Source organism: Nostoc piscinale CENA21 (assembly GCF_001298445.1).
In the GTDB taxonomy this organism is placed as follows: domain Bacteria; phylum Cyanobacteriota; class Cyanobacteriia; order Cyanobacteriales; family Nostocaceae; genus Nostoc_B; species Nostoc_B piscinale_A.
The window spans coordinates 407,771-462,640 of sequence record NZ_CP012036.1 but is presented as its reverse complement, the minus strand read 5'-3'; the positions used below and the strand labels follow the sequence as shown (position 1 = coordinate 462,640).

Sequence of the window (54,870 nt, the reverse complement as noted above, 5' to 3'; positions counted from 1 at the left end):
TAATGGTGGCTTTGCCTTGCAGACTCTATACAGCACTATTTTTCTGGGCATAGTAGCAGCAGTAGGATATTCAGTTATCCAGTCGCTTTTGGGACGTTACGCAGAAATTCCCGCAATTTCCGATGCTGTTTATATGCAGGTGCGGTAGCTGGATGGATGAATTAGGGGCTAGAGGTTAGGGGCTAGGGGTTAGTTTTTTGACTCAGCACTCAGCACTAATTACCTGGCTACGATGGTGTTTTCTAGACGACCAATGCCTTCAATTTCGATCCGGATGCGATCGCCTATATGCAAGGGGCCAATACCTAATGGTGTACCTGTCAATACCACATCCCCTGGCATCAGGGTCATCACTTTACTGATGTAAGATACCAAAACATCAGGAGGAAAAACCATCTGATCAATCCCCGCAGATTGCACGGGATTTGGCTCATCATTGATGAAAGTCTGCAATCTCGCACCTGGATTTAATTCTCGGACAATCCAAGGGCCGAGGGGACAGAAGGTATCAAACCCCTTGGCTCTAGTCCATTGACCATCTTTTTGTTGTAAATCTCGCGCTGTCACATCATTGGCGATTGTATAACCCCAAATTTTAGTTTGGGCTTCTTCTGGGGTGCAGTCACAAGCGCGATCGCCGATTACCAGGGCTAATTCACCTTCATAATCAACTCTGTGAGACTGAATGGGATATTTGATGTTAGCATCAGTCGCAATAATTGATGTTGGCGGTTTGAGGAAAATCAATGGCTCACTCGGCACAGGTGTTCCCATCTCGGCTGCGTGGTCTGCATAATTCTTACCAACCGCTATTATTTTTGAGGGAGCGCAAGGCGACAGAATTTGGTAACTATCGGGCGCTAAAACTAAATCTGTTGGTTGTCCTTGTAACCAAGGCGGCGCGTCCAACACCTGCACATTCAGAGATAGTTGGAGCAACCCATAATAAATTTTGCCTTCTAGATTTTGAACTCGCACATAACGCTGTGCCATAACCTTGATAATATCCTTATTGTCTGCAATTAAAAGCCGTAAGCACTAAAGAATTTTCAGCCATGAGAGCCAGGAGTTAATAGCCCCCTTTGGGAAGCATACCTGTTGATTCAGCCAATAGATCAATTAATTTGCGGTTGTTTACCGGAAGAGGCAAGGGGAAAAGGTGCAGGGAGCAGAGGGGAGAATTTACCCAGTTACCCTGCATAGAGCCGAGCCGAAAATGGGTACCATCCCCGTCCTTTCAGGATACTTATACAGGGCAGATTCCCACATCCGTCCGTCTTCCCCTCTGCTCCCTGCTTTCTGCCCCTTTTCCTCTCATTGACTCCTTCTCATCCATAAAATAAATTTTTGCTAAAGTACGAATTTCGGCAGATTTTGCTGATGATTCATATAAAAAACTGGTAAGATTATAATTCCTTGTTGCTTCAGATGTTGAAGTATACGGATATTCTCTAGGGATATTTGTATCATTTAACGCAAGCAGCCAACTTGTCCAAAAGGAGATTTTCAACTCATGTCCACAGTTTACGAAACAATGTATATCCTGCGTCCTGATCTCAATGATGAGCAGGTAGATCAAGCGATCGCTAAATACCAAACCTTGATTCAAGAGCAAGGTGCCGAAAATATTGAAATTCAAAATCGGGGTAAGCGTCGTCTGGCTTACGAAATCAAAAAGCAACGGGATGGAATCTACATCCAAATGAACTACACCGGGACAGGAACCATTGTTGCTCCTTTAGAACGTGCGATGCGTTTGAGTGAAGAAGTAATTCGCTACTTGACCATTAAGCAAGAAGTTGCAGCACCAGCAGCAGAAAAAGTTGCCGTAACTGCCTAGTTACAGAAAGGCAAAAGTAAAAGGGCAAAAGTAAAAAGAAAGAGTGCTTTTCTTCTTAGCGTTGCACTTATTTCAATTGCTTGATTTACGTCATGCTGTACTAAAGACATAAATTTATGTACTGAGTAATGAGTATTTATACTACAAAACTCAGTACTAAACTCAGTAAAACAAAAATTTTTTTTTACCTTTGACTTTTTTGTGCTTCGGTTGGGAATGCTAAATTAACAAGTACTTGCCAAAGGCAGTACGATCGCCGTTATACCTAAGATGATCCAAGATTCGTCAACGGGAGCTGTAAGCCACTGTGAGCCAAACTGACATACCCAACATCCAAGCTCTCTCTCAGGAAGTGTCGCAATTGCGCCAAGAGTTGCAACTGCGAGACCAATTAGTGCAGCAGTTATCTCAAGAACTCTTCCGGCTGGTGAAGGGCAATGCTAATTTTATGCCCCAGCGTTCTGAATCAGAGCGCGATTTAAGTCAGTTGCAAGCGTTACGAGAACAATTACAAGCTGTTGAGCAGCAGGTAACTTTTTATCAAGAGCAAATCGCCACTCGTGATGGCGAGATTTATCAACTGCGCCAGTCTGTCCAAGAGTTAACAGACCGCAGCCGGATGTTGGAGCAGGTAGTACAAGAATTACCTCAAATTTATCGTCGGAAGTTTGAGGAACGGATGACTCCCATCAGAGAAAAAGTTGCTATTTTGCAACGAGAAAATCGCAAACTGCAAGCAGAACTGCAAAGCGTCAGCTATCGTTTGGCGCTGAAAACTCGTCATTCCAGTCACAGCGGTATTGACTTACCGAACTTTCCTCGCCCCACCACAGGACAAGGAAATGTTTCAGCAGTACAAAATGCTTAAAAAAATAAAGCCTGCGATTACAGGCTCTCAAAGTCTTTACTGTTCCTAAGTTGAGACTTTTATTTTATTTACTTTGTACAAGTGCGAAATTTTAGCTCTACAGCAATCTAGCGATCACTATCAATTTGTTCACAAGATAATTGCTCTTGGTAGACACTAACAATTTTTTTCTTGCTATATTTTTAGATTAGCTTGCTAGTGGCAAAAGCTGTTGATTAATCACATTGGTTATTTCTTCGTAAGTGTTAAAAATTTCAAAAACCGAATCCAACTGGGTCAGTTCTAAAATTAACCTTACAGGCGCTTTGGCATTACAAATCACTAATCGACAACCACATTGTCGGGCTGTTGTCAGTGCTTTAACTAACGGCACTAAACCAGAACTATCCATGAAATCTACGTCTGCGAGGTCAATGACCCAAAGTTGATCAGGCTGGGGTACTACTTCTGCCATGCTCTGGCTAAGAGCCATACCACCCTGCAAGTCTATGCTCCCTTGGGGTTTGAATAAAACCACTTGCAATTTTTGTGCGATAGTCATGTATTTATCTGGGTAGTTGAACTACTGGACAAAATGAAAATTGACATCAATACTGCACGGTTTCAACAATGAAAAATTGCTAATTTACAAGTACTGGGAACTTGATCGAATTAGCTTACGTATTCATGTCGTATAATTTGTACTAACTCTTCTAAATATAGGCACAAACGCCTAGTAAATTCAGTATCAATAGTAGCTTTTACAAGATTTTCATAATTTAGCGAGATTTTTGTAAATTTTTCATAAAAAATTTATAGATTTGTTTGAGATACTATGCAACTGTGTTATCGAAGCTTAAAAGCATAATAGTCAATACCAAATAAGTTATAAATATCTATGACTTACGCATAAAAACGGACAATCAGGGGTTGGGGAAAGGGTGAAAGGGTGTAGGGTGTAAGGGTTTGAGATACATACACCCCTAAATCCCTTCACCCTGACACCCAGTCTCCACAGAAAATATTTATGCGTAATGGTAAAACAGTACTTTGATTGACACTCCAGCCACAAACACGCCAAGATAGAGTAAAGGTAAAAAATTGTAAAGGCGGCGGTGCGGGATGTCTCTTGAATTTATTTCACTAGAAAACATCCAGGAATTTGCTCACCAGTATGGTTACTGGGCAATTTTTTTGGGAATTTTACTAGAAAACTTGGGCATTCCTCTTCCTGGTGAAACCGTCACCCTTGTCGGTGGGTTTCTAGCTGGTAGTGATGAACTAAGTTACTGGTTAGTTGTGGGTGATGCAGTTGCAGGTGCTGTGATTGGGGGTGCTTGCGGCTATTGGATTGGGAGACTGGGAGGTTGGCCTTTCCTGTTGCAAATCGGGAAAATATTTAGGATTTCTGAAGAAAAATTACTAAATATTAAAGAGCAATTTAGTCAAAATGCTATTAAAGCTGTATTTTTTGGTAGGTTTTTCGCATTGTTGCGAATTTTTGCGGCTCCATTAGCTGGAATTGCAGAAATACCTTTTCCAAAATTCTTCTTATATAACCTAGCAGGAGCAACCACCTGGGCTGCTGTGATGGTGACATTAGCTTTTTTTGCAGGCAAAGTAATTTCTTTAGAACAATTAGTTGCTTGGGTAAGCCAATTTGCGATCGCAGCCTTAGTCATTTTAGTCGCTGTGATTGCTATCCCTTTATGGTTGGAATCCCGACAAGTTAAGCGTGCAGCAGGCGAATAAATATAAGTAAAAAGTAAAAAGGCAAAAGTCAAAAGAAATAATTTTGACTTTTGCCTTTTATTTTTATGAAAATTTCAAACTTCCCACTATTTTCTGTAAACTAAATAACTACTGCTAATGCCTTCAAAGCTTCCTAACCCGGTAGGAGTTTTGATGAAAGTAGGCAAACTTCATTTAAGACAAAGATATGGCGCTTATAGTTCAGAAATTCGGTGGTACATCTGTCGGTTCAGTCGAACGTATCCAAGCTGTTGCACAGCGTGTCTCTAAAACAGTTAAAGCCGGAAACTCTTTGGTTGTGGTGGTTTCCGCAATGGGGAAAACTACAGATGGACTTGTTAAACTAGCCAGCGAAATTTCTCAAAATCCTAACCGCCGGGAAATGGATATGTTGCTGTCTACTGGGGAACAAGTGACGATCGCTTTACTGAGTATGGCATTGCAAGAAATTGGACAACCAGCAATTTCCATGACTGGCGCACAAGTAGGAATTGTGACAGAAGCAGAACACACCCGCGCCCGGATTTTGCATATCGAAACAGACCGCTTATTACGGCATATTAAGCAAGGTAAAGTAGTTGTGGTAGCTGGCTTTCAAGGCATATCCAGCACCGGAGAGTTAGAAATTACTACCTTGGGACGTGGTGGTTCTGACACTTCAGCCGTGGCTTTAGCCGCAGCCATCCAAGCAGATTTTTGTGAAATTTATACAGACGTACCAGGGATTTTAACTACAGATCCCCGCTTAGTTCCCGAAGCCCAGTTGATGGATGCGATTACCTGTAATGAAATGCTAGAACTGGCAAGCTTAGGAGCGAAAGTATTACATCCACGTTCAGTAGAAATCGCTAGAAACTATGGTGTACCTTTAGTAGTGCGGTCTAGTTGGACAGATGACCCTGGTACTTGGGTAACATCATCTAAACCCCAAGAGCGATCGCTGATCAATCTAGAAATTGCCCGTCCTGTGGATGCGGTAGAGTTTGACACTAACCAAGCCAGAGTCGCTTTATTGCGTGTACCGGATAAACCAGGGGTAGCAGCTAAGTTATTTGGGGAAATTGCTCGGCAAAATGTCGATGTAGACTTAATTATTCAATCAATCCATGAAGGTAATAGCAATGATATTGCCTTTACAGTCACCACACCGATATTAAAACGGGCAGAAGCAGTAGCATCAGCGATCGCACCTGCACTGAGAAATCCAGCCAACCCCAAATCAGACGAAGCCGAAGTGATGATTGAGCAAGACGTTGCCAAAGTCAGCATTTCTGGCGCAGGTATGATTGGCCGTCCTGGGGTAGCGGCTAAAATGTTTGCCACCCTCGCAGCAGCAGAGGTAAACATTCAAATGATTTCTACCAGCGAAGTCAAAGTCAGCTGTTTAGTAAATGCAACAGACTGCGATCGCGCCGTGGCTGCACTCAGTAACGCCTTTGAAATCCCAGCCAAAGGCGAAGTAGAGGAGACAATCACTAGAGAGCAAGAGGTAGTTCCTTGCCCCCCACCTCCTGCTCCCTGCCCCGTTTCTTCCCCTGTACGCGGTGTTGCTTTAGATATGAACCAAGCGCGTTTGGCGATTCGTCAAGTGCCAGATAAAGCAGGGATGGCGGCGAAATTGTTTGGCATATTGGCAAAGCACAATATCAGCGTTGATATGATTATTCAATCGCAACGCTGTCGCATCATTGATGGTGTTCCCAAACGAGATATTGCTTTTACAGTTCCACGGATGGACGGGGAAACTGCTCAAAAACTGCTAACTCAAGTTGCAGCAGAATTAGGCTGGGGTGAAGTTGTGTTAGATAGTGCGATCGCTAAAGTTAGTATTGTCGGTGCAGGTATGGTAGGACAACCAGGTGTAGCGGCCAAAATGTTTGAAGCGTTGGCGCAACACCAAATCAATATTCAAATGATTGCTACCTCAGAAATTAAAATTAGTTGTGTTGTCGCCCAAGAACAAGGCGTGAAAGCTTTACAAGTGATTCATGCAGCCTTTGATCTCGCCGGTAGTGAGAAATTCGTAGTCCCAGCATAAACTCAGCCATAATCAAAGTTTGACATAATTTTATCTGGGGATTTGTTATTCCCTAGATAACTCTTCCAGGCTGGCGACGATTTCGGCAAGGCGATATTCACCACACCAAACTCTATCGAGTTTTTTGAGTTGTTCTAGGCTATTACAATTTTCTGTTTCGCTGGTTTCCGGTTCTGCCATTGCGGCTAATAAATCTTGGAAGATAATTACTTCATCAAACTGCGGATTGGTTTCTGGATCGTTTAATATGGCTGTGGCTCGCTGCTGTGGTAAGCTTTGCAGAGTATTCAAAATAAACTTTGTGGGAAAATCCACATCTTGCAGGGCTGGATGGCGCTTGACTAAACCAGCCAGTAAAACTCCTAAATAAGCAGCAGCTTGCTCGTTACTCAGTTTCTTGACTTTATCAGCCGCAATGTTAGTTAAATTTTGATAAAACGGACAACCCAATTGCTTTTCAATAGCCACAATTGGATCTGCCACTGTGGAGACTTGCAATTGTGCCGCAAACAATTTTCGCTGTTCTTGGGGGAGGTGATCGAGTAAGATTTGCTTGGCGCGATCGCTGACAATCATCTCACCATCTAGCCCAAAACTAAAGTCTTTTCCCGGTTCTAAACCTGCGGTTACTAATATATGAAAGACATTGTTTTGAGCAGCTTGCTGCATCTGTTGATATCTAAATTGCCCTAAAAAATTAGTAAAAAACCAACTGTGGCTTTCAGCATCGCACTCACGCAATGCTTCATCGACGATCTGTGTTAATTTTTCTTCGCCGATTATATTTTGCGATCGCATGGATAAGCTTTGGATAGCCGCAGTATCACGCCGACGTAGCGCCTTCAGGAACTGACGCTTGGTCGCAGTTACTTGATTTTGGTTACGTTTGAATAAGTTGATGTTCAAGCTATTTGGCGTTTATAGCAATTCGATTACAACTCTTTTACCGTACTGAGCAACAGCCTGTCATGAGTGATCCCACGGCAATCATCACATTTTTAAAATATTGACTAATTAGGGCTTGCTGAAAATAAATTATCCAATTTCCGAGAGAAGACATCGCTATTTTTCCCTCTGCTCCCTGCCCCCTGCTTCTCTGCCTACACAGTGATAGTATATTTTTTAAGTTGGAAGTCCTTTAGGGCTTGCTGACAAAATTTTGTGCAACTGCTGAGTTAGTTAGGAGTTCAGGATCTCAATTGCTGGCTGTGATGTATGTAAGGTCTGAGGTAAACTCCAGTCGGGACGTAAATTAGAAGCGTGACGTAAATAAATGTGGTGAATTGGCGCAGAGACTGGCAAATAAGCATGAATTAAGAAACGGACGCAACGTTGTAAACTACCTTCAACGTACATTTGCTGTACATCCAACATTGCTACATTATCCCAGCCAGAACGTGTGCGGGCGATCGCGGCAGGAAAAATCGCATCTAAATCGCGTGTGACCGAGAAAGTCACGCTAATCATGTCCTGTGGTTGAATTTTATTGCGTTGTTCTAGTTCATCTAGCAGTTCTGTCACTGCTTCTCGCATGGCTTCAATTGTATTTTCTGAAACAGTTGTTGCTCCACGAATTGCTCGCATTTGCCATTCCACGCCAAAAATCCTCCTGATTTAAAAGTCAAAAGTCAAAGGTCAAAAGTCAAAAGTCATTAACAAAGGGCAAATGACTAATGACCAATAACCAATAACATTTATGGTCTATATAACCACAATGGCAGACCACTAGTAGACATTTCAAATTCTAGCCAGTCAGCACCAGCACTCAATCTTGATGAAACCTGACGACTCCCTGGTAGAATCCGACTTAACAAAGGTTTGGGTTCTTCAAGGGTAAAGCATGGGGTTTTTTCGGGGTCAAGACCGACTAGTTCTGCTGTCCACCGACGCGCATCTTCTTCTGTTCCTAGGCGGTCTACAATTCCCAATTCTAAAGCTTGCTGCCCGGTAAAAATCCGGCCATCGGCAAAACTTCTCACAGTCTCTACGGCTAAAGAACGACCCTCGGCGACAGTTTGGACAAACTGCTGGTAGCTGGTGTCAATCAATTCTTGCAGAATGTGTTGTTCTGGTTCTGTTAATTCCCGATCAAACGACAAAATGTCTTTGTAAGGCCCTGACTTAATGACTTTGAAAGAAACACCGATTTTGTCGAGCAAGCGTTCTAAGTTATTACCACGCAGAATTACACCAATGCTACCGGTGATGGTTCCGGGGTTAGCCATAATGTGTTCGGCTCCCATACCGATGTAAACTCCACCGGAGGCAGAAATATTACCAAAACTAGCAACAATTTTGGTTTTTTCGCGCAGTCGCTTCAGGGCGCTGTAAATTTCTTGGGAGTCGCCTACTGTTCCCCCAGGGCTATCGATGCGTAAAAGCAAAGCCGGAAATTTCTTTTCTTCTACGGTCTTGAGGGCTTCTAATACACGTTTGCGAGTAGCACTTGCGATCGCACCTGTAATTTCAATCCGCGCAATTTGTTTACGAAACTTGGATTTAAACGGCCAAACCATGAGCAGTCAAAAAACCTCGTATATAATCTCACTATAAAATGCCCAGAGCTTAAAATAAATGGGCATTCCGCTATTCAAGCATTTTATAGCAGACGCAAATATAGTGCTGAGTGCTGAGTAAATATACTCTATATTTAACTCAGCACTTCTTTGTGAGCTATTGTGCGATCGCAGTTGCTAAGTTCTGCCTAACTCAGACTGTGATGATTAATAATTAAGTGATTAATTTTACAAGTTAAATTTATAATTCCTATTCTAAATAGGATTGGATTTTAAATCTACAATGCTTAATTTATTTGATTTTTCAACTTTTTACTAGCCGATTCAAACCTGACGATTTACGCAATTTACTTAAGAGTCTATGCGGAGAATTTGACAACGATAATACGCATAAGAATCGAATAATGCGCCGACAAAACTCCAGGTTAAACCGATGATCACTAGCCCGCGTAGGGGTGTACCATTACCAAAAATCGCTAGAAAATTTAATATCCCTGCGGCACTAGCTTCTGTGATTGTTTGCAATCCTGGCAAATAACCAATCACAGCTAAAAGTAACAAAATACCACCGACTAAAAATATTGGTGCAACAAAGCTAAAAATAACCGTAACGACTAGGGAACGCAGAAAGTTCAACAAAAAAGTCATGAAAGACAACCTCCAGCAAGACAACGCACAACAGCCTAATAACTATCTTTCATCTTCTACAATACGTGCGATCGCCCCTTGGAGGCCAATCTGTCAAAAATCTTAAGTTTTCATTAAAAAAACAGACAGTAACAAAATGAGCTGCTTCGCAAAAAAATCAACTTGAGCAGCGATAAAACCTTTACTAATTCAGTGTTTGAGCTTATCTCTACTAAATACCACACATTGTAAATATGTGTAGGCAAAGCTTTATTTTATGAGAGTAACTTTAAAGTAAGTTAACGTGAGCCGAGGCAAGAAGAGAGAGTGGGGAGTATTAACAAATGACTATTGACTATTGACTATAAACTTTCGCTATTCTTAAGGCAATTACCGAGTTAGCTACAGAAAATTGAGCCAGATTACATCTAATTCCAGTTTAGCAGCGTGGGGACAGCGATTGTTGGCAGCGGTCTTTCTGAGTGGACAAGTAATAGTTCACCTGCTGCGTGGCAAGATTCATTGGCGTAACACTTTAGAGCAAATGGCAGCCGTAGGGCCAGACTCTTTATTTATTGCTTTGTTAACCGCAATCTTTGTGGGTGCTGTGTTTACTATTCAGGTAGCGCGAGAGTTTATTAACTTTGGTGCGGGTAATCTTGTGGGTGGTGTATTAGCAGTAGCTTTAACCAGAGAACTTTCACCAGTACTCACAGCAGTAGTTTTAGCCGGACGGGTGGGTTCTGCCTTTGCCGCAGAAATCGGCACTATGCGGGTAACAGAACAAATTGATGCACTGCTGATATTAAAAACAGACCCCATCGATTATTTAGTGATTCCGCGAATGATTGCTTGCTGCTTAATGCTGCCAGTTTTAACATTGTTGTCTTTAATCACCGGGATGTTTGGTGGCTTGATCATTGCTACTCATATATACGGACTGGCTGATACAGTATTTCTAGACTCTGCTCGCAACCTAATAGACACTTGGGATATATGTAGTGCCTTGGTGAAAGCTGTATGTTTCGGCTTATTAATCGCGGTTGTTGGGTGCAGTTGGGGTATGACAACCACAGGGGGCGCTAAAGGCGTAGGACAATCAACCACAACCGCTGTAGTCACGGCTTTGCTGCTGATATTTATTAGCAACTTCTTTTTGTCGTGGTTGATGTTTCAAGGTGCGGGTAGTGCTTTTGTTAAAGGGTTTTAAAACAGGGGTTAGAGGTGGCAGGCAAAATAAAGTACTGTAAAAATTATTTTTTCATCTCTAGTCCTTAGCCCCTAATCCTAAAATAAAAAAGATGTCTACTACCAAAACAGGATTTGAAACAGTGACCAGTTCATTTGCGCCTAATTCTACAGCCACAGTGGAACTCAAACCTAGTTACAATATCCCTGTTGTGTTGGTGCTGGCAGCGATTCCCATTGTAATTGTGCAACCTTTGGTGGGAGGAGCGATCGCAGTTTTTGGCTTGTTTCTTTTGTTTCAAACTGTAACATTACGCTTGCAATTTACTGCCACCGACTTAGATATTTACAGAGGTGAGAAGTTAATTCGGCGTTTTCCCTACCGAGAATGGCAAAACTGGCGGATATTCTGGAATAGCTTTCCAGTTCTGTTTTATTTTAAAGAAATTAACAGTATTCACTTTTTACCAATTTTGTTCGACCCCAACACTTTAAAAACCTGTTTGGAAGAACGCTGTCCCCGTATATAAGTCTGAGTCAATAGTCAATGGTTAACAGTTTTGGATAATACACAAATGACTAATTACCAATGACTATTGACAAATAACCAAAAAAATTTATTCGCGTCTAGGAATTAGATTATTGTTTATGAATCCTGAGTCATCTCAAACTCCAGAACCAATAGATGAGTGGTTGGAGCAAATACAACCAGAAAACCCGACAACAGAAAACCCAGAAAATTCATCTGGAGACTCAGTTCTGGAACCAGAAGCAACTGCTTCCGTAGTTGACACAGAACCCAGCAACACAAGTATAGAATTGGCTAGTTTGACAGATGAACCAGACCCAGAATTTCCTTTAACAACACAGACAACTGCATTAGGATTGAACGCTGAATCAGAATCAACGAATAATTCCTTACACGCAGATGCAGCGCAAAGATTAGCTCAGTTGCAAGAAACTGAAGCTGCACTCAAAGCCGAAATTGCGAGTTTGCAAGTAACCTACAATACGCTGCAAACACAATTAAGTGAAACGCAAACTTCATTGGGGCGTATTGTGCAGGAATCATTAGCACAATTAGAACAACGCAAACAAGCCCTACAAATTTCTGTAGAACAGTTAGAACGCCGTCAAGAACGCATCCGCAACGAAATGCGAACGACTTTTGCAGGTGCATCGCAAGATTTGGCTATTCGTGTGCAAGGTTTTAAAGATTATCTGACTGGTAGCTTACAAGACTTAGCCACCGCCGCCGAGCAGTTACAACTGGTACCAGAAGTTAGAGAACGCGAAAAGCCAACTGTTAAAGAAGCTAAACCCGCAGAACCAGAAGCAATTACACCCCAATTTGCCCAACAGCAATTTCAAGATACAGCCAAGCAAGTCCGCCGCTTGATTGACCAATATCGCAACAAACCAGATTATTATGGCCCGGCTTGGCAATTACGCCGCACCTTTGAACCAGTTCATGCAGAACGTGTCTCGAATTGGTTTTTTGGCCAAGGGGGACGGGGTGCTTTGCGGACGATGGGTAGCCGGTTGCAGAATACTTTGATTGCTTCGGCGATTATTTCGATATTACATAAATTGTATGGCGATCGCGTCCGGACTTTGGTTTTAGCCAACACACCAGAACGCTTGGGTGAATGGCGGCGGGGTTTACAAGACTGTTTGGGTATCGGTCGCCCAGATTTTGGCCCTGACCGAGGAGTTGTATTATTTGAAGCGCCAGATGCTTTAGCCCAAAAAGCCGACCGTTTGGTGAAAGCAAATCAATTACCTTTAATTATCATTGACGATTCCGAAGAACAAATCAGTTTAGGCATACTACAATTTCCTTTGTGGTTAGCCTTTGCTCCTGACCCTAAAACTATGAGAAATTATGATGATGATTTTTAATAGGAAAAGTCCAAAGTAAAGATTCAAAAGTAAAAGAGTTTTTTACTTTTAACTTTTAACTTTTGACTTATTTGTAAGGGTGTAGTGTTCAAAACTCTTACACCCAATCTCCACAGATCATATTGGTGCGTAAGTCCGATAAATGTTGTAGTCTGTAGCCTGATTCAGTAATTTCTGCCCCTGAATTTTCCCAAAATGTTGCGTGTTTATCATCTGTTTATAGCTGTAGTCTTACTCTTGTTAATGCCAGTGGGGGCAAAATTTGTGCTTCCCTACTTTGCTGGAACTAAAGTAGAAACCAAGAACCAAGCCGCACCTGCATCTAAAACAGCTACTCAAATTGCTGTGGGAGAAACTTCTCCGCCCACAGCAGGAAATCTGTGGCAAAAAGTCTTAGGTAATAATATTGTCGTGCCTAGTGGCTGGCAAGTGATTCCTTGTCAGGGAAATGCCCCTTTGTTGTGTGTATCTGCTCAAGGTGAAGTTTTAGGTACAGTTGAGATTAGTGTTGCTCAAGTGAGTAAAAATCCCAACTTGCAAAAGCATCTTGCCGATGCAGGTATTCCTCTAGACTCGAAATTAGATTATAAAAATTCTGCTAATCGCAGCAAAGCTATCGCCGCTTTGAAAGCTTGGGCGGGAGATTATTATGATTCTTTGAGTAAAGACCGTCAGAAAAGTAACGGCAATAAATTGATTTTTGCAACTCACCCATTAGAAGAGATATCAATTAGTAATTTACCCGGAATCCGCTATGGCTTTACAGGAATTAAAGCTGAAGGTGGTTTACAAGAGCAATATATTAGTTATGCCGCCTTTGATGGAAATTCGCTTTATATAATTAGTACAGCTTTTGACCCCGGTGCGGTGACAGGTAAGTTTGAAAAGCTGGAAAATTTAGTAATTTTTCAGCCTTATTTGAGTGCGATCGTTGAAAATTTAAATCTATAGTACAGTTCGGCGTAAATAAACAGACCATAAGAAATTGCTAAAAAGCTTGTGTTATCACTATTCTTTCTTTTTCCTTTTGACTTTTGCCTTGTTTTACTAATTAGTCATTAGTCATTTGTAGATACCCATGACTAATGACTAAATATTCGCCTTAGCTAAATTTCAGCAACGGCGCGTTCAATTAAACGACGTGCTAAAGTTTGTGTGCCTGTATGCTCATAATAATTGGTAGATAAATCTAAGAAAGCTGCCAAATAATCTAACTTGTCGTCGCTGAATTCGACAAAACTTTTCAAGTGACTGACAACATTTTGCTGAGTTAAATTATTTTGGGCAACAAACCCATTCATCCAACCTTTAACAGAATCAAGACTTTGACCAATAAAGTCGAGTTTACCGCTAGTACCGTTACCAGGAATTGCATCTTGAATAGTGTTAAAAGTTTGGTTTTGTGATAAATCCTGGGGATTAAGGGTACTGATAAAAGATAGTGCTTTATCGATGAAATCTGGGCCTAGAGGTATCACACCATCAATACAAACTAATGCTGCCAAGCGGATGAGTGATTCACCACTATAATCTCCTAAAGCACCAACAAAATCACCAATGCTGTCTCCAGGAATACCATTAATTTGACAGAAAGCTACCAATTCAGCTACTACTTTTAAGGACAAATCGATGGTTTGTGCTTTATCTGGTTTGGGAGTCACAGAGTTGAGAAAACCCAATAGCGGAATTGTTTCACCGACTTTGTTGGCTAAAGCTGCTGCACCGAGGGCTTTATCAGTAGCATCAACTGTTTGATAAAGCCACATAGCCCGTTGATAGCCTTGAGAGCGATCATTGTACAAATAAATCGCCCGTTCGCCAATTTGTTGAATTAAACTTTCATCATCTTCACCAGTCACAGTTTTGATGGTGTTAACAAAACCAACAGTATTTTGCCACTCACCAGGTGCCACAAAATCTAAAGCCTTCAACACAGATACAGTTAAACCACCAGTAGGTAGTTGATCAACTAATTCAAAAATAGGTTTGTTCACAAAAATCTCCTCTCCTGGCTGCAATTGCTATGTCTAAAGATTTTGAGTACCGATTATTTAAGTTTGGCTAAACCATTAAGATTGAATTTACTAATCCAATCGGCGCGATCGCTGGCTGTAAATGTTGTAGCTTTGGATAGAACCTTGACTTGATATTTACCTACTAAAACTGCCGTTGCGGTTTTTCCTTGTTCTACAGCCGGATATCCTGCAATCTTTTTGGTACTTTTAGAGAATTTGGCGGCTGCTTCTGGGGTGCTGCTAGTATCCGAAATTGACAGCAGGGCTACTTCTTTCCCGCCTTTTTTCAGCTTGGCTTCTGCAAAGCCTTTTTTCTCTTGAGCAAAAGCACTTTCGTAACCACCACCCGATTTGGGGAAGAATTTGTTAAATTCACTTCCTTGGGTAGCAGTCTTAGCAACTGCTTGACCACTTTTTTGTTTAGTACTTTCTTGTTGCGCTTGGTCAAACCGTCCGGGGGTTTTTGGACTACAAGCTGTTGTTAGTAATAATACTGAAATTAACAACGCTGCGACAATTTTCCGACTACGATAGAAACTCATGTTTCCTCCTGCTGATACTTTGACGCAATTATCAACGCACTTGTCAAAATTTGCCCACAAAATTTATTTTTTGATAACTATTGTGATAAGGAGTGAAGAGTGGAAAACGCTTGATACTATGTGAGCAAGGGATTTTCAGTTCTCTTGACTTTGGTAACTATTACAAAAATTTGTGAAGCAGAAACATGAACACTGATTTTGGCAGTCTTCTTGGGGAACATTCTTTAATTCGAGCCTTACATACTTCTATCAAAGGTAGAGCTAGATACAAAGTCAAGGGGCTGCATAATTCTCTAGCTCTAAAAAAATATTTAGAATTACGATTATTCCAGAAAAACGGCATTTTGCAAGCCAGTGCGAACCATTTAACAGGCAATGTTTTGGTACTGTTTCAGCCAGATTTTAGTCCCAATGCGATCGCCTGGATGCTACAAAATATTGTTTTAGACTACAAAAGAAGTGATAAACAATTACCCCCCAGCACCGCACCAGAACTTATTCCTAGTAAAAGTATTACTCCATTTGGGCTGTCAAATGCGGCCATCAATCAATTGCCGAGTCAAATAATTCCCGTAGCCGCAGCTTTTTCGGCTTTATCCTTGGGGACAGCAATCTTAAACAGCAATGGCTTAGATACCCGGATTTTATTAGCGATTCAAAAACTACACACGCCTTTATTAGACCAAATTATGGTGGGTATCACTTCCTTTGGTGAGCCACCATTGCTATTGTTGACTTGTTTAACATGGGAAGCAATTCTGCTTCATCGCCGCCGTTACCTCCAAGCTACTACCTTTGGGATGGCAGCAGTTGGTGGAATTAGTTTAAATTTTCTGCTGAAAGAATTGTTTGTCAGGACGCGTCCGGCATTGTGGGATTACATTATTAATGTGAATCATTACAGTTTTCCCAGTGGCCATGCAATGGTGTCAATAGTGGTTTATGGTTGCATCGGCTATTCTTTATCCCAAGAATTTCCCCAATGGCGATCGCAGATTTTCACTTTGACGGTAATTTTAATCTTGGCTATTGGTTTTAGTCGGCTATATTTGGGAGTACATTGGCCTAGTGATGTGATTGCTGGTTACGCCGCCGGTTTAGTTTGGTTGACTGTGTGTGTTGTTTATGAGTATTTGTTAACTCAAAAAGCTACTGCTGAGTGCTGAGTAGGAACTTCAACCGATTTACTCAACAAAACTTGGCGTTGCTGAATCACAATATGAATTATGCGATCGCTATATCCTCGCGGGGGCTTTGCTCCCGCATTGGAATACAACGATGCTGGAGATAATAAACTAACAATCTAATAGAGAGTTCCAGCATTTCTACTGACTTAGAATAACAAAAAGTCTTTCTATGTAATCGGGCTAAATAATGTCTTAATCTGCTATTTTCACCTTCTACTCGTGTCATATAAGTTTTACACACAAGATGGTCTTCTTGATTAATAAAACATGGATAAACCGGATAGCCATCCGTTACATAAAAATATGAGTTCCACGCTTTAATCCTCTGCCACAACTGTTGAAAAGTTTCTGAACTTCTATCTCCTAAAACCCATCCTAAAATCCCCGAAGTCTTGTGGTTGACTACACTCCATACCCAAATTTTGTTTTTTTTGACCCGACAAAAGTTTCTAATTCATCAATTTTCAGTTATTTCAGGTATTTCAGCTGTTTCGGGATGTTCTGGTAACTGACCACCCATTTGTTTCACCCAATAAATTACTGTTGTATGATGTACTTTTTTTTACTCTTTCTATGGCACGGAAACCAGAACCATTAACATACATTTCTAAGCATTCTCGTTTAATTTCGTCACCATAACCCTTTTGATTGTGATATTCAATAAATTGACGACCACAATCTGCACAAATGTAGTTTTGTTTACCTCTTTGTCTACCGTTCTTACGGATATGAGAGGAATTACAACGCGGACATTCCATGAAGATTCACCCTAATTCATATTCTCATTATGCAACGCCGTTTTTTCTGTTTTGTCGCTAAGTGAGTAATTGTCTTACTTAAATAATCTTAATATATTTTATTTTTTTTGGAGGTTGTTTGAAAAGTAATTGGTTGTAATTATTAGCACATTTACGCTGACAAGGGTGGAGGAAAGCGAATATCTGCATTGAAATTTTCTATATTTGCTGAAAGATGAATGGGTAAAACATATTCTAGATTTTCATGAGGACGAGGAATAATATGAAAAGAAAGTACCTCGCCACCATTGACTTGTGCTATTGCTGCTAATCCTGAGATAACCGCAACGTTAACTTCGCCAATTTCTCCCCGAATCAGTACAGTTATTCTACCCAAATCAGTATTTTCGTAACCAACAAAAGTAATACAGGCAGCTTTACACATAGCATCTGCCGCTTCTACGGCGGCGGGAACTCCATAAACTTCAATCATCCCTAGTGCAAGTGTCATACTGATTTTCTCTACCTGAATTCGTTCTGCTGTTGTTCCAAATTGTAAATCAACTCCCTGCGGGAGAGGGAACAGAGAACGGGCAACAGGCAACAGAAAAGAAATAAGCTAGGAAGGAAAACGGCGTTGCGTGATATTCCCCTGTTCCCTGTTAATGAAAACATAATGTTTGATCAGACATCGGACAAATATATTAACTACATAATCGAAAATTTAAAATATGCTGACCATTAGAAACCTAAATAAATCTTATTCTCAAAGAAAAGTTATTCAAAATTTAAATCTGCATATCGCAGCAGGAGAAATTTATGGTTTACTCGGTGCGAATGGCGCTGGTAAGACAACCACAATTAATATTATTTGTAATTTACTGAAAGCTGATAGTGGTGATATTACAATTAATCATCAGCCAGTTTCAGAGGCGACAAAAAAAAATCATTGGCGTTGCACCGCAAGAGAATTTACTTTATAAAACTCTGACTTGCGAAGAAAATTTAAAGTTTTTTGCCGATATTTATGGATTAGATAAAAGAACTCGCACGGAACAAATACAAATGACTCTCGCGGCGGTAAATTTATTGGATAGAGCCAAAAGTCCTGTCGAAACTCTCAGTGGTGGGATGCAGCGACGGTTGAATATTGCAGTTGCTTTGGTTCATCAACCAAAATTTTTAATTTTAGATGAGCCAACTACTGGGTTAGATATTGAATCAAGGTACGAAATTTGGGAGTTAATTCGGCAATTGAGTAATCAGGGAATTACCATTTTATTAACGACGCATTTATTAGATGAAGCCGAGCGGCTTTGTCATCAAATTGGCATTCTCAAAGATGGGCAAATTTTGGCTGAGGGCAGTTTAAGCGAGTTACGTAAATTAATTCCAGCCGCCGAAATTTTAGTTTTACAAACTACTGAAAAAGAACAAGCGATCGCCCGCGCCCAGGAATATAATTTTACACCTAAATATTATGGTAATGAGTTAGCTTTTTGGCTACCAGAACCCCTGGAATTAAAAGAAATTCTTGACCGATTTGCAGGGATAAATATTGAGGCGATCGCTCGTCAGCCTGTACGTTTAGAACATATTTATTTGGAAGTTACTCGAAACCCTTATTCTTGATGCTCACTATCATGATTTGTTTGCAAAAAAGGTGACAGTTCTTTATTTAACTTTCCTGCACGCACAAACTCAGCGTAGGTTTCTGCTTCCACAGCTAACAGTTCTCCTCGCAGTTCTTCAGTGGTAAACTCTTGCAAATTTGGATATTCATCCAACAATTTATCAATTTTTTCTTGTAAAAAATTAATCTCTCCTGTGAGTAATGTTTTTTGATAATGATAAAACTCTAGGCTAATACCAGGACGCTTTTGTGCTGTCTCTAAATATTCTAGCGATCGCTGGAGAGCAACTTGACGCGCAATTGCTTCCATATATTGTTGGCGTAACGGTTGCGAACCTAAAAGTTGTAATTTTTCTAATAATGGTTGGGTAGTTAAACCCTGTACTAATAACGTAAATAACACTACGCCAAATACTGTGGCAATAATTTCTTCTCTTTGCGGTATCTATCTCCAGATGAAAATTACGTATTCAATAATTCAAAATTCCGAAATTAGAATTAATTAATCATGAATGGTAAATCCTGCCTATTCTGAGGTGTATTTCTCGGAATAAGGAACAGATATCATTGACTGTTCCTTACTCTCTAGAATCAACAACTATGCTTCTGGTAGTTCTTGGGAGAACTTTTTGTGAATTGTCTTGGATTTTTCGCCATCAGCAGCCACCGCCGTCATGATGTAGTCAATCAAGTTCTCCGAGAAGGGAACGCGCAGGTGAAATGTGCCATCGGGTTTGAGGGCGATGGGATTCCCGGCAATATTCACAGTTGCATTTGGTTCTGTTGCACCGTGAATAATTAACTCGGCATCGGCAACAAACCAGAAATCGCGTTGGGGACGGCTGAAGATGCGAACCGCAGACGAACGAGCAATTGTTACCCAACCTTCGGTTTCTGTAGCATAGCCAAGTTCAATTAGATAATCGCGATCGCTGGTGGGAATTGCCACATAGCGGTCATGGGTGATTTCTTCGCATTCATACTGCTGAATTAATTGCGGCTGCTGATAACTCATATCAATGTCAGTGGCATCATAAAGTCGCAGTGCTAATTGCAAAATACCAGCATCTTGCAGCATTTGTTTGCGGATTTCTGACAGTTCCCAAGCCGCATAAGCCCATTTAGGAGTGCGTGGAGTCAGGCTAATACTACTGTTGTCGATGGGTGAGTGGGAGGACTGCTCTTTAATTGCGGGATGTGCATCTTCGCTATAAAGAGGGCTGAAGACGCGCACAATTGGAGAACGTGCAATACTCACCCAGCGATCGCCCACGATAGAATAGCCAATTTCTGCAATGTAATCATGATCGGGTGTGGGTATTCCCAAAGAGCTATCGGATGTGGCGAAGTCAAATTCCGATTGCTGTACTAATTGTGGCTGTTGATAGCTCATATCAATATTGGTGACATCATACAGCCGCACAGCTAATTGGAAAATGCCGCCATTTTGCAACATTTGTTTGCTAGTGTCAGAAATGTGCCAAGAAACATCAGCTAATTGGTGTGTGCGCGCTGTGAGAGTTACGCTGCTGGTTTCATCAACTAACACCACATTAGCGGCTTTATTAGTTATATGGGGACTGCCAAAGACACGGGCAATATCAGAATGAGCCAGTGTTACCCAGCGATCATCTACATTGCCATAGCCAATGGCTGCAATATAATCGCGATCAGTTTGGGGAATTGCCACGGAGCCGCCAGAGGTCTGGATATCACATTCATATTGCTGCACCAAGTGGGGCTGTTGATAACTCATATCAATATTGGTGACATCATACAGTCGCAAAATAAATTGTGATTGTCCAGCATTTTGCAGCATCTGTAGGGCGGTGGGGGAAATTTCCCAAGTCACCTCTGCTAAATCATGGGTTTTGGGGATGAGAACCACTTTACTGTAGGGATCGGCGATCGCTAAAATTTCCGTGGTGGTAATAGTTGATGTTTGCTCGGTTGCGGCTGGTGGATTTATCCCCGACCAATCTCCTATCCCTGCACCTGGTAAACTTTCTGAATTAGTCACAATTAACTCCTCTGTTTCTTCTGGCTCAGGTTCTGCTGCATCTGCTACGAAATTCAATTTCTCGATTTCTGGGTCTAGCTGTGAGTCTGTTGTTGGCAGATTTTCTGTGAGGTCAAAACCCCAATCATCTTCATCTGTCGAGTTGTCAGATATTTCGGGCAAGTCGATGCTTGCATTGATTTCTGTTTCCGTCGGACTGACTTCTAATGGCTCTGGAGTCGTTTCGACTGTGGCCTCTGGCTCTTCAGATATGGTTGATGATTCGGAATTGACTGTGGTTTTCGACCTATCTAAAATCGGCGGATAGGCAGTATTCACAACTGCGGCTGGTGCTTCCATATCCCAAGGTGAGATGCTGAGATCGTCATTATTGTCTGAGCTGTGATGATGGTTGGAGTCTTTGCCGACAATAATAGAACCGAGCGCCGTCCCTGTACCAACAGCTAAAGCCGCATCTGTGGTGGAAGCTGCGATCGTACCTTCTAAGACTTTCGCACCATTGTGAAACCCATTACCGTTAGCCCAATTAGTGGGGGGAACTTCTGGAGGTTCGCTAATTGCTGTTGGCTCATTGGCTGCGGCTATATCTGGTGCAGGTGGTTGAGGTGTTGGGGGTGGTGTGTCTTCTGCTTCTGGGGGACTTGATGGACTGGTTCTAATCATCCACAACAACAAGCCGGCAATTACCGCTATGGGTAGAACTAACCACCATAGTGGTATTTGTCCTTGAGTGATGGGATTATTTGCGGCGGGTGCAGGAGTTTGCTGTTCACCTGTAGCGGCTGGGGCGTTAGCAGGCTGTGGTGGTTGTTCGCCTATAGCAGCTGGGGCGGTGGAAGCTAATGGTTGCGGTTCCCCTGTTGTTGCTGCTGCTGTGGGGGCTGTAGTGGCGATCGCTGCTGGCGTGGTAAATGGAACAGTACTAGCTTGGGGTGTGGTGACTGGTGTAGATTGGGGATTGACAGCCAACAGCAAGGTAGGAGATTCACCTTTAGCGATCGCTTCTGCTTCTTCTGTTCTTGCTGTTTCTATTGCTTGTTTTCCTGGTTTTGCTAAAGCAAAGCCGAGAAAACCTGCGACAGCAGGGCTAGGATTCTTTTTATAAACGTAAACTAAAGGTTGAGAAAAAGGATATTTCGGATCATTAGGTAAAGCTTGATGTAATTGCAGTACCCGCACCCCAGGTAACTGACTGATTTGATTCACTCTGGCGTAACTAATACCATCTTTACCCAGTTGTTTGGCAATTTCGGCGGTGTTATCTTCCGTTAATTTAGTAGCCGTCTCGCTTGTAGCGAATTTTGCCGCTTTAAAGACTGGGTAATTGTTGAGTGCTTGACGTGTATCACTACTATCTGGACGATCAATAACTCTTATTTTGCCTGCTCGCCCGCCCAACTGTGACCAATCAGTAATACTTTTACCACGGAAAATTCTGGCAAATTGTCTATCGGTCAAACTGCCTTTAAAGGGATTTTCTTCACCGACAATGATGGCAATTTTTTCGCGGTGTAACCGCACTTGCTCTAAACCTTGGGCTTTTTCTTCAGGAGTTAAACCACGCCCAATCGCCGCAATATCAGCTTGTCCATCAAGTACAGCTTTAATCGCCGCTTCTGTACCGTTGTTGGCAACTTCTACCCTTGTACCAGCAAACTGTTTCTCAAAACTTGCCTTCATGTTTTGATTCACCAGCGCCAAGGTACCAGAGCCATCAACACGCACTGTAGATCCATCCTCCACTGTTTTTGGCAGCGAAAATGAGGGAGTGTCAGTGGCAGATTGTGCCAACACTGGTGCCGACACAAGCCAAGTTGCTGCCATCGGAGATGTAGCTAAAGCTAACGATAATACCAGGTTGACGATCGCACTATCTTGTTTTTGTTGTTGCCCCATAAGCTCCTAATCCCAGGTACAGAAAACAGCAAACGGCCAGTCCTCAATGTAATTTTTTAATCCAAGAGGAGACGCGCTAATTATACATCTGGTGTCAAGTTTCTTTGAAAAATGTGTGATTTACGTATCCGAATCTATACTGTGTTTTACTTTATCTTGACTTTTACCATTTTTCATGCGTTGTTTAGGTTTTTTAAACCATTCCGTAGCAGACAGGTCATAGGTTACAGGTTACAGGTGATAGATGACATAGTTAAAAATTTGTTACTGTCGTTTAAATTTACCGATGTCCAAACTAACTTGGCTACTGCTAGAGATGTCGATCTAACCAACACATGTATGTTGAATTCGCCCAGGTTATTGTCATAAAAATATACACAATAGGGATTGATGTATGAAATCGAGGGTAAGGGGTATAAGGGTGTAAAGGGTGCCAGGGTGTAGGGGAATAATCACTAATCCCTAACCTCTAACCTTTAGCTTCTACTCTCCGATAAATAACAATGACAATTCGGCTTTTCAATGAGTGACTCAACCAAGGCATTCAGGGTTGTGGCTGCTAGTAAACCGCCGCCCAAAGTTCCTTCTATGGTGATTGCGGGAGTTACTTGTTGGATAATTTGGCGTTTGGCAGCGGGTGCATGGCTAAAGCCGATGGGCATTCCGATGATTAGGGCGGGTTGAATTTTTTGGGCTTTGATGGCGGTGCAGGTTGCTAACAATACAGAGGGTGCATAACCAATGACTAAAATGCTACCCTGAGAAACTTGTAATAATTTTTCTTGCCATTCTTGATGTTGCCAAAATTCCTGTTCGGCTTCTGTGGCGGTGGTGATGTGGGGGTTATTAATTAAAGTTGTGATGCGACAACTTAAATGAGCTAATCTTGTTTGATCTAAAGCGGCGGCAACGGTAGGAATATCAACAAAAATCTCACAACTAGCTGATAGGGCGTGACGACTAGCGGCGATCGCTCCAGCACTGACTCTCACAAAAGATGCTAAACTCACATCACCACAAGCTAAAACCAATTGCGAAATTAGGTGTTGTTCAATTTCGGAACGGTCAGATAAATCAGGTAACAAACATTGTAAAGACTCCGCAAATGCTTCTGAGTGGGTGTGTACCTGGGCATCTAAACCACTCCAAAGTTGTTCCAACCCGCCTAATCCCATTTGGGTTTCAACTTCTAACAATTTTAGTTGGGCTAAGACTTCCGCCTGCATAATTTGACAATGGCGATCGCGTCCTAATAATCCTTCTAAGGCTGAGGCAGTTTGTCGCAATTGGGCAATTTGCTGCATAATCGCCCGATACTGTTTTTGTAATTGCGCTGTCAAAGTGTCCGTTTCTGGTTCCATCTCCAAAATGTGGCGGATGTGGTTGAGTTGGAACCCTTGTTGCTTCAACGCCACAATTCTTTGCAGCCGTATGACATCTTGTTCTGTATAGAGACGATAGTTACTCGGCGACCTAACTGGTTGCGGCAACAAACCTAATTGATGGTAATGTCGTACCATCCTCGGTGTAATGCCACCACCAACTGCTTCCGTTAGTTCTTTGATTGTTAAAGAACAATTATTCATAGGAAGATGCAAAAATTAAAGCTTGTCGAATATCTTCATCAAATCAAGGGTTGGGAAGAGGGTGTAAGGGTTTTAGATACATACACCCCTAAACCCTTTCACCCTTACACCCAGTCTCCACAGAAAATCTTTGTGCGTAAGTCCTATAACTAAAACCCTTGTAACTGTTTCTCAGTCACCCAAGCAGCATGAAACCCATAAGGTACACGTTGGGGAATTAACACTCGCGCTACAGGTTCGCCAGTAATATCTTGAGCATTCATCACCAATAATTCTGAAGTATTGGCTGTCTCATCATGGACAAAAGTCATTAACCAGCCATCATCTTCAGCCGTGGCGTGAGGACGCGGTGCAAATATAGACTCACCACCATAACGCCCTTGCCCAAATTCATGGATTTGGGATGTACCCCTATCAAAATCGTATTTGATTACACCGTCAAACAAAGGCACAGGCGTAGGTGCGCTTTTATTTACGTAGCCATAGCGAGTTTGTCGTCCCAACAAGTTTTCGTTGACGCGGGGAAATTCTCCAGCTATGTCATCTAATCTGGACTCAGAGACAGCCCCAGTCTTGAGGTTAAACCGCCATTGATGGAGTCTGGGAATATTCGCATCAGGATCATCAACGCCATTAAAACCCAACACAGAAGTAGAACTCATTCGACAGGCGATTAATACGACTTCATCACCTTGTTGATAGGCGTTGAGGGTATGAAACACGTAGCACGAGGGACTTTCAAACCATTGAATCTTGCTGTTATCACCGTGGCGTGGGAGAATGCCAAAACGACTGGGGCGATCGCACTCAAACATGATCATGGGTTTTCCCTGCTGCATCCGTGCTGGATTGAAGGTCAAGGGTAAATCCATGAAAATTGTATAGTCTTCTGTAATGGCAAAGTCGTGCATCATCACAGGTTCAGGAATTTCAATCGGTACAGTTGATAACAACTCCCCGGCGGCGGAAACTATGCCGTATTGTAAATATGGCGGCATAACTGAATAGCCAAAGAACACCATTTCACCCGTAATTGGATCTACCTTTGGGTGTGCCGTAAACGGAGAAACAAGTTTGCCATTATAAGTGTGTTCGCCAATTGTCTTTAACTCAGGTACTTGAATTGTATGAGGCGCACCCGCTTCCCAAACGGCTAACAACTGACCACCATGCCACACTAAGGCAGTATTGGCTGTATTTCTCGATATTGGCGGTGCATCTGTTTGTGGTGGTTCAAGCAACCCAGTCAATATTGCTTTACCCGCTTCATGTTCAGTTTGCCATTTTTGCGTCTGCACATAACGGTTGCGATAAACCGCCTTACCTCCACTAATTCTGACACCGTGCAGCATCCCGTCTCCATCAAACCAGTGATACTGACCAATAGGTGAATATTGCGGGTTAGGGCCATTTCGTACAAACATCCCTGAGAGTTCTGGTGGTAGTTCACCAATTACTTGCTGGTTTTCCGCCGTAATTTCTGCTGAAATTGGTGCAAAATTGCCATCAAGATAAGGATTCACTGCTGTTGTGGTCATGATGTTGTCTACAAAACTCTGTGAATTTGCAATAGTACTTAATCTTAATGATGACAATATAGCAATCCTCATAGGGAACAGGTGACAGGCAACAGGGAACAGGGCATAAAAGCTCTTGATTGTGGCGTAAAGGGCTTATATGCTTTTTTGGGCTGATTCTTGTCCCTGTTCCCGCCTCGAAGGGGCTAGTAAGCGAATAGGGTGCGCTAACAGTGTTAACGCACCCTACAAAAATTAATAGATTGTTGACAAAAGTAGATATATCTAAATAAAACCTACAGATGTAAACCTCTGTAATATTGATAACTTGCCAAGCGTTGATAGTTGTAGTAAATATCTCGGCTCTAAATATTTACTTAATATTTAAATTTATGATTGTTGAGGCCCTTTAGCATCGCATTCTCTATGCCAGCATCTTTTGAGCAAATCAACCCGCCAGCTACGGGCAAAGCGTTGGGGATTTAATTCTAATTGATGATCACGGCTAAATAAGGGTTGGTTGAGATATTGCCAAAGAGGAAATTTAATCTTGGTGTGTTTTTCTGCCATAAGAGGAACAAAGGAAATATATATAAGCGATCGCTTTATAGCAGCAGTGGAAATTTTTACTAAAAACTACCACTTACTGATTTTCTAGTTAAAGATGACATGATAAGTCTTCAATTGTCCTGGTGACAATTGCGGAATTTTACGTAAAGTTTTCTGTCCAGTTCGTTAGACTCAAGATGATTTTAAAAGTTCCTAATGCTGAATACTGCGTGGTTCTAATTGCTGTGACTGGCGGCTGTACTGAGTTCCCAACTGAGATAGGTGTCTGTTTTTCAGCAATTTTCCGACTTCTTGCCATCGTCGCAACACATTTATATATCCTGAAACCAACACTTGAGTTACCATGTCTGCTATTGCTTTTGTGCATTTGCGTGGGGAGTAGTCAAAAATCAATATGGCAACAGTTATCAGTCAGCAAAGCGTCGAGAAGTTAGTTGGCATTGCCGAGCAGTTTGTACTTCAGGGTAAGGTTAAGAATGTCACAGCATTTGGCAGTGGGAATATTAATGACACTTTTTTAGTGACTCTCGATGGTGCAAACACACAGCATTTTGTTTTACAACGCATCAACACCCAAGTATTCCGCCAGCCGCAACTGATTATGCAGAATATGCGGATTTTTAGCGATCATGTTTATCAGCGTTTGCAATGTATACCTCTCAATCGTCGTTGGGAAGTACCACGGGTGTTGTCAACTCAGGATGCTCAAGATTATTGCATTGATGCTGGGGGTGATTTTTGGCGAGCCATTAGCTTTATTCAAGACTCACAGTCTTTTGATACAATGCCAAATATCGAATATGCCCAGGAAATTGGCTATGCCTTGGGGATGTTTCATAATTTGATTAGTGATTTACCACCAGAAAAATTAGCCGATACTCTTGCGGGTTTCCACATTACACCGCGATACCTGGGTCATTATCAAGAAGTTTTAGCCAAGACTAGTCCAAAATCATCACCAGAAGTTAATTATTGCTTGCAGTTTGTGAGCGATCGCACTAATTTTGCCAATATCCTAGAAAATGCTAAAGCTCAAGGTTTACTGCCATTACGCTTGATGCACGGCGACCCTAAAATTAATAACGTCTTATTTGATACATTTACTCAAAAAGCTGTCGGTGTAATTGACTTAGATACCGTCAAGCCAGGATTAATACATTACGACATTGGTGACTGTTTGCGCTCTGGTTGCAATCCGGCTGGTGAAGAAACTGAAGATTGGGATAGTGTTGATTTTGATACAGATTTGTGTGCAGGAATTTTACAAGGTTATCTGGCGGTAGCTAAGGCGTTTTTGACAGAAAATGATTACGCCTATATGTACGATGGCATTCGGTTGATTGCCTTTGAATTAGGATTACGATTTTTTACCGATTACTTAGCTGGGAATGTTTATTTTAAAGTCAAGCATCCAGAACATAACTTAGCAAGGGCGATCGTGCAGTTTAAGCTAACCGAAAGTATTGAATCCCAAGAAACCCAAATTCGCCAGATTATTCAGGATATGAAATGAACGCGCAAAAATTCACCTTACAACCTTTTGAATCTGACAATTTGCTACCAGATGTCCAAATCATTGGTAATATTGCCCGCAATGATTATCAACTAATGATTAGCTACAACCTAATCGGTAATTTAACAAATATTATCATTGCTCCACCGTCAGATACGCCCACCCGCAAAGATGGACTCTGGGAAGATACCTGTTTTGAGTTTTTTGTAGGAATCAAAGACTCAGAATGCTATTGGGAATTTAACCTTTCTCCGGCTAAACACTGGAATGTGTATCGTTTTACAGGTTATCGTCAAGGAATGGAGGCGGAAACGGCTTTGACAACTCTGCCATTCAGTATTGACCATCAAGCTGAGATTTTTACCCTGAATTTAGATTTAGACTTGGTTAAAATTGTGGCATCTAACCAAGATATTGACGTAGCAATCACGACTGTAGTTAAACAAAAAAATCATCAAGTGTCTTATTGGGCGTTAGCGCATAAAGGTGCTGAACCTGATTTTCACTTGCGGGATAGTTTTTTAATTCGCTTGTAAATCAAAATTGCAACAGATGGATAGACAGAACCTAGACACAGACAGTAATTCCCAAGATAAAAACGTTATGAGGGGTCTAACCCATCAGGGGGTTAACCCAGCAGGCATAATGCCACTGACAAAAATACAATCTTAGTAATCGATTACTTTGTTCAGGGTTTTATAGGCTATATATTGAAGCGATCGCTACCACGGAACTGCGATCGCTTTTTATTTATGGGAGTAGGGGTGAAATCAAGTAAAAAGTCAAAAGTTAAAAGTCAAAATTAACATCCTCTTACTTTTGAATTTTGAATTTCCCGTAAGGATTTAGGGGTATAAAAAGAAAAATAGAAATTTTCTGTCACCCATAACCTTTAAAACCTATATGTTTTTATACCTTTCCAAGTTGTTACCACTGTTCTTTTATCCCTTGGGATTGGCGAGTATTAGTTTGGTAGTAGCTTTGATGACAATCAGGAAAAAACCGCGCATAGCGACAGGTGCGATCGCCTTGGGGTTAGTTTTATTGCTATTTTGTAGTAATGCTTGGGTGGCTAAGGCACTGGTGCGATCGCTAGAATGGCAAAATATACCGTCTCAGCAAATGCCAAATGCAGAAGCAATTGTGGTTTTGGGTGGTGCGACTAAATCAGCTTCTTTCCCCAGACCAGAAGTTGATTTGAGTGAATCAGGCGATCGGGTAATTTATGCAGCACAGTTATATCGGCAAAAAAAAGCCCCTTTGATTATTCTCAGTGGTGGTCGTATTGATTGGCGTGGTAGTGGGAAACCAGAATCAACAGATATGGCCAGTATTTTGACATCTATTGGTATCCCAGCACAAGCAATTATTGAGGAACCAAATTCTCTCAACACTTATCAAAATGCTGTAAATGTCAAACAAATTTTGCAATCTCGTAATATCAAACAAATATTATTAGTAACTTCAGCTATGCACATGCCGCGATCGCTTAAAATTTTCCAACGTCAAGGTATTGATGCTATCCCCGCATCGACTGACTTTCTGGTAACTCAAGGCGAATTGCAAGAACTTGTTAGTACGCCTAAAGCAGCCTTCCTGAATTTATTACCCGACACGGATAACTTACATCAATTCACTAGTGCTTTGAAAGAATATATTGGTAGTTTTATTTATCGCTTACGTGGTTGGCTTTAACTCTCACCTGTAACCTGTAACCTATCACCTATCACAAAAACTATGCGCCAAGAATTACCTCATATTATTCCTGCTCCTCAACCTGGAGTTGCGGAAAATTTTAGTGCTTACCAAACTACCCATGAATTTTATTATGAAGTTCAGCAACGCTTAGAATTTCAGCGTTATTGCGAATGGTATTACGCTACGGCAGAAAGTCACCGTCAAGAACTCAAAAAAAATGCGCGGCGAACTCAACATTTTTCGGTGGTTCCTTCGCCGCTTTTGAAAAATTTAGATGATTTCTAACTCCTTTTCGCGCAAGTGGGCTTTAAATTTTTTATTAAACTGAACTAATACAGGCAAGTTAGCACTGACTGGTCTACCTTGCCATTGAGTCACAATATCCACAACATCACCTTCTGAGCCTTCAAGGTCAAAAGCTTGAGAGCGATGTTCAGGGTGATGGTAAACTACCACCGATTGTACAACACGGACGCGATCGCCAACTTTCATAAGAGCATTTACACCTAGCTTTTGCGGTTCTACAAGCATCTCCACAGCCATTCCTCATCGAACTTTCTGAGTGAAAAATCAACTGTCTAAAACAGTTATTTTTCATCTCTAATCGAGACAAACACATAAAATACAGCGTTTGCAACTTTTATACAAACAAAGCCTGACCATGCAGGCTTGGCTCATAGTTAACCAGCGACAAATGTCTTGTTGCTGCTTTTTCCTTATTGCACTTGTCCACGCTTGCGGGTGTCTCAGAAGCACTTTTTTGAGGATTTTTCCGCTAACAGGCTAAGAAAGTCCCGTTTTACCTTTTCTGTGTGCTTTAACAACAGTTCCAATTCTACATCAAATGGCTATTTCGTTCCTATATGCTGTGTTTGGCAGTTATGGCAGTTATGGCAGGAGACAGGAGGTAAAAGTACTGAGTGCTGTACACTGAGCGAACTTGCACTGAGCGCAGCCGAAGTATTCCCTACATCCGCCAAAGAACTTTTTCAGCAAACTCTACTTATTTTGTGGACAAATTGACTGCATTGGTTGAGGTAATTTTTGACAAGCTTGCTGGAATGTCTGAGGACTGAGTAACAACCAAGCTAATAATCCCAAAGTTGTACCGCCAACTACCAGCAAAGCTAATAATCTTCCTTTTGATACAACAGATTTTTTCCGCTGACGAGGTTTCTTGACTGGTGTGGGAATGGGTTCAGGTATTGGTTCTGCTGTCAAGTCCAAATCTAATAAAGCTTGGGAACTTTCTGTCAAAGTTGGTTCAGGTTCTTCTGGTTCAGGGATTTCTGGTTCCAGAATTTCTACTTCCACTTGTGGCGATGATGAAGTGACTGGCACTAAGTATTCTTTAGAAAGTCGGCAAAGAGTGAGAACAACTGATGTATTATCATGACCATTTTTTTGATTGGCAAGATGAATTAAACTCTCCACAGCTTCTGTCAGGGAAAGTTCACCAGATAACACAGGTATGGCAAAATCTTGCCAAGCGTGTTCCACCCAATCGTTATCACTTAAACCATCAGAACACAGTAGTAATAAGCCTTCTTCATCAATGATGAATCTTTGAATTGTTACTCGCAAAAAGTCTGCTTCTTTTGTGCCTAATGCTTGAGTCAAAGCTGTTGCATCTAATCTCTGGAGTGCTTGTCTATACAAATTCCGTCCGTAGCGGACTTCTCGCCAAGCCACATCATCATCGACTGTGAGTAACTGACAGTAATTACGAGTTATCCAGTAAGCGCGGCTATCGCCAATGTTGGCTAAATAAAGTTCATGGGCATTATCCGATCGCCGTCCTGAAATTGTTACTATTGGTTGGGGTAATTGCAGTGCCATCACCAAGGTTGTAGCCATACGTTCTCTACCTTGGCGTTTTTGTTCATCATTGCGAAAGCAAATTAAATTATTCACTACCCGCAAGCTGGCTTCTAGCTGTTCTTGCAATAATTTGGGGGCTACAGGTTCAATTTGTTCGCTTACTTCTGCTAATAAGGCACGAATTTGCAATTTTAAAGATTGTACTGCCATTTGGCTGGCAACTTCACCACCTTGATGGCCACCAATACCATCACAAACCATTGATAAGCGTGGAATGAGGGTGTCGTAGGGTTCATTCGTGCTGGGGTAGCAAGTGTCTTCGTTTTGGGTTAGTTCTGTGCCGATATCGGTTGTGCCAGCTACTTGCAGGCTGAGTGGTAATTCTCCGGCTGCTGACAGTAAGAGTGTATTCAGTTGAGTGGTAATATTTTCTAAATTTACGGCGCGATCGCACATCTGCTCAACTATATTCTGTAATGATTGAGCTACTTGCGGCTGTGCTAATGCTATCCAAGGTTGCCAAGACTGAGCTAAATCACGTAAGCTGAGTTTTTCGTCGGTTTGCTTCGGATAAAGTTCTACAAGACGCACACACCAGCCTTGAACGCGCAAGTTATCGCTAATGAGTAAACTTTGCTCAACGCCTTGTTCTGTTAAAGGTTGCCAAAGTTGGAGAATTTGCCATAACCAATAAACTTGTCTCACGGCGGTGGCTTGTTCCCACGCATCAATGATGGTGGAGTATAAGTTACCTGCTGCATCTATAGGGGCATTTTCTAACAACAGAATATCTTCTGCATCTTCCCCAGCAGAAACAAACCCATAAACTTGGGGCAGATGTAAATGCTGTTGATACAGTTTTAAGTAAGGAATAATTACTTGAGGTAAATCTTGTAAGGTTTCTGGCGGTAGTCCTGGTTGCGTATCTAGCCAGATTTGCGGTTGTATAACCTCATATCGTTCTGCAACTTGCGTTTCTGGGGAGATGTTAGCGGCTAAATTACCAGTCGCCCAGAGATAACGGTGAACTAAGGGAGTTTGACAATTACTGCAAATGCGCTCTTCCAGGGGGTTAATTGGGCGATCGCATGTTGGATTTAGACAATAAATTACTCGTTGAGTAGAAATTATCATATATGATATTCTGCACCATTCTCAATAACCGTAGGCTGGATAATGCCACAACGTAAAAATTAGGATACGAGCAAATTAATGACATTGCCCACCCTACTTTATAAACTGTTCAACATTTCAGAATGTTAAGATCAACCTTCGTGACACAAAGCAGGTCATGAGCAAAGATTTGGGTTTAAATACTTGGATAGTGATCGTTAGCCAAATTTTATGCGTCACTCCTATAGTTACCATTTAATTATTTAGTCGGGTAAAGTATTTATGCTCAGGCGCTTATGTGCGATCGCAATTTTCACTATTTTATTGAATAACTCTGTCACACTGGCGGCAACTAAAGATCCTAATCAAGCAGATAAATTTCCCCCTAGTCCTTTAGAAGTTACCACGCCTGATCCTTTGGTGCGGCCTTCTGCTGATAAACAACCGTTAACGGTGGAGGAACAGCAAACTTTAGCCACTGCGTTAGATGAATTAAATCAACAAGCAACGGCGACGTTACAAGCGGGAGATAAAGTCACGGCGTTTGAAATTTGGAACCGGGAAATACGCTTGCGGCGCTATTTGGGTACAATACCGGAAATTGAAGCTTTATCTAGGGTAGGTGCGGTCGCTTGGAATCAAAATGACCGTCAAGAAATATTTTATATAACTCAAAGGTTGCAAGCAATTCAAAAACAAGCTTTATCACCCAAAACCATTGCTCAAAAAGGGGTAGATTTAGAATTATTGCAGGCTTTAGGTGCAGCTTATCAAAATGTGCGATCGCCCCAAAATGCTTTAGAAGTTTACAATCAAATTTTGACGGCTGTACGTCAGCAACAAGATAAAACCGCCGAGTTATCTACACTCCAAACCATCGCCGAATTACATCTAGCTTGGTTCGATTATCCCCAAGCCGCCGCCACCTATCAAGAGTTATTAAATATAGCTGTGGCTGGAGGCGATCGCACCAGCGAGGTAACATATCTACAACAGTTAGCTTATGTTTACCAGCAAGGCAAACAACCACAACAGGCTATAGATACATTAAATAAGTTAGCGTTACTGTATACTGACCCGGAAAATATTCTCAAATTACCACAATTAAAATTAGCGATCGCTGGTAATTACGAATCTTTAGCCAAAGAAAATCCTAGCTTAATTCAAGAGGCTTTTAATAACTACCAACAAGCTTATACAACCGCTTGGGAATCACAACAATTTGTTTTAGCTGCCGAAGCTTTACAAAAATTAATTGCCCTTTACCGTTCCCAAGGACAAATTGACGCAGCTTTACAAACCAGTCAAATTCTCATCGAAACCCAAGGCAAAGCATATAACTATTACGGTTTAATGCAAGCTTACGACCAAATTGGGCAAATTTATTTACAACAAAAAGATTATCCTCAAGCACTCTCAGCCTTTAAACAAGGCTTACAACTTGCACAGCAACTCAAACACGAGGAATCTTATTTTACCCAACAAATAGAAAAAATCTCAAAAGAATCTGGTCAATAGTCATTGGTTATTCGTCATTTGTCATTTGTCAACAATTAGGTTACAAAACGTAAATCTCAAAACCTTACCAATGACAAATGACAACCTTAACCAACCAAATTGATCCATTCCTACTTGTTAAACATCCTCTAATTCAAATTGAGCCACCGTCACAGCATTAAAGGCAAAGGCCAATACCAAAGGCATAGGACATCTGAGTATAAAGGTGCTAACGACAGCTACAAATGTACCAATTACGGCTGAAATTGACCAAATTCTTTCTTCAACTGTGAGTCCTTTTTCGGCTTTAATGCCTCTCAATACATGAGATGGAATGGGTTCTGGCATAACTCCACCAGGAGGAAATGCCCAATAATTGTTACGTCGCTCTACAAATAACTCTGTCCAGCCATTTTCTTGGCACCAAGCTTCAATCCATTCCAGAGAATAATGTTTCATCATTTGTCTAATACTGCTTACGAATTTTGAGTAGTTGCTGAATATAAACTGATGCGTTTGTGACTCACAAGTGGCAATAGAAATAAACCAACTGTTAGAGAAGGTTAAAACCTATTTTGTAACCTCTTGAACTTTCCTTTCCTCCTGCCTTCTTGTAATAGCCAAGCAACTATTTATGAAACTAAAGTTAATTCTCCTCTGGTGTAGCTGGTCAAGCATCCAAGACAGATAATTAATATGCTCAAGCAACGCTGACTCACTCACCTTAATAAGAAGACTAACAGGGGAGAATTGGGGTTAACAGCAAAAGTTAATAAACTTTACTTAGAAAATAAATCATAAAGAAATGTAACTAATTAATTTATCAGCGAGTAGGGGATATTCCTTGTTGAGGTTTATTTATGAGATATTCTCATGGTTAACTAACTTATGAATTTCTTTAATAAGAATACTTATATCGCAAAATGCAATTTTTTAAATCAAGAATTGTAAAGTTTAAAGTGAGCGTTCGCAGTAATTTATATTTAGTGATAAAAATCAGCCTTTGGTTATATATATTAATTTGATTTGATAACTAAACCTACTCGTGTAGGTAGTAAACAGAGAACATGAGAAAGCCAGTAGGAATGTATCTAGTTTTCTTCCCAAATCAAATATGAGTCTTAATATATAGCAATCCTAAATTGATTTACGAACATCCCTCTCCCTTATCCCTTTCACAGAAATATTTTCGCGATCGCCTAAGATTACAAAATGTTAAGCTAAAGTCACCGACTATAGCTAAAAAACAAATATGTTGTGGCAGCCAGGATTAGCATTACTTTTAGGAATTTTATTATTTTGCCTGATTTACATCAGAAGCAATCATCACAGAGTCATAAATCCTATTCCATCTGTAATAGTAAGTATTCTTACCCTCTGCCTTCTGCCTGCTCCCGTCTTAGCCGTAGACTGGACTCATCCCTTGTCATTTAGTAATGCACAGTTAGCAAGAAGAGACTTTTCGGGACAAACTTTGCAAGCGGCGGAATTTTCTAACGCGAATATGGAAATGGCTAACTTTACTGGTGCTGACTTGCGCGGAGCCGTCTTAAGTGCTTCAGTGATGACGAAAGCCAATCTTCACCAAGCAGATTTAACTAATGCGATGGTGGATCAGGTAAACTTAACAGGGGCAGATTTGAGCGATGCTGTTTTTAAAGAAGCATTGTTACTTCGTGCCTTGTTTACAGATGTGAATATTCAAGGTGCAGACTTCACTGATGCAGTTTTGGATAAAGCGCAAATCAAAGAACTGTGCAGTAAAGCCAGTGGGGTAAATTCCAAAACTGGTGTAGATACTCGTGAATCTTTAGGATGTCGATGAAGCGTGTTGGTGTAATTGGTGGTGGGCAACTAGCCTGGATGATGGGGGATGCAGCGCAAAAACTAGGAGTAGAATTAATTGTACAGACTCCTAGTAAATTTGACCCTGCTGTAGCTGTTGCTCAAGATACAGTTTTTGCACCTATTGATAATGCAAAAGCCACAGAAATATTAGCCCAAAAAAGTGAGGTCATCACCTTTGAAAATGAATTTGTTGACCTTGATGCTTTAAGTTTATTAGCTAATAAAGGTGTTTGCTTCCGCCCAAGGTTACAAGCTTTATCACCCTTATTAGACAAATATCATCAGCGTTGTTATTTGCGAGATTTAGGTTTACCTGTACCGCAATTTTTTTGCTGTGGATGATGTTGATAATTTAGCATCCAAGCTAGAAGATTTAAGTTTTCCGGTTGTCTTAAAATCCCGTCGTCACGGTTACGACGGACAAGGCACATTTATTATCCAAGATTTAGCCAGTTTGCAGGAAAAATTAGCTCAAGCAACAACACAATCACAGTTTTTAATTGAAGAATTTGTGCCATTTGAACGGGAACTAGCGGTAATTGCAGCCCGTTCTGTAAATGGTGAAGTGGTTATTTATCCAGTCGTAGAAACTCAACAAGAACAACAGGTATGTCGGCGCGTGATAGCACCTGCGGATATTACACCTAATCAAGCAGAACAAAGTCAAGCGATCGCTCATACCTTATTAAATAGCCTAGAAGTAGTCGGCGTTTTTGGCATAGAGCTATTTCTCACCAAACAAGGCCAAGTCTTAGTCAACGAAATAGCCCCCCGCACCCACAATTCAGGACACTTTTCTATCGATGCCTGCGAAACTTCCCAATTTGAACAACACCTCAGAGCCGTGTGTGGTCTACCTTTGGGCAATCCTGATTTACACTGTCAAATGGCTATTATGGTCAACTTGCTGGGATATGAAAATTCTGAGAGTGACTACCAAAGCCAGCGCCAAAAATTAGCCACTGTTCCCCAAGCCACCGTTCACTGGTACGGCAAAACAGAATCTCGTCCTGGGCGGAAATTGGGGCATGTTACAGTTTTACTGGATGAGTACAGCCCAGAAGCCGCGAATCATCTAGCCCACACCCTAGAATCTATTTGGTATCCAGTAGGAGTTACGCAGTGATATCGTTGCTGATGAAGGGCTTAGGGATATGGAAGACAAGGAGGACAAGGGAGACAAATTATGTGGAAAGTGAAAGGTTTAGTTCCCGTGAGGGAAACTGGTTAGTAGAAAGTCTAAGCGTTATTTGACTGATACCCAAGACTTAACCTGTTTTCATAGCCATAATTTTCTGTGCGACGGCTTCACTCACAGGCATAACTGATAATCGATTACCTGTTCTCACCAGTGTTAATTCATCTGGGCTAAACTTCTCTTTCAGAGTCGACAGCAAAATAGGTTGATCAAAGGTTTCCACAAACTTTACCACAACTGTTTGCCAGCGTGGTGATTCAGGAGTTGATTTCGGATCATAATATTTGCTATCTGGTTCAAATTGCGTCGGGTCAGCAATACCTGTTTTGGCTACACGCATTAACCCAGCAATACCAGGAAAAGCAGTATTAGAGTGATAGAAAAATACCAAATCCCCAACCAGCATTTGACGCATATAATTGCGTGCTTGGTAATTCCGCACGCCATCCCAGACTGTTTCGCCCTGCTGCTGAAGATCAGCAATGCTGTAAACATCTGGTTCAGATTTCATCAGCCAATAATTCATCGACAAGACAAGAAGACATAGGTCTTCTAATCTACCATTTCATATTGTTAAGACTGACGCAAGAAAACGAAAAATCAAGATTTTAGCGAAAGGTGCAGGTGTTCAAAACACTTACACCCATGCTTCACAGACAACCTTTGTGCGTAAGTCCTGGAGTTGTTTGTCAAAAAATCCTTATATTGAATCCCCAGAGGGTATCACTGGTCATTGCGGATTCTAAAATTCTGGTGCTTTTGCAAGAATCCCTGAAGATCCTTAATTTCAAATTTCAACTCTTTAAAGTAGTCCTCAGCCCTCTCGGCTTTATGGTCGATTCTTTCTTTGTTACCGTTAATAGCCAAAAGGGTCGCATCCTTGTAGTTGACATAATCCTGTAAGTGGATTTCAAACCTTTTCTCAATCGTGAAAATTTTCTCACTTAAAAGTTTGGTTTGTTCCAACGCCTGAGAGTGAGAGTTTAAATCTTCTCTCAAATCTCGAACCTGATTAGTAATCGAATTAAATTTAGAAACGACTTTAACGGCTGTGCCTACCAACATCACAACACTTACAGTTATCCCTAGAAAAATACTAGTTGATTCTAAAGTGACGTTCATGCCCTGCGGCTGAGGTGCGGCAGGATTAACTGCTATTACTAGTTTCATCGGGATTATTTATTAGTGGAATCTCTGGCGAGTTTATTTGAGCGTAAATAGCCTCAGCAATAGTTGAGAAGTTTAATAATAATTCTGAAGTAGTGGTGAATTTAATCATTCCTCCGGATTCGTTATTAATAGTTGTGCCTTCTAGTGTCACCCAATCAATTCGCCAAAATATTTCTAAAACGAGTGTATTTAAATCGCCTTCTGTAATGTCGCCTTGAATGCGCCAGATTCGGGGGATTTTTTGAATTTCTAAAGTCTCGGTTTGATTCTCTACCATAGTTTTAAGCCGGAACACCAAAAACGATCCAATTTACTCTGTAATTACCAGAGGATAACGTGGGAGTTTTCACATTAAATCCTGTATTACTCCAAGACGAGACGTTTACGTGGCTGTCATTAGCTCCGCCATCGCCGTTACAGGCAATCACATTTAAAATTGAGCTAAATCCAGGTGTTCCACCGTAAGAAATAGACCCTGTATTTGCAGAGATAGTAGGAACACTAGTACCAAATTTTATTAATAATCCCGAACCACTACTATTCCCAAACCTGATAAATTGCCTACCACCCGAATCTGTCCCTCTGGAAATATAGTTATTTACGAATGCAGTTGTAGCCGCCTTTTGATTGTTATCGGTTGTGGGCGGTGTAGCTAAATAAATATTGCCATTCCCCATGCCTATACCCGGCAACCTTAAAGTTCCTGTAGTGGTAGAGGTGGCAGTATTGCTATTAGTCAGCGTAAGTATTTCGGTCAGGATGTTAGCTAAATCTAACTTTACAGATTCAGAATAAACCTCATCTATTGCAGAATTGACGTTACTTGAAGTTAGCCCATTAACTGAGGAGAAACTTATCTGACTGGCGTAGGTGCTAGGCGGAATTGTTAGAGGCATAACGTCATGTCAACTCACGAACCAGAGCATTCCCATTTGCAGCACTCCAAACACCACTAATTACACCAGTGTAATTAAATGGCATTTCAAAATATCCGCCAGCAGCAATTGGAACTGCCGCTTCCGAGGTAGTAGCAGCCGAATCAAAATCAATATACAAATTGGCTGTTGAATTATTCCAAATAGTTAACCCTTTTCTATTGGAATTAGCGGCGGCGATAGTTTGACTAGTTGTAGAAGCGGCAACGGTTGAAGGAGTAGAAGTGCTACTAGTTGATTCAACTACAGTAACGCTTGCTGGATTGTATAAAGCCATTATTCAACACACTCCACAAAAGAAAATTTAGCAGCAAACTTAGAAATGGCAGAAACAGCACCAACATAGAGATTAGTTGAATTAATCTCGTAGCTACCACCGGGCTTTAAAACAATTCCTTTGTTAATAGCCGCCTTATTGGCTTCTGTAAAAGATAATGTAATTTCAACGACGGAAGTATTGATAAAAACTGCATACCGCCTATTTACATTAGCTTCAATGACCAACGAGGCACTATTAGCAATCAGCGTTTTTTCTCCAGAAGTGCAAGTATCAAATACTTGCACACCACTAGCGAAATTATTAATCATAAAGCGTCAATTTTTGATTCAATTCTTGCTAAATCAGCGTCATAATCAGGCCCGGTATATTGCCAGATTGCAATACTGGCATCCTGAAACCAATCAGGCACTTTAATAGATACGCTGTAACTATTAGAAATTGGGGGATACAAACAAAGGTTTATTTTGTCCAAAAATAGTGGATATCTTCTGTTAAAGCTGGCATCTTGACTACCATCAATACTGATACCAGTGCTAACAGATTGTTTGATAGTTCCGGCGAATTTCCACACCTTGTTAGGTGGAACATTAGTAGCAACTCTCACAGCTAAAACGAAAACATCAAATAATAAAGCAATTTCTATTTCAGGAATAGGAACCACTTTATAGCCTCCACCTTCTTTTGGCAGTAAAGCGGCTAAGACGTTATCGTTATGAACTAATTCCCAATTAGCTGAATTACTAAGTTGTAGCTGCCTCACAGAAATAACTCAACTGTTACAACTTGGCTGTAAGCGAGTCGTTCTACTGGTCGAACGTGAGCGTAAGGGTCAATCCCAAAGTGGTCGAGCGTATCGAAATAAGTGCCAGTATCCAGCTTTCCACCTAGCCAATCAGCAGAAGCTTGGTTAATGATGATCATGCCGTCGATATCTCGCGTGTCGGCGGCACTCACCATTAATAAATCTCGGCAATCATTGGGTAATTCCAAGATTTGGTTATTCATTAGAGGATTTCGGGGGTAAAGCTAACTCGGTTGCCTGTGGTTTGTAAAAATGACTCAATGGCTGATTGTGCCTTGATATCAGCTACCGCAGCAGCATAAGTTTCAGTATCTGTTCCTTGTCCAAAAGGAGACGATACAGATTTGTTATCAAATCGCTGGTACTCTTCATCTGTGACGCGTGATTTGTTATTTGCAACAGGAGCGCCACGCTCTGTTAGCGATAATTTTGCTGGTTTAAAACCGTTCAACCCATCTAACAAGACACCCCCACTAGGAACTGTAAAATCTACAGCATTTGTTCGACCTTCTGCGGCGGCAGCTGTACGAACTGTTCCTATTAATGTGCCGTTGGCTGATTGAGTTGTGGAAAGCAACTTAACTGGTAAAAATATCCGCCCAGTAAAGCCAAAAGCCTCAACATAACCTTTGACACGGTTAGCCTTGACTTTTACTAAAGATCCGCGTTGAGTTTTATATAAAGCCTGTTTTTGGTCACGACTCAAGTCTTCATAAGCCCGCAGCTTAACTAGAGCCGCGTTGAGTTCTGCACCGCGCCTAATGTCAGAGTATCTTCCCATGTCTTTTTGTATGAATTGAAGTGAATGAAATCTCAGAAGTCTTTGAACCCAGACTAGCACTGCATTTTGGGAAGAATTAAACCAGTGAGAAGTTAACTTGTCGAAAAAGAATTGGAATGTTTAAACGGCTCCCACATTTTGGATTGCGTTTCTAAGTCTGCCGTTCACGGACACCAGATTGACTGGCTTGACTTGACCAGGAATTAGCAACTGAGCATGAGTAAACTTGACATCGGCGGTTGGTCTTTGGCGGAATTTTTTGACCGTTCGCCCATAAACACGGTGTGTTCCGGGATTGACCGGAAATTCTTTAGTGTTTTCGATGAATTGGAAATTATTATCACTAAAAGTTTTATCTAATATTTTTAAAACTGATTGAACGGTTGATTGTCCTTCTGTTTTCGATGTGCAGAGTAAGCGCAAATCAAAGCCATTATCTAAGTCTAAATAAGTGCATTTATATTTACCCTTCTTCCAAATTAATGGAGGGGTAGCAAACTCGTTTTTGATTTCAAGTGCATATTGTTCAGCATCGGCGCGTGAGATTGTATCGGCGGTTCGGTTCATAATTCTAAATCCGATTTCACCGCGTACTTGTTCTGTCCCATCACCGTGTTTTTCAAAGTCGTAAGATTCTTTAAAGTAAAGTTTTATCTGTGGCTTAAATTTAGAATCTCTTTGATATTCCTGTACAGGAATACCATAAATAGGCGTTTGCAAACTTTGGGCGTGTCCTGCGGTAACTTCAAACAGCCACAGCCGCATCATTGTCATGGTTGAGGTATCGCCATCTTTCATGGTGCAAGCATGACGCAATGCTCTTTTAGGTGTTGAAATATCGTTTTCTGGTTGATTTTTAAACCACTTGTTCACGGCTTTGTTATGCCAAAGCCTAACCGTATCTTGCAGATGTTCCCATTCGCTAAAGTTTTCAGGTAAAGGCATATTAATTAATCTTCGTCTGGTTCAAAGTCTAAATCTGCTAAATCTAAGCCAGCACTCACCAATTTTGTGGCTGATTCTGTGGCTTTTAATTGGTCTGGTTCTTGGTCGTTACTACCTTTATTTTCTGGCTTACCATCTTCTTTTAGTGCCTTTACAAATTCTGTATTTGCGGTAGTTAATTCAGTTGTTGCATTGATGATATCCAGTGGAGCTTGTGTCACCATTTGAATAGTTGAAGCACCATCTTGTAGGTTTTCTAAAAATTGTGTAACTCGATTAAATTTTGGCTGTGGATTCATCCAACTATAGGCGGTTTCTAATACCTCGCCAGATTTCCTCAAAGCATTGCCAATCTTGCCAACTCTACCTGCGGTGATTTCTAGCCCATTTAAAACGGTTGAGGTTAAATTTTGGAATGAATTTAATATGTTGGTTGTTGCTTGATAGATTCTATTAGCTTTAGCCCAAGCTGTTGATATGGTTTGATAATTTTCAGCACCAATTAGACCTTTAATGAAATCCTCAATTGTGCTGTTGATAATCGAACCAATATCAAATGCTTGCCCGTTATCATCTTTCAATCCTATTAATTGAAAGATATTACTTAAGATTCCGAGTAATGTTTGCCCAAGGTCATTACTGAGCATGAAAGCATTGTGAATCGTGGCAGCAAGTGTCAGCAAATTTAATGCTCTATCAATTTTTAGCCACTTGAAGCCATTAACTAATTTCGTGGCAATTCCTCCCGGCAATTGTGGCCCCAATTTGGCATTAATAACCGCTAATAGTGATAAATCAATACCTTGAAGAAAAGTATTAAGCTGGTCGAGTTTTATCCCGTTATTTTGAGCTTGACCTAAAATTGCAGTTCCGCAAGTGTCACAGCCTGTCCCTGGTGGTGGTTCTTCTGGTGGCTGTGCTGGTGGCAACGGGTCTTTGCCCGGAATCGGCGGAACCCAAAAAGGCGGTAGGGGTTGTTTTGGTTCTTCTGGCACTGGTGGTGTGATTGGCGGGGTTTGCGGTGTTCCGTCTGGTGGCGGGTCTGGTGTTGGGGGTGGTTTGGGGACTGGTGGAACTGGGGGAATTGGCGGCGGTTCTGGTATTGGTGGTGGTTGGGGCGGCGGTTCGGGAACTGGCGGCGGTTCTGGTGTTGGGGGTGGTTGGGGGACTGGTGGTGGTTGAGGGACTAGTGGTGGTTGGGGGACTGGTGGCGGTTGTGGGACTGGTGGTGGTTGTGGTGTTGGGTTTGGGTTTGGGTTTGGGTTTGGGTTTGGATTGGGGTTTGGGCTTGGGTTTGGGTTTGGGTTTGGGTTTGGATTGGGGTTTGGGCTTGGGTTTGGGTTTGGGTTTGGGTTTGGATNGCCGTACAGCAGGTGGTTGAGGGACTAGTGGTGGTTGGGGGACTGGTGGCGGTTGTGGGACTGGTGGTGGTTGTGGTGTTGGGTTTGGGTTTGGGTTTGGGTTTGGGTTTGGATTGGGGTTTGGGCTTGGGTTTGGGTTTGGGTTTGGGTTTGGATTGGGGTTTGGATTTGGCGCAGGCGAAGGATAGCCGGGCGCATTTGGCGGCGGTTCCGGTTTTGGTGCTGGTGGTGGTGGGTCTGGTTTTGGTGCTGGTGGCGGTGGTGTAGGTTGTGGCGTTTTTGTCGGTGGCGGTGGTTCTGGTGCGTCTGGTGGCGGTTCTGGAGGTGGTGCGTCCGGTGGTGGCTGTGGTGTAGGAAGTGGTGACGGTCTTTTGAAGGGGACTATATTATTTCCGTCATCTTCTCCGGGTTTTGCTGGCAAAGGCGGCGGTGCATCTGGTATGGGTACATTGTCTGGAATTGGTGGTGCTTCCGGATGTACTCCCGGCGGTGTTTCTCCCGGTGGCGTTTCCACTGGGGCTTCTGGTGCTTCAATTTGTCCGTCTATTGTTTCAAATCGAACATTTTCTAAGCCACTAATGTTGCTAAAAGGCCCATCTCTTAAAACGTATATTTCTGGTATGGGAAGTTCTAACTCTTCGGTTCCGTGACACAAAAATTCAATGTAAGCCAGCCCATCAATGTAGCGGATGTACATTCCTTCAATGGGGCCCCACATTGAGGAACTGCGATTTTGTGTGTAAATATCTCCCGGAACCGCATCATAAAAAAATTTTATAAAGAATACCTCTTTTTCCTGCGGCGTATCTTTTCCCTATGATTGGCTGTGCTTCTGGTGGTGATGGCTGTTGGGGAAAAAAGGGGAACCAGGGAATAGGAAGGGGCTTTGGTGCAACATCCGCTAATTGTGGCAGGGCTGCAATATCTGAAGGTCTGACAGTGCTGATGCTTCCCGTCCCTGGCTGTGGTGGTTTCCTCTCAAAAGGAACAATGTTATTAGCCCCAGGTGGAACAACTGGGGCGGGAATGTTTGGCGGCACTACGGGGGCGGGAATATTAGCGATCATCTACTAGGGAAGAAATTCAGAAGGAATCGCATCGGTTGAAGTGGCTACGACGTTTTCCCAGATTGGCTTCCCGTCAATAGCATAATCAGGGTCAAGTACTAAACTTTGGCGCATGATCACGCGATCAGTGTTGTTAGATTCGACTGTGTAGATTCCAAATTGGGCAATTCTTGAGGGTGTTCCGGTTCCCTCTACTGCTGTTGTGGTACGGTTGATTTTGTGAAAAGCTGCACCTGCCCACACAATTAATTTTTCTAAAGTATTGACAGTTGTAGGTAAATCGCTAGCTGAAAATGCAGACATATTCTGGGGATTTCTGATAAGTAATAAATCAGTTTTATTCAGTAAATAAAACTGTGTAAATCTTCCAGTTTTATGTAATTTCAGAACAACTGCTGAGGACGTGAAACAGTTGTGATGACTAGGATTGGGCAGTATTTATCTAATAGCTAAAAGTAAAAATATTCCGGTTTGACCTTTGCGACAGGTTAAACCGGAATACTTGAAAGAGGAAATATACGCCTTGAAAAATAACCGTAATGGCCAGTCAGCTATTATGACTGACTCGGACTATTCTAAAATTCGTAAGCAAATTCTGAGTAGGAAGTACAAACTACTTTTAGATTTAGCTTGGTACACAGGGGAAAGATGGGGGGCTTTGGTACAGCTGAAGATTGAGGACTGCTACAACAGTGACGGCACGCCGAGAGAGGAAATTACTTTCAAGGCTACAACTCGCAAAGCTTCACCAGATGGGAAACGTGAAACTCGTCAAGTTCCTGTGCATCCAGTTTTAGCTGAGTCATTGGCTAATTACAAACCTGCGGCAGTTTCACTCTGGTTATTCCCAAATCGTGACGGAGATGATTCTATTTCGCTGCGCTGGGCTGATTTGATTTTGAGGTCAGCTGTTGAAAAATCAGGTTTGGGAGCCAAGGGCATCAGCACTCACTCAACCCGCCGGAGTTTCATTACGAAGTTACACAAAGCTGGGGTAGATTTGTACACCATACAGCGAATTACTGGCCATCGTGATTTTAAAGCTTTGGGTCGCTACGTGGAAATTGACACCGACCGCGTTAAGGGAGCGATCGCTACACTATGACGAACTCTGAACTATACCTGAGAATTGAGATTTTTTATATAAAACTTCAAGCTGGTGATTATGACCATCCTCATCATTTGGCTATGGCTCTTGAAGCACTGGCGAATCATGCCTGGGATGATGTTGATAACATTTATCTGGCGCTGCCGTGACAGTTATAATTACACCCGTAAAATAACTCTACTGAGTAACATTTAACTGTGCGTTCGCAATTCTGGCGCGTAGTTACTGCGATCGCATTTTCCCACTACAATCAATCTGAAATATTCATTTTTGGCGATCGCTCAACTCAAGCCAATTGGCGCGATCGCATTTTTCATGAATGCTTAATGCTATTCATTATCAATAAAAAAATTTGCTTTTAAGCATTTTTCGTGGGTGAAGCAACGAAAAATCAATACTTTGACCCCTATGCTTGAGGCCCAGGAAGCTGCACCGGGTGAAACTACATTTATTGAGAATGCTTGACACTATGAGTCTGGGTTATCATCCTGCCAATCAAGTTCTAAATCGACTCGTGTTAGCTCAATTAGCACTTGCTCCAGCTTGTCGTAAAGTTCTATTGCTTGTTCTGGGGATGCAGTTTTAACTATTAGCTCTACAACTGTTTTATCTTCACTCAACCTCAGACAAAAGTGATTATTTTTGGGTCTAGCCATTGTTACCTCTAATTAACTGCTTAATTTCTTGTGGCGATCGCCCAGAATTTATGGCCGCCTCGATGGCCGATTTACGATCGCCCGCATCTGGTAAATTCACACTACAAATGTGACAACGGTTGATTTTCCGTCCTGTCATCCAGCAGTAACGGTAATATTTATGTTTTTTACCACAACGTTTCACCCAGTATTGTTCAACCCAATGGGTGTGTTCGGGAGCAATTTTTTTTAGTATCCTCAGTTACTTGCTCCCGAACAGTAGAATCGGCTTTTGAGGCTTGCTGAGTATCTTGATTATCTTGCTCCCGAACAATCTCATCCCAAGTTGGATCGTAATTTGGTGCAGACTGTTCATATTGTTGAAGGTCAAACAAGGTTAGCTGGTGTTTCATGTTGCTAATTCCCAACCTTCCCAGTAACGCCACTGTAGGCACTCAATCAACCAGCCTGGAGGGTTGAATATTCGCTCGACAGCTGATCGCAATTTGTAAACGCCAATGGCGGACAGCACATCATCAAGCGAGTAGCTGAATACTTTGGCTGGTTTCTCAGGGTGATAAAAGATACCAGCTTCGGCGCAGACTGCGAGTATCTCCTCACGGGAAGCTGCACTAGTAGAAGAGTTGCTGCTGCTGTTAACCTCGTCTTCGACTGACTGAGGGTTTGAGGGTTGTGAAGCGAAAGTTTCTTGACTGTGGCGTAAATTTTTTTTCGGCTTGAGCCATTCCAAGGGTCTTGTAACTATTCTGACAATTCGCCACGTAAATTGTTTGACTAACTGCACTACTCGCAGTTCGACTAGTTGAGCAAGCGCCGCTTTCAGTGTTGGCCGACAGTAACCTTTGCCCCGGTGTTTTGTAACCCACTCGTTGAACTCGGCTAAGTCTGGTTCTGTTTCTTCAGCAATACCTTGGCGGATTAGCCACTGCCACAACAATTTCGCCGCGGGGGATATTTTATTTTCTAAACAGTATGCGTCGTGTTGCTCCGTCCAGTTGCACTGGGAGTTTTGTAATTTGGTATTTCCTGGCATAATTCGATTAGGTAGAAATCCAAGCCACTCCGCGCGGGGTGGTTTTTAGTTTTTAAAAATTAGCACTGGTCAGTTAACCAATCAATCTCATTCCATGACTAACCAGGGCTTTGAGTGCGGTTTTGGTTAACCTGCGTCTTGTCATTAATGCGTAGTAGAAAAATTGTGTTCTGCTCATAAGTTATTACCACTGCGATCGCACACAACACACAACAGCACCAACGCGATCGCATTAAAAAGCCGTCCTCACCTCACAGGTAAAGACGGTTTAATCTTCGGTTTCTGATAGTGGTTCGGTTGTGTTTATAAAACCCTGGATTTTCTGTTCTACCAAGTCACAGGATTTTATAAAATCAGTTTCGTTCTCTTCAGCCTCATCAAGCCTTGTTTTCAGCCGTTGCTTGTGTGCGCGTACATAAGATAAATGTGCATCCCTGATCATGCGAACGGCTTCTAACACTTTTCCAGGATCGAAATCTCCTCCTCCGATAAGGGATTCGATTCTACTAAGTAAATTTTTTCCTGAGCTATGGCTGCTATCAAGTCCGCCCTGCTCATACCCATCTCTTTGGCCTTGCGGTTGAATTTCAGCCAGTCGCTCTCGCTGATGAACAGGCTGACGTTTTTTCGCGTCCTCCGCTAGTTTCTTTGGTCTTGCCATCTCCGATTAAGTTACTCACGTCAACCCCCATTTTACATATAGAAAATCAATTTCTCATATAGAAAACTTGACAGGATGTTTTCTATATGATTAACATAACATTAGTTTTCCACATAGAAAACTACTTTTTTAGCTCCCCCCTCACCCTTGTCACCCTTGTTCCCCTTGGCGTGACCCGTGAGGGCAAAATCAGGAGCCACCACCGCACCACACCGGAAGCGGAAACACCCTCAACTTACAACTCAATAGATAACGCTCAGTTACTCGCTAGGTAACGCTTGTTACTCACTAGTTAGTTTGTGCTGAGTGCTGAGTAGTAACCCTACTCCCCACTCCCCACACCCTTACACCCTTATACCCGGCGCTGCACTTCACACTTGCGCCGATACAGTCATGCTGTTTAGTTTTGGAGGTATCAAATTAGACGAAAAACTCACATACAAGTAACCGAAAATTATAGGATTTTCACTTCGCCGATGCTGCTACATCGGCGATTCCCTCCAAAGTGAATACAAATTCCCATTGCCAATACCAGCACAAGCAATTGTGTCAGTTTGTGCTGGCTTCTTAAACTTTCTGGAGATAACAAAAATGACAGTCAAAGAACTGATTGAGAAACTACAAAACCTTAACCCTGAACTTAAATTAGCTGTGGATGACATCAGTGGCGGTAGTTACGCTTTCAAAGGTATCAGAGAGACCGAAACGGTTGTCTTTCTTGCATTCGACAGCGACGACGAAGACGAGGAATAATCACTAATTTCTAAGTTTCCACAACACTTTGCGGGGAATCAACCCCGCTTTTCTACAAAATTAGGATTTGAAATTTATGAGTTACCAAGACGATATAAGACCTTGGGCAGTTTTTCGCTGGGGTGAAACACGTAATATCTGCGTTGCCCGATTTCGCAAACGTTCTGATGCTGATGCTTATATGAGCATTCTGCGCGGGCTTACTCCTAGTGGAAGGTTTCAGGTTGTTTTTGATGTGGAGTTTGCACCACAAACGCAAAGTTAATACTCGAAAGCGATGGCTTCGCCAACGCCAAAGGCGAACGCACTCAGGATATGCGATCGCCTTGAAATTCACTACTTCTGGACTAGTAAAAAATATCACAAACCAATGAAAGTCAAAAAATTAATTGAACATCTGCAAGAACTAGACCCTGAACTGAATGTGCTGATACATGATGTCGATTTCGACGAAATTTACACCTTAATAGCTATTCGCGCCATCGAAAAGACAGTTCGGCTCCAATTCAATGGGGATGAGCCTAAGTAATTCAAATTTTTAATGCGATCGCGACTAAACAGCGAATTTACTGCGATCGCAATTTCTAAACTCACCGCGACGTGAATTTAAGCTATGCAAATCATATCAGTTCCCACAGTGTTTACTTGCAAAACTCCTACAGCCGGCTGGTTAAATCTCGCCCAAGTTCGCCAGCTGCAATTTGAAGAACAACCCAGTCCTGTTGCTGTTGTCACTTGGCACAACGGCGATACTCAAAGATTTTTTTTGGTGAAAATGCTCAAGCCATTATCGCCAATTGGCAAGAAGCCAGCACCCGACAATTACAACATCTAAAACCATGACCAAACATGACACCTGGGTAAAACTCAAACCCGGAAACCCTTACGAACCAATCATGCAACTCTTCCCCGATGGCATGATTCCGATGCGTGACCCATTCCCAATGGAACGACCAGCCGGGCCAAACAAACAACAAATCGCCCTGTGGATTGTGGATTTAGAAAGACTCAGTAGTATTCAAGTTCAAGCAATTGCTCGACTAATCGCCAGTGCTAACAATGCCGATGTGGCGGAAGTTGCCGCCGAAGCTGAAGCAGGCAATGGTTTTGCAATGAATGAGGTTTGGGTTGAATCAATGCAGTGCTGGGCGGAAGGTTTCGCCCGTAGCAAAGAACTCGCTGATTTTCTTGAAACCGCACCACCACCCGGAACACCCGAAGGTCGAAAAGCTTGGGACGATTTCGCCGATGACCAGTATGAGCGATGGATTTACGGCGATGAAGAACCGCCAGCAATCAACAGCATTGAGGACATTGACCCACGTCTTAGAACACCTGAACTAGAACAAGCTTTCAAACAGCACCAAATTGAGAAACAACTTGCTAATTACTCAGTTTTTGACGTACTAACCGGACGGGCAATGGTCGATATTCTCAACTCTACCGACCCCGATAATACCTATTCACTTGTTGGTTTTGATGACGAAGATTTTGAGGATGATGAAGTTTATGAGTAGTGAAAATTGGCAACCTGATCCAACTTGGGATTATTACAAAATTTGGCAATCTTGCCATGAAATTAAAGCCAAAATTGATGAGGCTTTGAATCTAATGCGCCAACAAGAAGATAGAAACGATACATCTGATCACCAAATTAACCAAAGATTATCGAGAGCTTCTGAACGCCTAGTAAACATAATTTTGGAATTAGAGTTTGACGACGACGAATTTGAGGATGATGAAGTTTATGAGTAGTGAAAATTCAGGAACAACTAATAACACTTGGCAACCTGACCCAGCTTGGGATTACTACACCTTATGGCACGATTTAATTCACATTAAAGCCAAGATTGATCAGGCTTTAAATCGAATGAAAAATGTAAAGGAATTTGATAGAGAAGTCCATGAAGACCTTAGCGATATTCTTCAACCTGCATCTAGTTCTCTAATTCAAATTATCGATATCGAATTAACACAAGAATTTGATGATGACGATGATGAATAAATAAACCGCCTGATGATGGCTACTGGACTCAGTAGCCGAAACTCCCCTTGGGGAGTCGCGGGTTGAGTTTTCAATTCGCTTTCTTAGTAAGAAGAAAATGGCGTTTTAGGTTTGAATCGCGCTCCTGATTGTGGCGTTTATAGTTCTCTCATTTACGCGCCAATTCTTACTAATTTATCCGCCTGATGATGGCTACCCTGACTCAGTAGCCGAAACGCTGGCATCACTGCCAGCGTCGCGGGTTGAGTCCACATCAATTCGCACATTAGTCAGAGAAAGTGCAGCGTTGATATTGAATTGCGCCTCTAAATTTTGGCGTTCGTGTGTTCAAGCGCGGCTTTTGTCTGACTAATTCCCCGAATGCGTTTACTCCTGAATCGCGCCACTTATATGTGTGGCGTTAGGGTGATTCGTGCGCTTTCTAGTTCGGGTTTACCAAAGGATGCCAGTCCTGATAATTCACCTTACTTGTTCGCAGAACCATGACAATTCAATTAAAAATACTGGGAATTGATGTTAGTAAAAACAGTATTACAACTCATATTTTAACACAATATCCCAAGGGCGGATTACAAAGTTATTGGAGTAAAACAAGGAATAAATCATCAAGCTTATACCCTGCTTTTTATTCCAATCCAGATGTTAGGAAAAAACAAAAATCAGCTTTCGATTTTGCAGATTACCTAACAGAAATAAAGCCTGATTACGCAATTATGGAGCCAACAGGAAACCATTATTCTAGACTTTGGGCTTCCATTCTCAAAAAGTTAGAAATCGAAATTCTGTGGGTTGGTCACGTCGAATTGCGCCGTTATCGTGGTGGTAAAAATTTACCTAATAAATCTGACCCTGCTGACGCACTCGCTATGGCCGCTTATGGACATGACCCAGATCATTATCTGGAGAATGGTGAATTAAACATGAGATATTTTCTCATGCACCGACCGGAACCCATAGATGAACTCCGCGACCTCTGCCAGCAACTTGAACACCTCAACCGTGTTCAGTCGCCCATTGTCAATTATGCCCGTCAGCTTCTAGCTTGGCAGTTCCCAGAGGTAGCACACACCAAAAGCGCAACTGATAAGCCTGGATTTGTCCCGCCGCTTTGGGGCTGGTTGTCTGGTAGTAGCGAAATTTCCCCCGGTGGTAAAACCAGGATGGACAATCGCTATAAAACCTCAATTGCTCTTGAGTATGGAATTAGCATTGATCCAATGCTACAGCTACATGCAGGGTGGATGTGTGACATTTCACTTTATGAGCAGCACCTAGAAGCCAGAATTAGAGAAATACTTACAGAGTCAGCATTTGCGCCTTACATGAAGGTGTTTGATAAATTTGGTTTTGGTTTACGAGTGCGATCGCGTTTGCTCACCAGGATTTACCCATTTGAATCATTCTTAGGGGTCGATGGTAAACCGGTGATTGAGTACGAAGTTAGAGAAGTTAAGAAAACTGAGCGCGATCGCAAAAATGGCGAAACCATTGTGAAGCGAATTGCGGGGGAAACCAAACGAATCAAACGCAACCGCAGCCGTGACATTTTCAAAATGCGGCTGGGTATGGGTACAACGCTGGAGCAGTCAGGTGACGGACTGGTTGAAAAAGCCAGTGGTTCGGCACTTTGTAGAATTTCGCTGTGGCAGTACATCTTAACTGGTGTGGAAACTGGCCGACTGCCAAACAACGAATTGACCAAAGATTTGCTTGACTACCGTGACTCACTCAAAGCAAATGTCAGTGAGCAAGGTGAAAAGCTGCTAGGCGGTAAACATATCCAAGGTAAGTTGATGAGTAAGGTCACAAACTTACTGTTTGTTGAGTTATGTAAGATGATATCGACCTGATGTTTAACCCTTCATGCCCATGAAGGGTGTTAAAACTTCATAAACTTCCAGTTACCCTGAACACACAAGCCGGATGAGAAGGCTATAATGAGTTAGTTGCACTGCGACGTTGGTGACTGCCATCAAGTTTTTTGATCTATGTCTTTAAAGAAAAGGGAACCAAATAGTTCTCGTGGCAGTAGACCGGGCTTGTACCCGGAAACTTTAAACGAGCATCATCGGTACCCACCTGGTTTAACCAGGTCATAAACTTAGGTAAAACGGCGTTGCGGTGAACTTAAAATTTTTAGCTCCCAAATTTAATCAAAATTTGGGAGCTTTAGTTATTGGTATGAGAAAAAATATAAAAAATCATTATTTATTTCTAATATTTTCATTTCATTATGAAAATAAGCTTTAAGAGACGATTTCATAAAATAAACCTCAAATTATAGTGGCATGATCATTTTAAAATAGTGCATAAATATAACTCAATAAAGTTCAGTGCGTATCCCTCCTGCCTACGGTAATCCTCTTAAAAAGGGGGTAAAAGGGGGTTATTAGCTTCATTTTCTCAGGGGAAGTAGGGAGGAAATATTAAGAATATTCAAATGTTAACTGAAGCGTATTGAAATATAGCTTTTGTGGTGTGAAAATCCTGCCTATAAATAGGTTTTAACTCAGAATCGGGAGTATGTAAGTGGAACATTTTTTTTGATTTTTTACTATCACAAAATTTTATTCCGCATGGGCATTGTTATTTGTGGCAACCGGAATTAGTGTGGCTACATATTTTGTCAGATTGTATAATTGCATTTTCTTATTACTCAATTCCCTTGATTTTGGTATATTTTATTCGTAAAAGAGAAGATGTACCATTTAAAAATATTTTTGTTTTATTCAGTGCATTTATTATTTCTTGTGGCACAACTCATTTAATGGAAATATTGACGCTGTGGCATCCTTATTATTGGTTATCAGGAACAATCAAGGCACTAACAGCAATTATTTCTTTTTATACTGTATTGACTTTAATACCTTTATTGCCGCAAGCATTGACTTTACCAAGTCCCGCACAATTTGAACAAGCAAATCAAGCTTTACAAGTGGAAATTGCAGAACGTAAGTTAGTAGAAAATGAGTTACGCCAATATAAAGAACGCTTAGAAGAACTTGTAGAACAGCGCACTGCTGAACTAGCCACAGCAAATAAGCAACTGCAAACCGAGATTATGCAACGCCAGAAATCTCAAGAAAGAATGGGTGAATTATTGCAAGAATTAAAAAACATCAATCAAGAATTGAATGATTTTGCCTACATAGTTTCTCATGATTTAAAAGCCCCATTAAGAGGTATAGGTTTATTATCAGAATGGTTAATTAATGACTATGCAGATAAATTTGACGCAGAAGGCAGAGACTTAATCAACAAAATTATCATGAGGGTGAAGAAGTTACAAAATTTGATTGATAGTATATTAGAATATTCTAGAATTGGGCGGATTAGGGAAGAAAAAAGAGAAGTCAATCTGCATAACCTAGTTAGAGATGTAATTGAAGTTCTAGAACCAAGTAAAGATATTCAAATCGAAATTAGTGATAATTTACCAATTATTTGCTGTGAAAAAACTAAGATGCAGCAAGTTTTTCAGAACTTACTGAGCAATGCTATTAAGTTTTTAGGTAAACCCCAAGGAAAGATTATTATTGGCTGCCAAGAAGAAGCAAATTATTGGCGAATTAGTGTTACAGATAATGGCATTGGGATTGAGGAAAAATATTTTACGAAAATATTTCAGATTTTTCAAAAACTATCTAGTACTGAAGACCCCACAAGCACAGGAATTGGTTTATCTATCGTCAAAAAAAATTGTTGAGATGTATGGAGGAGTTACTTGGGTAGAATCAACAGTTGATCAAGGTAGTACATTCTTTTTTACCATCAAAAAAAACGCTGCAAATTCAGCCAGTGCAACCAGTGTCGACAGATGTAGGAGTTTTGTTGGATATGTGAACAAGTGAGACAAGGGAGAGAGATGTTTGTAAATCATTTAAAATTGCTATGTTTAGCTTAACTGACTGCGAAACTTATTAATACTAATAGTTAATAAAACCACTGCAAAAGCGACTAATGCTAAAACATTAATCCACAAGACATCTAACCCAACTCCTTTAAGTAAAATTCCCCGAACAATGGCGATGTAGTGGCGTAAGGGATTGAGTAAAGACACAACTTGAAAGAAAGGTGGCATGGCTTCAATTGGTGCGATCGCACCAGAAGTCTGTACCATTGGTAAATTGATAAAGAAAGATGTGAGAACTACTTGCTGTTGCGAACGACAAACAGTCGCCAACATAATTCCTAAACTAATCCCCACAAACA

Annotated in this window: 68 protein-coding genes, 1 other RNA gene and 4 pseudogenes (2 of these 73 only partly in view); 35 read left to right on the top strand and 38 right to left on the bottom strand. The window is 41.6% G+C overall.

Going from position 1 to position 54,870, the window contains the following annotated elements; translation table 11 throughout:
• Window positions 1-148: the 3' end of a Tic20 family protein gene (locus ACX27_RS02050; protein ID WP_062298079.1), read on the top strand. 329 nt of this gene lie to the left of the window's left edge; the window shows 148 of its 477 coding nt (coding positions 330-477); its start codon lies off the left edge, out of view; it ends in the stop codon at window positions 146-148.
• A gap of 71 nt (window positions 149-219) precedes the next feature.
• Here ACX27_RS02050 and ACX27_RS02045 read toward each other — a convergent pair whose 3' ends face one another.
• Complete coding sequence (locus ACX27_RS02045) at window positions 220-993, bottom strand: fumarylacetoacetate hydrolase family protein (protein ID WP_062287752.1); 774 nt, start codon at window positions 991-993, stop codon at window positions 220-222.
• 520 nt (window positions 994-1,513) lie between these two features.
• Here ACX27_RS02045 and rpsF point away from each other — a divergent pair.
• Window positions 1,514-1,840, top strand: a complete 327-nt coding sequence (gene rpsF, locus ACX27_RS02040; protein ID WP_062287749.1) for a 30S ribosomal protein S6 — start codon at window positions 1,514-1,516, stop codon at window positions 1,838-1,840.
• Between the two features lie 307 nt (window positions 1,841-2,147).
• Entirely contained in the window at window positions 2,148-2,708 is a 561-nt protein-coding gene (locus ACX27_RS02035; RefSeq protein ID WP_062287746.1) for an Npun_F5560 family protein, read from the top strand.
• A gap of 187 nt (window positions 2,709-2,895) precedes the next feature.
• On the opposite strand, the gene ACX27_RS02030 is transcribed toward ACX27_RS02035, so the two are convergent.
• The gene (locus tag ACX27_RS02030) at window positions 2,896-3,249 is read right to left on the bottom strand and encodes an STAS domain-containing protein (protein WP_062287743.1); all 354 of its coding nucleotides are present in this window, start codon (window positions 3,247-3,249) and stop codon (window positions 2,896-2,898) included.
• Window positions 3,250-3,809: 560 nt separating this feature from the next.
• Between ACX27_RS02030 and ACX27_RS02025 the strand changes: the two genes are divergently transcribed.
• Both ACX27_RS02025 and ACX27_RS02020 read left to right on the top strand, forming a co-directional pair.
• On the top strand, window positions 3,810-4,439 hold the full coding sequence (locus ACX27_RS02025) for a DedA family protein (RefSeq protein WP_062287740.1): 630 nt from the start codon (window positions 3,810-3,812) through the stop codon (window positions 4,437-4,439).
• A 187-nt stretch (window positions 4,440-4,626) separates the two neighbouring features.
• Window positions 4,627-6,477 (top strand): aspartate kinase, encoded by a 1,851-nt coding sequence (locus ACX27_RS02020; protein ID WP_062287737.1) that lies wholly within the window; start codon window positions 4,627-4,629, stop codon window positions 6,475-6,477.
• Window positions 6,478-6,522: 45 nt separating this feature from the next.
• On the opposite strand, the gene ACX27_RS02015 is transcribed toward ACX27_RS02020, so the two are convergent.
• From ACX27_RS02015 to ACX27_RS02000, 4 genes are all read right to left on the bottom strand, one after another.
• On the bottom strand, window positions 6,523-7,383 hold the full coding sequence (locus ACX27_RS02015) for a hypothetical protein (protein WP_062287733.1): 861 nt from the start codon (window positions 7,381-7,383) through the stop codon (window positions 6,523-6,525).
• A gap of 273 nt (window positions 7,384-7,656) precedes the next feature.
• Entirely contained in the window at window positions 7,657-8,073 is a 417-nt protein-coding gene (gene aroH, locus ACX27_RS02010; protein ID WP_062287729.1) for a chorismate mutase, read from the bottom strand.
• A gap of 98 nt (window positions 8,074-8,171) precedes the next feature.
• Window positions 8,172-8,993, bottom strand: coding sequence for a signal peptide peptidase SppA (gene sppA / locus ACX27_RS02005; protein ID WP_062287726.1), 822 nt, complete (start codon window positions 8,991-8,993; stop codon window positions 8,172-8,174).
• Between the two features lie 351 nt (window positions 8,994-9,344).
• Entirely contained in the window at window positions 9,345-9,641 is a 297-nt protein-coding gene (locus ACX27_RS02000; RefSeq protein WP_062287723.1) for a hypothetical protein, read from the bottom strand.
• A gap of 391 nt (window positions 9,642-10,032) precedes the next feature.
• Between ACX27_RS02000 and ACX27_RS01995 the strand changes: the two genes are divergently transcribed.
• The 4 genes from ACX27_RS01995 to ACX27_RS01980 all read left to right on the top strand — a co-directional run bounded on the left by ACX27_RS01995 (window position 10,033) and on the right by ACX27_RS01980 (window position 13,661).
• Window positions 10,033-10,830, top strand: coding sequence for an MlaE family lipid ABC transporter permease subunit (locus ACX27_RS01995; RefSeq protein ID WP_062287719.1), 798 nt, complete (start codon window positions 10,033-10,035; stop codon window positions 10,828-10,830).
• Between the two features lie 91 nt (window positions 10,831-10,921).
• Window positions 10,922-11,338 carry a DUF3119 family protein gene (locus ACX27_RS01990; RefSeq protein ID WP_062287717.1) on the top strand — a complete coding sequence of 139 codons (417 nt, stop codon included), beginning with the start codon at window positions 10,922-10,924 and terminating at the stop codon, window positions 11,336-11,338.
• 118 nt (window positions 11,339-11,456) lie between these two features.
• A complete protein-coding gene (locus ACX27_RS01985) occupies window positions 11,457-12,710 on the top strand; it encodes a DUF3086 domain-containing protein (protein WP_062287714.1) in 1,254 nt (417 codons plus the stop codon).
• Between the two features lie 195 nt (window positions 12,711-12,905).
• Window positions 12,906-13,661 (top strand): hypothetical protein, encoded by a 756-nt coding sequence (locus tag ACX27_RS01980; protein WP_062287710.1) that lies wholly within the window; start codon window positions 12,906-12,908, stop codon window positions 13,659-13,661.
• Between the two features lie 155 nt (window positions 13,662-13,816).
• Here ACX27_RS01980 and ACX27_RS01975 read toward each other — a convergent pair whose 3' ends face one another.
• Complete coding sequence (locus ACX27_RS01975) at window positions 13,817-14,704, bottom strand: hypothetical protein (RefSeq protein WP_062287707.1); 888 nt, start codon at window positions 14,702-14,704, stop codon at window positions 13,817-13,819.
• Window positions 14,705-14,757: 53 nt separating this feature from the next.
• Window positions 14,758-15,267 (bottom strand): hypothetical protein, encoded by a 510-nt coding sequence (locus ACX27_RS01970; protein ID WP_062287703.1) that lies wholly within the window; start codon window positions 15,265-15,267, stop codon window positions 14,758-14,760.
• Between the two features lie 185 nt (window positions 15,268-15,452).
• Here ACX27_RS01970 and ACX27_RS01965 point away from each other — a divergent pair, with 185 nt between their 5' ends.
• Window positions 15,453-16,433 carry a phosphatase PAP2 family protein gene (locus ACX27_RS01965; protein WP_062287700.1) on the top strand — a complete coding sequence of 327 codons (981 nt, stop codon included), beginning with the start codon at window positions 15,453-15,455 and terminating at the stop codon, window positions 16,431-16,433.
• 58 nt (window positions 16,434-16,491) lie between these two features.
• Here the strand turns inward: ACX27_RS01965 and ACX27_RS01960 are convergent.
• Both ACX27_RS01960 and ACX27_RS01955 read right to left on the bottom strand, forming a co-directional pair.
• Window positions 16,492-17,212: pseudogene (locus tag ACX27_RS01960) on the bottom strand (IS1 family transposase).
• A 151-nt stretch (window positions 17,213-17,363) separates the two neighbouring features.
• Window positions 17,364-17,702 (bottom strand): carbon dioxide-concentrating mechanism protein CcmK, encoded by a 339-nt coding sequence (locus ACX27_RS01955; RefSeq protein ID WP_062298077.1) that lies wholly within the window; start codon window positions 17,700-17,702, stop codon window positions 17,364-17,366.
• A gap of 220 nt (window positions 17,703-17,922) precedes the next feature.
• Here ACX27_RS01955 and ACX27_RS01950 point away from each other — a divergent pair.
• A pseudogene (locus tag ACX27_RS01950) lies at window positions 17,923-18,823 on the top strand (ABC transporter ATP-binding protein).
• Here ACX27_RS01950 and ACX27_RS01945 read toward each other — a convergent pair.
• From ACX27_RS01945 to ACX27_RS32195, 6 genes and pseudogenes are all read right to left on the bottom strand, one after another.
• Window positions 18,814-19,269 (bottom strand): annotated as a pseudogene (locus ACX27_RS01945) (sodium:proton antiporter); the annotation flags it as partial. The pseudogenes ACX27_RS01950 and ACX27_RS01945 overlap by 10 nt on opposite strands.
• Window positions 19,270-19,422: 153 nt before the next feature.
• A complete protein-coding gene (locus tag ACX27_RS01940; RefSeq protein ID WP_062287693.1) occupies window positions 19,423-22,740 on the bottom strand; it encodes a DUF4912 domain-containing protein in 3,318 nt (1,105 codons plus the stop codon).
• 476 nt (window positions 22,741-23,216) lie between these two features.
• The gene (locus tag ACX27_RS01935) at window positions 23,217-24,326 is read right to left on the bottom strand and encodes a precorrin-8X methylmutase (RefSeq protein WP_062287688.1); all 1,110 of its coding nucleotides are present in this window, start codon (window positions 24,324-24,326) and stop codon (window positions 23,217-23,219) included.
• Window positions 24,327-24,475: 149 nt separating this feature from the next.
• A complete protein-coding gene (locus tag ACX27_RS01930; RefSeq protein ID WP_062287686.1) occupies window positions 24,476-25,864 on the bottom strand; it encodes a carotenoid oxygenase family protein in 1,389 nt (462 codons plus the stop codon).
• Window positions 25,865-26,233: 369 nt separating this feature from the next.
• Window positions 26,234-26,413: a hypothetical protein gene (locus ACX27_RS01925; protein ID WP_190968257.1), complete on the bottom strand. Its 180-nt coding sequence runs from the start codon at window positions 26,411-26,413 to the stop codon at window positions 26,234-26,236.
• 192 nt (window positions 26,414-26,605) lie between these two features.
• On the bottom strand, window positions 26,606-26,758 hold the full coding sequence (locus ACX27_RS32195; RefSeq protein ID WP_158507332.1) for a hypothetical protein: 153 nt from the start codon (window positions 26,756-26,758) through the stop codon (window positions 26,606-26,608).
• 49 nt (window positions 26,759-26,807) lie between these two features.
• On the opposite strand from ACX27_RS32195, the gene ACX27_RS01920 reads away from it, so the two are divergent.
• From ACX27_RS01920 to ACX27_RS01905, 4 genes are all read left to right on the top strand, one after another.
• On the top strand, window positions 26,808-27,926 hold the full coding sequence (locus tag ACX27_RS01920) for a phosphotransferase enzyme family protein (protein ID WP_062287680.1): 1,119 nt from the start codon (window positions 26,808-26,810) through the stop codon (window positions 27,924-27,926).
• Window positions 27,923-28,462 (top strand): DOMON-like domain-containing protein, encoded by a 540-nt coding sequence (locus ACX27_RS01915; RefSeq protein WP_062287677.1) that lies wholly within the window; start codon window positions 27,923-27,925, stop codon window positions 28,460-28,462. Before ACX27_RS01920 ends, ACX27_RS01915 begins: the two co-directional genes overlap by 4 nt.
• A 367-nt stretch (window positions 28,463-28,829) precedes the next feature.
• Window positions 28,830-29,621 (top strand): YdcF family protein, encoded by a 792-nt coding sequence (locus tag ACX27_RS01910; RefSeq protein WP_062287674.1) that lies wholly within the window; start codon window positions 28,830-28,832, stop codon window positions 29,619-29,621.
• Window positions 29,622-29,663: 42 nt separating this feature from the next.
• Window positions 29,664-29,909: a hypothetical protein gene (locus ACX27_RS01905; protein WP_418006627.1), complete on the top strand. Its 246-nt coding sequence runs from the start codon at window positions 29,664-29,666 to the stop codon at window positions 29,907-29,909.
• Here ACX27_RS01905 and ACX27_RS01900 read toward each other — a convergent pair.
• On the bottom strand, window positions 29,895-30,167 hold the full coding sequence (locus tag ACX27_RS01900) for a ferredoxin-thioredoxin reductase variable chain (RefSeq protein WP_062287671.1): 273 nt from the start codon (window positions 30,165-30,167) through the stop codon (window positions 29,895-29,897). The two genes, ACX27_RS01905 and ACX27_RS01900, sit on opposite strands and share 15 nt — an antisense overlap.
• 456 nt (window positions 30,168-30,623) lie before the next feature.
• A complete protein-coding gene (locus tag ACX27_RS01895; RefSeq protein WP_062298075.1) occupies window positions 30,624-32,576 on the bottom strand; it encodes a protein phosphatase 2C domain-containing protein in 1,953 nt (650 codons plus the stop codon).
• Window positions 32,577-32,840: 264 nt separating this feature from the next.
• On the opposite strand from ACX27_RS01895, the gene ACX27_RS01890 reads away from it, so the two are divergent.
• Complete coding sequence (locus ACX27_RS01890; protein WP_062287667.1) at window positions 32,841-34,076, top strand: tetratricopeptide repeat protein; 1,236 nt, start codon at window positions 32,841-32,843, stop codon at window positions 34,074-34,076.
• A gap of 117 nt (window positions 34,077-34,193) precedes the next feature.
• Here ACX27_RS01890 and ACX27_RS01885 read toward each other — a convergent pair whose 3' ends face one another.
• Window positions 34,194-34,517, bottom strand: coding sequence for a slr1957 family protein (locus ACX27_RS01885; RefSeq protein WP_200929898.1), 324 nt, complete (start codon window positions 34,515-34,517; stop codon window positions 34,194-34,196).
• Between the two features lie 790 nt (window positions 34,518-35,307).
• On the opposite strand from ACX27_RS01885, the gene ACX27_RS01880 reads away from it, so the two are divergent.
• Together ACX27_RS01880 and ACX27_RS01875 are read left to right on the top strand one after the other, a co-directional pair.
• A complete protein-coding gene (locus ACX27_RS01880; protein ID WP_062287662.1) occupies window positions 35,308-35,880 on the top strand; it encodes a pentapeptide repeat-containing protein in 573 nt (190 codons plus the stop codon).
• A pseudogene (locus ACX27_RS01875) lies at window positions 35,877-37,029 on the top strand (5-(carboxyamino)imidazole ribonucleotide synthase). Before ACX27_RS01880 ends, ACX27_RS01875 begins: the two are co-directional and overlap by 4 nt.
• Window positions 37,030-37,171: 142 nt before the next feature.
• On the opposite strand, the gene ACX27_RS01870 reads toward ACX27_RS01875, so the two are convergent.
• From ACX27_RS01870 to ACX27_RS01820, 11 genes are all read right to left on the bottom strand, one after another.
• Complete coding sequence (locus ACX27_RS01870; protein WP_062287659.1) at window positions 37,172-37,627, bottom strand: EVE domain-containing protein; 456 nt, start codon at window positions 37,625-37,627, stop codon at window positions 37,172-37,174.
• A 197-nt stretch (window positions 37,628-37,824) separates the two neighbouring features.
• A complete protein-coding gene (locus ACX27_RS01865; RefSeq protein WP_062287656.1) occupies window positions 37,825-38,271 on the bottom strand; it encodes a hypothetical protein in 447 nt (148 codons plus the stop codon).
• A complete protein-coding gene (locus tag ACX27_RS01860) occupies window positions 38,249-38,548 on the bottom strand; it encodes a hypothetical protein (protein WP_062287652.1) in 300 nt (99 codons plus the stop codon). The genes ACX27_RS01865 and ACX27_RS01860 overlap by 23 nt, the downstream gene beginning before the upstream one ends.
• Window positions 38,549-38,552: 4 nt before the next feature.
• Complete coding sequence (locus tag ACX27_RS01855; protein ID WP_062287648.1) at window positions 38,553-39,167, bottom strand: hypothetical protein; 615 nt, start codon at window positions 39,165-39,167, stop codon at window positions 38,553-38,555.
• Between the two features lie 4 nt (window positions 39,168-39,171).
• Window positions 39,172-39,483 carry a hypothetical protein gene (locus ACX27_RS01850; RefSeq protein WP_062287645.1) on the bottom strand — a complete coding sequence of 104 codons (312 nt, stop codon included), beginning with the start codon at window positions 39,481-39,483 and terminating at the stop codon, window positions 39,172-39,174.
• A complete protein-coding gene (locus tag ACX27_RS01845; RefSeq protein WP_062287642.1) occupies window positions 39,483-39,794 on the bottom strand; it encodes a hypothetical protein in 312 nt (103 codons plus the stop codon). The genes ACX27_RS01850 and ACX27_RS01845 overlap by 1 nt, the downstream gene beginning before the upstream one ends.
• Complete coding sequence (locus tag ACX27_RS01840) at window positions 39,791-40,246, bottom strand: hypothetical protein (protein WP_062287639.1); 456 nt, start codon at window positions 40,244-40,246, stop codon at window positions 39,791-39,793. The genes ACX27_RS01845 and ACX27_RS01840 overlap by 4 nt, the downstream gene beginning before the upstream one ends.
• Window positions 40,243-40,491 carry a hypothetical protein gene (locus tag ACX27_RS01835; RefSeq protein ID WP_062287636.1) on the bottom strand — a complete coding sequence of 83 codons (249 nt, stop codon included), beginning with the start codon at window positions 40,489-40,491 and terminating at the stop codon, window positions 40,243-40,245. The genes ACX27_RS01840 and ACX27_RS01835 overlap by 4 nt, the downstream gene beginning before the upstream one ends.
• Window positions 40,491-41,069, bottom strand: coding sequence for a hypothetical protein (locus ACX27_RS01830; RefSeq protein ID WP_062287633.1), 579 nt, complete (start codon window positions 41,067-41,069; stop codon window positions 40,491-40,493). Before ACX27_RS01830 ends, ACX27_RS01835 begins: the two co-directional genes overlap by 1 nt.
• A gap of 120 nt (window positions 41,070-41,189) precedes the next feature.
• On the bottom strand, window positions 41,190-42,014 hold the full coding sequence (locus tag ACX27_RS01825) for a hypothetical protein (protein WP_062287630.1): 825 nt from the start codon (window positions 42,012-42,014) through the stop codon (window positions 41,190-41,192).
• Window positions 42,015-42,019: 5 nt separating this feature from the next.
• Window positions 42,020-42,943 carry a hypothetical protein gene (locus ACX27_RS01820; protein ID WP_062287627.1) on the bottom strand — a complete coding sequence of 308 codons (924 nt, stop codon included), beginning with the start codon at window positions 42,941-42,943 and terminating at the stop codon, window positions 42,020-42,022.
• Between ACX27_RS01820 and ACX27_RS33235 the strand changes: the two genes are divergently transcribed.
• Complete coding sequence (locus ACX27_RS33235) at window positions 42,891-43,196, top strand: hypothetical protein (RefSeq protein WP_158507331.1); 306 nt, start codon at window positions 42,891-42,893, stop codon at window positions 43,194-43,196. The two genes, ACX27_RS01820 and ACX27_RS33235, sit on opposite strands and share 53 nt — an antisense overlap.
• Before the next feature lie 940 nt (window positions 43,197-44,136).
• Here ACX27_RS33235 and ACX27_RS01810 read toward each other — a convergent pair.
• Together ACX27_RS01810 and ACX27_RS01805 are read right to left on the bottom strand one after the other, a co-directional pair.
• Window positions 44,137-44,442: a hypothetical protein gene (locus tag ACX27_RS01810; RefSeq protein ID WP_062287615.1), complete on the bottom strand. Its 306-nt coding sequence runs from the start codon at window positions 44,440-44,442 to the stop codon at window positions 44,137-44,139.
• 3 nt (window positions 44,443-44,445) lie between these two features.
• Entirely contained in the window at window positions 44,446-44,745 is a 300-nt protein-coding gene (locus tag ACX27_RS01805) for a hypothetical protein (RefSeq protein WP_062287612.1), read from the bottom strand.
• Between the two features lie 220 nt (window positions 44,746-44,965).
• Here ACX27_RS01805 and ACX27_RS01800 point away from each other — a divergent pair, with 220 nt between their 5' ends.
• Genes ACX27_RS01800 through ACX27_RS32180 form a run of 3 tightly spaced genes read left to right on the top strand, consistent with a single transcriptional unit; the run spans window position 44,966 to window position 45,912 of the window.
• A complete protein-coding gene (locus tag ACX27_RS01800) occupies window positions 44,966-45,547 on the top strand; it encodes a tyrosine-type recombinase/integrase (protein WP_062287609.1) in 582 nt (193 codons plus the stop codon).
• A complete protein-coding gene (locus tag ACX27_RS32730; protein WP_200929896.1) occupies window positions 45,544-45,699 on the top strand; it encodes a hypothetical protein in 156 nt (51 codons plus the stop codon). Before ACX27_RS01800 ends, ACX27_RS32730 begins: the two co-directional genes overlap by 4 nt.
• A 48-nt stretch (window positions 45,700-45,747) precedes the next feature.
• Window positions 45,748-45,912: a hypothetical protein gene (locus tag ACX27_RS32180; protein ID WP_158507329.1), complete on the top strand. Its 165-nt coding sequence runs from the start codon at window positions 45,748-45,750 to the stop codon at window positions 45,910-45,912.
• 105 nt (window positions 45,913-46,017) lie between these two features.
• On the opposite strand, the gene ACX27_RS01795 is transcribed toward ACX27_RS32180, so the two are convergent.
• From ACX27_RS01795 to ACX27_RS01785, 4 genes are read right to left on the bottom strand one after another with little or no spacing between them, the layout of a single operon-like run.
• Window positions 46,018-46,206 (bottom strand): hypothetical protein, encoded by a 189-nt coding sequence (locus ACX27_RS01795; protein ID WP_062287606.1) that lies wholly within the window; start codon window positions 46,204-46,206, stop codon window positions 46,018-46,020.
• A complete protein-coding gene (locus tag ACX27_RS33230) occupies window positions 46,199-46,390 on the bottom strand; it encodes a hypothetical protein (RefSeq protein ID WP_235526463.1) in 192 nt (63 codons plus the stop codon). Before ACX27_RS33230 ends, ACX27_RS01795 begins: the two co-directional genes overlap by 8 nt.
• Window positions 46,391-46,400: 10 nt before the next feature.
• On the bottom strand, window positions 46,401-46,598 hold the full coding sequence (locus tag ACX27_RS33225) for a hypothetical protein (RefSeq protein ID WP_062287603.1): 198 nt from the start codon (window positions 46,596-46,598) through the stop codon (window positions 46,401-46,403).
• Window positions 46,595-47,239: a hypothetical protein gene (locus ACX27_RS01785; protein ID WP_062287601.1), complete on the bottom strand. Its 645-nt coding sequence runs from the start codon at window positions 47,237-47,239 to the stop codon at window positions 46,595-46,597. The genes ACX27_RS33225 and ACX27_RS01785 overlap by 4 nt, the downstream gene beginning before the upstream one ends.
• Before the next feature lie 163 nt (window positions 47,240-47,402).
• Between ACX27_RS01785 and ACX27_RS34765 the strand changes: the two genes are divergently transcribed.
• Window positions 47,403-47,525 (top strand): hypothetical protein, encoded by a 123-nt coding sequence (locus tag ACX27_RS34765; RefSeq protein WP_256364375.1) that lies wholly within the window; start codon window positions 47,403-47,405, stop codon window positions 47,523-47,525.
• On the opposite strand, the gene ACX27_RS01780 is transcribed toward ACX27_RS34765, so the two are convergent.
• A complete protein-coding gene (locus tag ACX27_RS01780; RefSeq protein WP_062287598.1) occupies window positions 47,508-47,900 on the bottom strand; it encodes a hypothetical protein in 393 nt (130 codons plus the stop codon). The two genes, ACX27_RS34765 and ACX27_RS01780, sit on opposite strands and share 18 nt — an antisense overlap.
• 86 nt (window positions 47,901-47,986) lie before the next feature.
• On the opposite strand from ACX27_RS01780, the gene ACX27_RS31460 reads away from it, so the two are divergent.
• The 12 genes from ACX27_RS31460 (at window position 47,987) to ACX27_RS01735 (ending at window position 54,364) form a co-directional block, all read left to right on the top strand.
• Entirely contained in the window at window positions 47,987-48,175 is a 189-nt protein-coding gene (locus ACX27_RS31460; protein ID WP_144427382.1) for a hypothetical protein, read from the top strand.
• 247 nt (window positions 48,176-48,422) lie between these two features.
• Entirely contained in the window at window positions 48,423-48,653 is a 231-nt protein-coding gene (locus ACX27_RS31455) for a hypothetical protein (protein WP_144427381.1), read from the top strand.
• A 76-nt stretch (window positions 48,654-48,729) separates the two neighbouring features.
• Complete coding sequence (locus ACX27_RS01775; RefSeq protein WP_062287595.1) at window positions 48,730-48,918, top strand: hypothetical protein; 189 nt, start codon at window positions 48,730-48,732, stop codon at window positions 48,916-48,918.
• Between the two features lie 12 nt (window positions 48,919-48,930).
• Window positions 48,931-49,182, top strand: a complete 252-nt coding sequence (locus ACX27_RS01770) for a hypothetical protein (RefSeq protein WP_062287590.1) — start codon at window positions 48,931-48,933, stop codon at window positions 49,180-49,182.
• Between the two features lie 84 nt (window positions 49,183-49,266).
• Window positions 49,267-49,488: a hypothetical protein gene (locus tag ACX27_RS01765; RefSeq protein ID WP_235526462.1), complete on the top strand. Its 222-nt coding sequence runs from the start codon at window positions 49,267-49,269 to the stop codon at window positions 49,486-49,488.
• A 4-nt stretch (window positions 49,489-49,492) separates the two neighbouring features.
• Window positions 49,493-50,170, top strand: coding sequence for a hypothetical protein (locus ACX27_RS01760; RefSeq protein ID WP_062287587.1), 678 nt, complete (start codon window positions 49,493-49,495; stop codon window positions 50,168-50,170).
• On the top strand, window positions 50,163-50,408 hold the full coding sequence (locus ACX27_RS01755) for a hypothetical protein (RefSeq protein ID WP_062287582.1): 246 nt from the start codon (window positions 50,163-50,165) through the stop codon (window positions 50,406-50,408). The genes ACX27_RS01760 and ACX27_RS01755 overlap by 8 nt, the downstream gene beginning before the upstream one ends.
• The gene (locus tag ACX27_RS01750; protein WP_062287579.1) at window positions 50,401-50,658 is read left to right on the top strand and encodes a hypothetical protein; all 258 of its coding nucleotides are present in this window, start codon (window positions 50,401-50,403) and stop codon (window positions 50,656-50,658) included. Before ACX27_RS01755 ends, ACX27_RS01750 begins: the two co-directional genes overlap by 8 nt.
• 360 nt (window positions 50,659-51,018) lie before the next feature.
• Window positions 51,019-51,144: a hypothetical protein gene (locus ACX27_RS34760; RefSeq protein WP_256364374.1), complete on the top strand. Its 126-nt coding sequence runs from the start codon at window positions 51,019-51,021 to the stop codon at window positions 51,142-51,144.
• The gene (locus ACX27_RS01745; RefSeq protein ID WP_062287576.1) at window positions 51,141-52,508 is read left to right on the top strand and encodes an IS110 family transposase; all 1,368 of its coding nucleotides are present in this window, start codon (window positions 51,141-51,143) and stop codon (window positions 52,506-52,508) included. Before ACX27_RS34760 ends, ACX27_RS01745 begins: the two co-directional genes overlap by 4 nt.
• Before the next feature lie 95 nt (window positions 52,509-52,603).
• Window positions 52,604-52,787, top strand: a non-coding RNA gene (gene ssrS / locus ACX27_RS01740) — 6S RNA.
• A gap of 461 nt (window positions 52,788-53,248) precedes the next feature.
• Window positions 53,249-54,364, top strand: a complete 1,116-nt coding sequence (locus ACX27_RS01735) for a sensor histidine kinase (RefSeq protein ID WP_235526461.1) — start codon at window positions 53,249-53,251, stop codon at window positions 54,362-54,364.
• A gap of 189 nt (window positions 54,365-54,553) precedes the next feature.
• Here ACX27_RS01735 and ACX27_RS01730 read toward each other — a convergent pair whose 3' ends face one another.
• Window positions 54,554-54,870, bottom strand: the end of a protein-coding gene (locus ACX27_RS01730) for an ABC transporter permease (RefSeq protein ID WP_062287572.1). The gene runs 805 nt beyond the window's last position; 317 of the gene's 1,122 nt are visible here — the last part of the coding sequence; its start codon lies beyond the right edge, outside the window; it ends in the stop codon at window positions 54,554-54,556.

Bases quoted from the DNA above. Each gene is read 5' to 3' on its own strand.
- ACX27_RS02045 (WP_062287752.1), bottom strand. From the start codon at position 993: ATGGCACAGCGTTATGTGCGAGTTCAAAATCTAGAAGGCAAAATTTAT.
- rpsF (WP_062287749.1), top strand. From the start codon at position 1,514: ATGTCCACAGTTTACGAAACAATGTATATCCTGCGTCCTGATCTCAAT.
- ACX27_RS02030 (WP_062287743.1), bottom strand. From the start codon at position 3,249: ATGACTATCGCACAAAAATTGCAAGTGGTTTTATTCAAACCCCAAGGG.
- ACX27_RS02025 (WP_062287740.1), top strand. From the start codon at position 3,810: ATGTCTCTTGAATTTATTTCACTAGAAAACATCCAGGAATTTGCTCAC.
- ACX27_RS02020 (WP_062287737.1), top strand. From the start codon at position 4,627: ATGGCGCTTATAGTTCAGAAATTCGGTGGTACATCTGTCGGTTCAGTC.
- sppA (WP_062287726.1), bottom strand. From the start codon at position 8,993: ATGGTTTGGCCGTTTAAATCCAAGTTTCGTAAACAAATTGCGCGGATT.
- ACX27_RS02000 (WP_062287723.1), bottom strand. From the start codon at position 9,641: ATGACTTTTTTGTTGAACTTTCTGCGTTCCCTAGTCGTTACGGTTATT.
- ACX27_RS01990 (WP_062287717.1), top strand. From the start codon at position 10,922: ATGTCTACTACCAAAACAGGATTTGAAACAGTGACCAGTTCATTTGCG.
- ACX27_RS01985 (WP_062287714.1), top strand. From the start codon at position 11,457: ATGAATCCTGAGTCATCTCAAACTCCAGAACCAATAGATGAGTGGTTG.
- ACX27_RS01980 (WP_062287710.1), top strand. From the start codon at position 12,906: ATGTTGCGTGTTTATCATCTGTTTATAGCTGTAGTCTTACTCTTGTTA.
- ACX27_RS01970 (WP_062287703.1), bottom strand. From the start codon at position 15,267: ATGAGTTTCTATCGTAGTCGGAAAATTGTCGCAGCGTTGTTAATTTCA.
- ACX27_RS01965 (WP_062287700.1), top strand. From the start codon at position 15,453: ATGAACACTGATTTTGGCAGTCTTCTTGGGGAACATTCTTTAATTCGA.
- ACX27_RS01955 (WP_062298077.1), bottom strand. From the start codon at position 17,702: ATGACACTTGCACTAGGGATGATTGAAGTTTATGGAGTTCCCGCCGCC.
- ACX27_RS01940 (WP_062287693.1), bottom strand. From the start codon at position 22,740: ATGGGGCAACAACAAAAACAAGATAGTGCGATCGTCAACCTGGTATTA.
- ACX27_RS01935 (WP_062287688.1), bottom strand. From the start codon at position 24,326: ATGAATAATTGTTCTTTAACAATCAAAGAACTAACGGAAGCAGTTGGT.
- ACX27_RS01930 (WP_062287686.1), bottom strand. From the start codon at position 25,864: ATGACCACAACAGCAGTGAATCCTTATCTTGATGGCAATTTTGCACCA.
- ACX27_RS01925 (WP_190968257.1), bottom strand. From the start codon at position 26,413: ATGGCAGAAAAACACACCAAGATTAAATTTCCTCTTTGGCAATATCTC.
- ACX27_RS32195 (WP_158507332.1), bottom strand. From the start codon at position 26,758: ATGGTAACTCAAGTGTTGGTTTCAGGATATATAAATGTGTTGCGACGA.
- ACX27_RS01920 (WP_062287680.1), top strand. From the start codon at position 26,808: ATGGCAACAGTTATCAGTCAGCAAAGCGTCGAGAAGTTAGTTGGCATT.
- ACX27_RS01915 (WP_062287677.1), top strand. From the start codon at position 27,923: ATGAACGCGCAAAAATTCACCTTACAACCTTTTGAATCTGACAATTTG.
- ACX27_RS01910 (WP_062287674.1), top strand. From the start codon at position 28,830: ATGTTTTTATACCTTTCCAAGTTGTTACCACTGTTCTTTTATCCCTTG.
- ACX27_RS01905 (WP_418006627.1), top strand. From the start codon at position 29,664: ATGCGCCAAGAATTACCTCATATTATTCCTGCTCCTCAACCTGGAGTT.
- ACX27_RS01900 (WP_062287671.1), bottom strand. From the start codon at position 30,167: ATGGCTGTGGAGATGCTTGTAGAACCGCAAAAGCTAGGTGTAAATGCT.
- ACX27_RS01890 (WP_062287667.1), top strand. From the start codon at position 32,841: ATGCTCAGGCGCTTATGTGCGATCGCAATTTTCACTATTTTATTGAAT.
- ACX27_RS01885 (WP_200929898.1), bottom strand. From the start codon at position 34,517: ATGATGAAACATTATTCTCTGGAATGGATTGAAGCTTGGTGCCAAGAA.
- ACX27_RS01880 (WP_062287662.1), top strand. From the start codon at position 35,308: ATGTTGTGGCAGCCAGGATTAGCATTACTTTTAGGAATTTTATTATTT.
- ACX27_RS01870 (WP_062287659.1), bottom strand. From the start codon at position 37,627: ATGAATTATTGGCTGATGAAATCTGAACCAGATGTTTACAGCATTGCT.
- ACX27_RS01865 (WP_062287656.1), bottom strand. From the start codon at position 38,271: ATGAAACTAGTAATAGCAGTTAATCCTGCCGCACCTCAGCCGCAGGGC.
- ACX27_RS01860 (WP_062287652.1), bottom strand. From the start codon at position 38,548: ATGGTAGAGAATCAAACCGAGACTTTAGAAATTCAAAAAATCCCCCGA.
- ACX27_RS01855 (WP_062287648.1), bottom strand. From the start codon at position 39,167: ATGCCTCTAACAATTCCGCCTAGCACCTACGCCAGTCAGATAAGTTTC.
- ACX27_RS01850 (WP_062287645.1), bottom strand. From the start codon at position 39,483: ATGGCTTTATACAATCCAGCAAGCGTTACTGTAGTTGAATCAACTAGT.
- ACX27_RS01845 (WP_062287642.1), bottom strand. From the start codon at position 39,794: ATGATTAATAATTTCGCTAGTGGTGTGCAAGTATTTGATACTTGCACT.
- ACX27_RS01835 (WP_062287636.1), bottom strand. From the start codon at position 40,491: ATGAATAACCAAATCTTGGAATTACCCAATGATTGCCGAGATTTATTA.
- ACX27_RS01830 (WP_062287633.1), bottom strand. From the start codon at position 41,069: ATGGGAAGATACTCTGACATTAGGCGCGGTGCAGAACTCAACGCGGCT.
- ACX27_RS01825 (WP_062287630.1), bottom strand. From the start codon at position 42,014: ATGCCTTTACCTGAAAACTTTAGCGAATGGGAACATCTGCAAGATACG.
- ACX27_RS01810 (WP_062287615.1), bottom strand. From the start codon at position 44,442: ATGATCGCTAATATTCCCGCCCCCGTAGTGCCGCCAAACATTCCCGCC.
- ACX27_RS01805 (WP_062287612.1), bottom strand. From the start codon at position 44,745: ATGTCTGCATTTTCAGCTAGCGATTTACCTACAACTGTCAATACTTTA.
- ACX27_RS32730 (WP_200929896.1), top strand. From the start codon at position 45,544: ATGACGAACTCTGAACTATACCTGAGAATTGAGATTTTTTATATAAAA.
- ACX27_RS01795 (WP_062287606.1), bottom strand. From the start codon at position 46,206: ATGGCTAGACCCAAAAATAATCACTTTTGTCTGAGGTTGAGTGAAGAT.
- ACX27_RS33225 (WP_062287603.1), bottom strand. From the start codon at position 46,598: ATGAAACACCAGCTAACCTTGTTTGACCTTCAACAATATGAACAGTCT.
- ACX27_RS01785 (WP_062287601.1), bottom strand. From the start codon at position 47,239: ATGCCAGGAAATACCAAATTACAAAACTCCCAGTGCAACTGGACGGAG.
- ACX27_RS01780 (WP_062287598.1), bottom strand. From the start codon at position 47,900: ATGGCAAGACCAAAGAAACTAGCGGAGGACGCGAAAAAACGTCAGCCT.
- ACX27_RS31460 (WP_144427382.1), top strand. From the start codon at position 47,987: ATGATTAACATAACATTAGTTTTCCACATAGAAAACTACTTTTTTAGC.
- ACX27_RS01775 (WP_062287595.1), top strand. From the start codon at position 48,730: ATGAGTTACCAAGACGATATAAGACCTTGGGCAGTTTTTCGCTGGGGT.
- ACX27_RS01770 (WP_062287590.1), top strand. From the start codon at position 48,931: ATGGCTTCGCCAACGCCAAAGGCGAACGCACTCAGGATATGCGATCGC.
- ACX27_RS01765 (WP_235526462.1), top strand. From the start codon at position 49,267: ATGCAAATCATATCAGTTCCCACAGTGTTTACTTGCAAAACTCCTACA.
- ACX27_RS01760 (WP_062287587.1), top strand. From the start codon at position 49,493: ATGACCAAACATGACACCTGGGTAAAACTCAAACCCGGAAACCCTTAC.
- ACX27_RS01755 (WP_062287582.1), top strand. From the start codon at position 50,163: ATGAGTAGTGAAAATTGGCAACCTGATCCAACTTGGGATTATTACAAA.
- ACX27_RS01750 (WP_062287579.1), top strand. From the start codon at position 50,401: ATGAGTAGTGAAAATTCAGGAACAACTAATAACACTTGGCAACCTGAC.
- ACX27_RS34760 (WP_256364374.1), top strand. From the start codon at position 51,019: ATGCGTTTACTCCTGAATCGCGCCACTTATATGTGTGGCGTTAGGGTG.
- ACX27_RS01745 (WP_062287576.1), top strand. From the start codon at position 51,141: ATGACAATTCAATTAAAAATACTGGGAATTGATGTTAGTAAAAACAGT.